This window comes from Sphingorhabdus wooponensis (assembly GCF_003933235.1).
Taxonomy (GTDB): domain Bacteria; phylum Pseudomonadota; class Alphaproteobacteria; order Sphingomonadales; family Sphingomonadaceae; genus Sphingorhabdus_B; species Sphingorhabdus_B wooponensis.
The window spans coordinates 1,447,251-1,504,394 of the sequence record NZ_RWJI01000001.1; the positions used below are offsets into that span (position 1 = coordinate 1,447,251).

General features: G+C 55.9%; 57 protein-coding genes, 2 tRNA genes and 1 pseudogene (2 of these 60 running past the window's edge). 34 read left to right on the top strand and 26 right to left on the bottom strand.

All coding sequences use genetic code 11. The annotated features are described in order from the left end of the window. Together D7D48_RS07095 and D7D48_RS07100 are read left to right on the top strand one after the other, a co-directional pair. Positions 1-530: the 3' portion of a formylglycine-generating enzyme family protein gene (locus D7D48_RS07095; RefSeq protein ID WP_221738628.1), read on the top strand. Its footprint begins 382 nt before the window's first position; the window shows 530 of its 912 coding nt (coding positions 383-912); its start codon lies off the left edge, out of view; the stop codon is at positions 528-530. 60 nt (positions 531-590) lie between these two features. Continuing rightward, complete coding sequence (locus D7D48_RS07100; protein ID WP_125230606.1) at positions 591-1,481, top strand: haloalkane dehalogenase; 891 nt, start codon at positions 591-593, stop codon at positions 1,479-1,481. Positions 1,482-1,502: 21 nt separating this feature from the next. Here the strand turns inward: D7D48_RS07100 and D7D48_RS07105 are convergent, their stop codons facing one another. The 9 genes from D7D48_RS07105 to D7D48_RS07145 all read right to left on the bottom strand — a co-directional run bounded on the left by D7D48_RS07105 (position 1,503) and on the right by D7D48_RS07145 (position 11,538). After that, complete coding sequence (locus D7D48_RS07105) at positions 1,503-3,290, bottom strand: arylsulfatase (protein ID WP_125230607.1); 1,788 nt, start codon at positions 3,288-3,290, stop codon at positions 1,503-1,505. A gap of 217 nt (positions 3,291-3,507) precedes the next feature. Then, positions 3,508-3,584 (bottom strand) — tRNA-Arg (locus tag D7D48_RS07110). 44 nt (positions 3,585-3,628) lie between these two features. Next, positions 3,629-4,162 (bottom strand): DUF1254 domain-containing protein, encoded by a 534-nt coding sequence (locus D7D48_RS07115; protein ID WP_185739802.1) that lies wholly within the window; start codon positions 4,160-4,162, stop codon positions 3,629-3,631. Beyond that, positions 4,159-4,734, bottom strand: a complete 576-nt coding sequence (locus D7D48_RS07120) for a DUF1214 domain-containing protein (protein WP_125230609.1) — start codon at positions 4,732-4,734, stop codon at positions 4,159-4,161. The genes D7D48_RS07115 and D7D48_RS07120 overlap by 4 nt, the downstream gene beginning before the upstream one ends. A 37-nt stretch (positions 4,735-4,771) precedes the next feature. After that, positions 4,772-7,432 (bottom strand): pyruvate, phosphate dikinase, encoded by a 2,661-nt coding sequence (ppdK, locus tag D7D48_RS07125; RefSeq protein WP_125230610.1) that lies wholly within the window; start codon positions 7,430-7,432, stop codon positions 4,772-4,774. A gap of 83 nt (positions 7,433-7,515) precedes the next feature. Then, positions 7,516-8,043, bottom strand: a complete 528-nt coding sequence (locus D7D48_RS07130; protein WP_125230611.1) for a cytochrome b/b6 domain-containing protein — start codon at positions 8,041-8,043, stop codon at positions 7,516-7,518. Positions 8,044-8,150: 107 nt separating this feature from the next. Next, complete coding sequence (gene glyS / locus D7D48_RS07135) at positions 8,151-10,184, bottom strand: glycine--tRNA ligase subunit beta (RefSeq protein ID WP_125230612.1); 2,034 nt, start codon at positions 10,182-10,184, stop codon at positions 8,151-8,153. After that, entirely contained in the window at positions 10,181-10,585 is a 405-nt protein-coding gene (locus D7D48_RS07140) for an endonuclease domain-containing protein (protein ID WP_245964368.1), read from the bottom strand. Before D7D48_RS07140 ends, glyS begins: the two co-directional genes overlap by 4 nt. A 65-nt stretch (positions 10,586-10,650) precedes the next feature. Continuing rightward, a complete protein-coding gene (locus D7D48_RS07145; protein WP_125230613.1) occupies positions 10,651-11,538 on the bottom strand; it encodes a glycine--tRNA ligase subunit alpha in 888 nt (295 codons plus the stop codon). Positions 11,539-11,693: 155 nt separating this feature from the next. Here D7D48_RS07145 and D7D48_RS07150 point away from each other — a divergent pair, with 155 nt between their 5' ends. The 4 genes from D7D48_RS07150 (at position 11,694) to D7D48_RS07165 (ending at position 14,355) form a co-directional block, all read left to right on the top strand. Beyond that, positions 11,694-11,906, top strand: coding sequence for a helix-turn-helix transcriptional regulator (locus D7D48_RS07150; protein WP_125230614.1), 213 nt, complete (start codon positions 11,694-11,696; stop codon positions 11,904-11,906). Then, positions 11,899-12,549, top strand: a complete 651-nt coding sequence (locus D7D48_RS07155) for a hypothetical protein (RefSeq protein WP_125230615.1) — start codon at positions 11,899-11,901, stop codon at positions 12,547-12,549. The genes D7D48_RS07150 and D7D48_RS07155 overlap by 8 nt, the downstream gene beginning before the upstream one ends. Positions 12,550-12,605: 56 nt before the next feature. After that, positions 12,606-13,556: a TraB/GumN family protein gene (locus tag D7D48_RS07160; protein WP_125230616.1), complete on the top strand. Its 951-nt coding sequence runs from the start codon at positions 12,606-12,608 to the stop codon at positions 13,554-13,556. Positions 13,557-13,641: 85 nt separating this feature from the next. Then, positions 13,642-14,355, top strand: a complete 714-nt coding sequence (locus D7D48_RS07165) for a CPBP family intramembrane glutamic endopeptidase (protein WP_185739803.1) — start codon at positions 13,642-13,644, stop codon at positions 14,353-14,355. Here D7D48_RS07165 and D7D48_RS07170 read toward each other — a convergent pair. After that, positions 14,352-15,404: a S66 peptidase family protein gene (locus D7D48_RS07170; RefSeq protein ID WP_125230618.1), complete on the bottom strand. Its 1,053-nt coding sequence runs from the start codon at positions 15,402-15,404 to the stop codon at positions 14,352-14,354. The two genes, D7D48_RS07165 and D7D48_RS07170, sit on opposite strands and share 4 nt — an antisense overlap. Before the next feature lie 17 nt (positions 15,405-15,421). Beyond that, complete coding sequence (locus tag D7D48_RS07175) at positions 15,422-18,430, bottom strand: TonB-dependent receptor domain-containing protein (RefSeq protein ID WP_125230619.1); 3,009 nt, start codon at positions 18,428-18,430, stop codon at positions 15,422-15,424. A 187-nt stretch (positions 18,431-18,617) separates the two neighbouring features. On the opposite strand from D7D48_RS07175, the gene D7D48_RS07180 reads away from it, so the two are divergent. From D7D48_RS07180 to ychF, 5 genes and pseudogenes are all read left to right on the top strand, one after another. Beyond that, positions 18,618-19,055 carry an RrF2 family transcriptional regulator gene (locus D7D48_RS07180; protein WP_125230620.1) on the top strand — a complete coding sequence of 146 codons (438 nt, stop codon included), beginning with the start codon at positions 18,618-18,620 and terminating at the stop codon, positions 19,053-19,055. A gap of 143 nt (positions 19,056-19,198) precedes the next feature. Continuing rightward, positions 19,199-19,975: a sulfite exporter TauE/SafE family protein gene (locus D7D48_RS07185; protein ID WP_125230621.1), complete on the top strand. Its 777-nt coding sequence runs from the start codon at positions 19,199-19,201 to the stop codon at positions 19,973-19,975. Positions 19,976-20,084: 109 nt separating this feature from the next. Then, a pseudogene (gene rplY, locus D7D48_RS07190) lies at positions 20,085-20,387 on the top strand (50S ribosomal protein L25); the annotation flags it as partial. A gap of 80 nt (positions 20,388-20,467) precedes the next feature. Continuing rightward, positions 20,468-21,040: an aminoacyl-tRNA hydrolase gene (gene pth / locus D7D48_RS07195; RefSeq protein ID WP_125230623.1), complete on the top strand. Its 573-nt coding sequence runs from the start codon at positions 20,468-20,470 to the stop codon at positions 21,038-21,040. A gap of 92 nt (positions 21,041-21,132) precedes the next feature. Next, complete coding sequence (gene ychF, locus D7D48_RS07200) at positions 21,133-22,233, top strand: redox-regulated ATPase YchF (protein WP_125230624.1); 1,101 nt, start codon at positions 21,133-21,135, stop codon at positions 22,231-22,233. Positions 22,234-22,330: 97 nt separating this feature from the next. Here the strand turns inward: ychF and mutL are convergent, their stop codons facing one another. Next, positions 22,331-24,163: a DNA mismatch repair endonuclease MutL gene (mutL, locus tag D7D48_RS07205; RefSeq protein WP_125230625.1), complete on the bottom strand. Its 1,833-nt coding sequence runs from the start codon at positions 24,161-24,163 to the stop codon at positions 22,331-22,333. A 160-nt stretch (positions 24,164-24,323) separates the two neighbouring features. Between mutL and D7D48_RS07210 the strand changes: the two genes are divergently transcribed. From D7D48_RS07210 to D7D48_RS07235, 6 genes are all read left to right on the top strand, one after another. Beyond that, entirely contained in the window at positions 24,324-25,364 is a 1,041-nt protein-coding gene (locus D7D48_RS07210) for a rod shape-determining protein (RefSeq protein WP_125230626.1), read from the top strand. Between the two features lie 12 nt (positions 25,365-25,376). Continuing rightward, the gene (locus tag D7D48_RS07215) at positions 25,377-26,279 is read left to right on the top strand and encodes a rod shape-determining protein MreC (protein ID WP_125230627.1); all 903 of its coding nucleotides are present in this window, start codon (positions 25,377-25,379) and stop codon (positions 26,277-26,279) included. Then, positions 26,276-26,830, top strand: coding sequence for a rod shape-determining protein MreD (mreD, locus tag D7D48_RS07220; RefSeq protein WP_125230628.1), 555 nt, complete (start codon positions 26,276-26,278; stop codon positions 26,828-26,830). The genes D7D48_RS07215 and mreD overlap by 4 nt, the downstream gene beginning before the upstream one ends. Beyond that, on the top strand, positions 26,827-28,734 hold the full coding sequence (mrdA, locus tag D7D48_RS07225) for a penicillin-binding protein 2 (protein WP_125230932.1): 1,908 nt from the start codon (positions 26,827-26,829) through the stop codon (positions 28,732-28,734). The genes mreD and mrdA overlap by 4 nt, the downstream gene beginning before the upstream one ends. Then, positions 28,731-29,843, top strand: a complete 1,113-nt coding sequence (rodA, locus tag D7D48_RS07230) for a rod shape-determining protein RodA (protein ID WP_125230629.1) — start codon at positions 28,731-28,733, stop codon at positions 29,841-29,843. Before mrdA ends, rodA begins: the two co-directional genes overlap by 4 nt. 88 nt (positions 29,844-29,931) lie before the next feature. Further along, positions 29,932-30,007 (top strand) — tRNA-Lys (locus D7D48_RS07235). 38 nt (positions 30,008-30,045) lie between these two features. On the opposite strand, the gene D7D48_RS07240 is transcribed toward D7D48_RS07235, so the two are convergent. Continuing rightward, positions 30,046-31,263, bottom strand: a complete 1,218-nt coding sequence (locus D7D48_RS07240; protein WP_125230630.1) for a saccharopine dehydrogenase family protein — start codon at positions 31,261-31,263, stop codon at positions 30,046-30,048. A gap of 221 nt (positions 31,264-31,484) precedes the next feature. Between D7D48_RS07240 and D7D48_RS07245 the strand changes: the two genes are divergently transcribed. Further along, the gene (locus D7D48_RS07245; RefSeq protein WP_125230631.1) at positions 31,485-32,381 is read left to right on the top strand and encodes a homocysteine S-methyltransferase family protein; all 897 of its coding nucleotides are present in this window, start codon (positions 31,485-31,487) and stop codon (positions 32,379-32,381) included. On the opposite strand, the gene D7D48_RS07250 is transcribed toward D7D48_RS07245, so the two are convergent. Beyond that, a complete protein-coding gene (locus tag D7D48_RS07250; protein ID WP_125230632.1) occupies positions 32,378-32,929 on the bottom strand; it encodes a VOC family protein in 552 nt (183 codons plus the stop codon). The genes D7D48_RS07245 and D7D48_RS07250 overlap by 4 nt on opposite strands. Continuing rightward, on the bottom strand, positions 32,926-34,014 hold the full coding sequence (hppD, locus tag D7D48_RS07255; RefSeq protein WP_125230633.1) for a 4-hydroxyphenylpyruvate dioxygenase: 1,089 nt from the start codon (positions 34,012-34,014) through the stop codon (positions 32,926-32,928). The genes D7D48_RS07250 and hppD overlap by 4 nt, the downstream gene beginning before the upstream one ends. A gap of 460 nt (positions 34,015-34,474) precedes the next feature. Between hppD and rpmH the strand changes: the two genes are divergently transcribed. From rpmH to D7D48_RS07290, 6 genes are all read left to right on the top strand, one after another. Continuing rightward, a complete protein-coding gene (rpmH, locus tag D7D48_RS07265) occupies positions 34,475-34,609 on the top strand; it encodes a 50S ribosomal protein L34 (protein ID WP_125230634.1) in 135 nt (44 codons plus the stop codon). 23 nt (positions 34,610-34,632) lie between these two features. Continuing rightward, on the top strand, positions 34,633-34,968 hold the full coding sequence (gene rnpA, locus D7D48_RS07270) for a ribonuclease P protein component (RefSeq protein ID WP_125230635.1): 336 nt from the start codon (positions 34,633-34,635) through the stop codon (positions 34,966-34,968). Positions 34,969-35,017: 49 nt separating this feature from the next. Beyond that, positions 35,018-35,230: a membrane protein insertion efficiency factor YidD gene (gene yidD, locus D7D48_RS07275; RefSeq protein WP_125230636.1), complete on the top strand. Its 213-nt coding sequence runs from the start codon at positions 35,018-35,020 to the stop codon at positions 35,228-35,230. 34 nt (positions 35,231-35,264) lie between these two features. After that, complete coding sequence (yidC, locus tag D7D48_RS07280; RefSeq protein ID WP_125230637.1) at positions 35,265-37,034, top strand: membrane protein insertase YidC; 1,770 nt, start codon at positions 35,265-35,267, stop codon at positions 37,032-37,034. After that, a complete protein-coding gene (yihA, locus tag D7D48_RS07285; protein WP_125230638.1) occupies positions 37,031-37,651 on the top strand; it encodes a ribosome biogenesis GTP-binding protein YihA/YsxC in 621 nt (206 codons plus the stop codon). The genes yidC and yihA overlap by 4 nt, the downstream gene beginning before the upstream one ends. 71 nt (positions 37,652-37,722) lie before the next feature. Further along, positions 37,723-38,385, top strand: a complete 663-nt coding sequence (locus D7D48_RS07290) for a glutathione S-transferase family protein (RefSeq protein WP_125230933.1) — start codon at positions 37,723-37,725, stop codon at positions 38,383-38,385. On the opposite strand, the gene D7D48_RS07295 is transcribed toward D7D48_RS07290, so the two are convergent. The 6 genes from D7D48_RS07295 to D7D48_RS07320 are packed head-to-tail and all read right to left on the bottom strand — an operon-like array spanning position 38,378 to position 43,204. Beyond that, complete coding sequence (locus tag D7D48_RS07295; protein WP_125230639.1) at positions 38,378-38,842, bottom strand: cupin domain-containing protein; 465 nt, start codon at positions 38,840-38,842, stop codon at positions 38,378-38,380. The two genes, D7D48_RS07290 and D7D48_RS07295, sit on opposite strands and share 8 nt — an antisense overlap. A 9-nt stretch (positions 38,843-38,851) precedes the next feature. Further along, a complete protein-coding gene (gene aroC, locus D7D48_RS07300; RefSeq protein ID WP_125230640.1) occupies positions 38,852-39,928 on the bottom strand; it encodes a chorismate synthase in 1,077 nt (358 codons plus the stop codon). Between the two features lie 49 nt (positions 39,929-39,977). Beyond that, entirely contained in the window at positions 39,978-40,805 is an 828-nt protein-coding gene (fabI, locus tag D7D48_RS07305) for an enoyl-ACP reductase FabI (protein WP_125230641.1), read from the bottom strand. Positions 40,806-40,812: 7 nt separating this feature from the next. Then, a complete protein-coding gene (locus D7D48_RS07310) occupies positions 40,813-41,775 on the bottom strand; it encodes a YihY/virulence factor BrkB family protein (RefSeq protein ID WP_245964369.1) in 963 nt (320 codons plus the stop codon). Next, positions 41,768-42,694, bottom strand: coding sequence for a DnaJ C-terminal domain-containing protein (locus D7D48_RS07315; RefSeq protein WP_125230642.1), 927 nt, complete (start codon positions 42,692-42,694; stop codon positions 41,768-41,770). Before D7D48_RS07315 ends, D7D48_RS07310 begins: the two co-directional genes overlap by 8 nt. Positions 42,695-42,748: 54 nt before the next feature. Continuing rightward, the gene (locus D7D48_RS07320) at positions 42,749-43,204 is read right to left on the bottom strand and encodes an ABA4-like family protein (RefSeq protein ID WP_245964370.1); all 456 of its coding nucleotides are present in this window, start codon (positions 43,202-43,204) and stop codon (positions 42,749-42,751) included. 63 nt (positions 43,205-43,267) lie between these two features. Between D7D48_RS07320 and pdxH the strand changes: the two genes are divergently transcribed. From pdxH to D7D48_RS07340, 4 genes are read left to right on the top strand one after another with little or no spacing between them, the layout of a single operon-like run. Beyond that, a complete protein-coding gene (gene pdxH / locus D7D48_RS07325; RefSeq protein ID WP_125230644.1) occupies positions 43,268-43,864 on the top strand; it encodes a pyridoxamine 5'-phosphate oxidase in 597 nt (198 codons plus the stop codon). A gap of 10 nt (positions 43,865-43,874) precedes the next feature. Continuing rightward, complete coding sequence (locus D7D48_RS07330; protein ID WP_125230645.1) at positions 43,875-44,828, top strand: cation diffusion facilitator family transporter; 954 nt, start codon at positions 43,875-43,877, stop codon at positions 44,826-44,828. Continuing rightward, a complete protein-coding gene (locus D7D48_RS07335) occupies positions 44,821-45,618 on the top strand; it encodes a PhzF family phenazine biosynthesis protein (RefSeq protein ID WP_125230646.1) in 798 nt (265 codons plus the stop codon). The genes D7D48_RS07330 and D7D48_RS07335 overlap by 8 nt, the downstream gene beginning before the upstream one ends. Positions 45,619-45,653: 35 nt before the next feature. Continuing rightward, positions 45,654-45,923 (top strand): EF-hand domain-containing protein, encoded by a 270-nt coding sequence (locus D7D48_RS07340; RefSeq protein WP_125230647.1) that lies wholly within the window; start codon positions 45,654-45,656, stop codon positions 45,921-45,923. A 97-nt stretch (positions 45,924-46,020) separates the two neighbouring features. Here D7D48_RS07340 and D7D48_RS07345 read toward each other — a convergent pair whose 3' ends face one another. Then, positions 46,021-46,470 (bottom strand): peptidylprolyl isomerase, encoded by a 450-nt coding sequence (locus D7D48_RS07345; protein ID WP_125230648.1) that lies wholly within the window; start codon positions 46,468-46,470, stop codon positions 46,021-46,023. 156 nt (positions 46,471-46,626) lie between these two features. On the opposite strand from D7D48_RS07345, the gene mgtE reads away from it, so the two are divergent. After that, complete coding sequence (mgtE, locus tag D7D48_RS07350; RefSeq protein WP_125230649.1) at positions 46,627-48,036, top strand: magnesium transporter; 1,410 nt, start codon at positions 46,627-46,629, stop codon at positions 48,034-48,036. A gap of 24 nt (positions 48,037-48,060) precedes the next feature. Beyond that, entirely contained in the window at positions 48,061-48,465 is a 405-nt protein-coding gene (locus D7D48_RS07355; protein ID WP_125230650.1) for a DUF1489 family protein, read from the top strand. Here D7D48_RS07355 and D7D48_RS07360 read toward each other — a convergent pair. From D7D48_RS07360 to D7D48_RS07375, 4 genes are read right to left on the bottom strand one after another with little or no spacing between them, the layout of a single operon-like run. Continuing rightward, a complete protein-coding gene (locus D7D48_RS07360) occupies positions 48,462-49,136 on the bottom strand; it encodes a DsbA family oxidoreductase (RefSeq protein WP_125230651.1) in 675 nt (224 codons plus the stop codon). The two genes, D7D48_RS07355 and D7D48_RS07360, sit on opposite strands and share 4 nt — an antisense overlap. Beyond that, the gene (gene nudC, locus D7D48_RS07365) at positions 49,133-50,002 is read right to left on the bottom strand and encodes an NAD(+) diphosphatase (protein WP_125230652.1); all 870 of its coding nucleotides are present in this window, start codon (positions 50,000-50,002) and stop codon (positions 49,133-49,135) included. The genes D7D48_RS07360 and nudC overlap by 4 nt, the downstream gene beginning before the upstream one ends. Before the next feature lie 16 nt (positions 50,003-50,018). Beyond that, positions 50,019-51,320, bottom strand: coding sequence for a serine hydrolase domain-containing protein (locus tag D7D48_RS07370; protein WP_245964371.1), 1,302 nt, complete (start codon positions 51,318-51,320; stop codon positions 50,019-50,021). Then, on the bottom strand, positions 51,317-52,393 hold the full coding sequence (locus tag D7D48_RS07375; RefSeq protein WP_125230653.1) for an A/G-specific adenine glycosylase: 1,077 nt from the start codon (positions 52,391-52,393) through the stop codon (positions 51,317-51,319). Before D7D48_RS07375 ends, D7D48_RS07370 begins: the two co-directional genes overlap by 4 nt. On the opposite strand from D7D48_RS07375, the gene D7D48_RS07380 reads away from it, so the two are divergent. The 4 genes in view from D7D48_RS07380 to D7D48_RS07395 are tightly spaced (at most 52 nt apart) and all read left to right on the top strand, a layout consistent with a single transcriptional unit that may run on beyond the window. Then, on the top strand, positions 52,392-52,955 hold the full coding sequence (locus D7D48_RS07380) for a DUF721 domain-containing protein (protein ID WP_245964372.1): 564 nt from the start codon (positions 52,392-52,394) through the stop codon (positions 52,953-52,955). The genes D7D48_RS07375 and D7D48_RS07380 overlap by 2 nt on opposite strands. Positions 52,956-52,999: 44 nt before the next feature. Further along, entirely contained in the window at positions 53,000-53,683 is a 684-nt protein-coding gene (locus D7D48_RS07385) for a thioredoxin domain-containing protein (protein ID WP_125230654.1), read from the top strand. 28 nt (positions 53,684-53,711) lie between these two features. Next, entirely contained in the window at positions 53,712-54,449 is a 738-nt protein-coding gene (locus D7D48_RS07390) for a DsbA family protein (RefSeq protein ID WP_125230655.1), read from the top strand. A 52-nt stretch (positions 54,450-54,501) separates the two neighbouring features. Then, positions 54,502-57,144, top strand: the 5' portion of a protein-coding gene (locus tag D7D48_RS07395; RefSeq protein ID WP_125230656.1) for a chromosome segregation SMC family protein. 771 nt of this gene lie beyond the right edge of the window; 2,643 of the gene's 3,414 nt are visible here — the first part of the coding sequence; its start codon is at positions 54,502-54,504; its stop codon lies off the right edge, out of view.

Sequence of the window (57,144 nt, forward strand, 5' to 3'; positions counted from 1 at the left end):
GCGCACATTGGCGGCACCCGTCAGGATTGCAGGAGAGCATCGTCGGGCGAGATCACGAACCTGTCGTCCAGATCGCCTATCAGGATGCAGAGGCCTATGCGAAATGGGTAGGGAAAGAATTGCCAAGCGAGGTACAGTGGGAATATGCCGCACGCGGCGGCGCGACGGCTCTGCCGGAGCCGATTGATGCACAGGGCCGACCACAAGCAAATTATTATCAAGGTGTCTTCCCGGTCAAAAACCTGAATAGCGATGGTTATATCGGTCGCGCGCCTGTGGGCTGTTTCCAACCAAACGGATTTGGTTTGTATGATATGATCGGTAATGTGTGGGAATGGACGAGCGCCAGCGGATTGCGCCCCGACGCTAGCGAACCGGTTAAAGTCATAAAAGGCGGATCCTATCTCTGCGCCGCCAATTATTGCGCACGTTATCGCCCCGCCGCACGTCAGTTTCAGGAACGCGGGCTCGGGACCGATCATATCGGGTTTAGGCTTATTGATACGAAGAAGGTGGGACCAGCTTCTTGACCTGTCATTCATAATATGACACTTAAAGTGTCAATATAATTTAACTAAAGGGGTAAAGCTATGAAAGTCCTTCGCACGCCCGATAGCGCCTTTGCCAATATCCACGATTTTCCTTTTGCGCCAAATTATCTGGAAATTGCTGATCCGTCAGATGGCACACCATTGCGCGTGCATTATGTGGATGAAGGGCCGCGCGATGCGCCAGTGGTGTTGATGATGCATGGCGAGCCAAGCTGGAGCTACCTCTATCGCCACATGATTGGCCCAGTAGTAGCGGCAGGCTTTCGCGTGATCGCGCCGGACCTTATTGGCTTTGGCAAATCGGACAAGCCAACCAAAAAAACCGACTATAGCTATGCCCGCCATGTGGGCTGGATGCGGCAGTGGATTGAAGCGCTCGACTTGAATAACATGACCCTCGTGTGTCAGGATTGGGGATCGCTGATCGGCCTGCGCCTTGTCGCGGACATGCCGGATCGCTTTGCCAGCGTCGTTTTGTCCAATGGCGGCTTGCCAGAAGGCGGTCCTGCACCCCGCGCCTTTGCCATTTGGCGTGCCTTTTCTAAATGGAGCCCATTCTTCCCGATCGGCAGAATCGTCAACGCTGGGGCAAAGCGCGCGCTCAGCGCTGATGAAATTGCCGCTTATGACGCGCCGTTCCCTGACAGCCGATATAAAGCCGGTGCCCGGATATTCCCGACCTTTGTTCCATTTGAGAATAATGTCGCGATCCCCGATCAGAAGCGCGCCTGGCAAGTGTTTGAGAAATGGGACAAGCCGTTTTTATGCTGCTTCAGCGATGGTGATCCCGTGACACGCGGCGGCGAAAGCAGGTTCATCGGCCGCGTTCCTGGCACTGAGGGTCAGCCGCATTGCACGTTGAAAGGCGGCCACTTCATTCAGGAAAATGATCCGCAAGGCTTCGTCGACTGCATTCTAAAAATATTATAGATGTGACGATGTTGCGAGCCGTCAGGATGGCCGCCGTCTGCGCCACCAGATCATTGTTGCTATAACCATCACCAACAGCAATCCCGCAGGCCACAAAGCGAGGAGCCGTGGTATCAGCAAATTGCGCAAGGCGTTGGCGAAAATCTGTTTGGGCGCGGTGTAACCCTCTGGCATCGGCAGCACGTTATTGGCTTTTGCAAATGCGGCATAATCCCTTTGCATGGCAGCAAAACGTTGCGGGTCGGAACCCGACAGATCATTGCTCTCGCCGGGGTCAGCAGTGATGTTGTAAAGCCGCCAGCGGCCATCTCCGTAGGGCGGCAGGTTTTTAACAAGCTTGTAATCGCCTTTGAACAACACCGCATTGCCGGACAATTCATATCCTAAAGGCTTATCTGCCGAATGGACCGACGATGCAGCCCCGGTGAGCATGGGTGATAAGTCCATCCCAATCATGGGCTCGACGCGGCGCCCGGCAAAACTGCCTTGCTGCGGCGTAAACCCGGCAAGCTTCAGCAACGTCAGCGACAAATCGGTGACATGGGCGAAACCTTTTGCAACACTGCCAGCCTTAAGCGCAGGGTTGCCTGGCCAGGTTATAATCATCGGAACACGCAAGCCACCTTCGCTCGCGGTAAACTTATATCCACGCAGCGGCGAAACCGATGCACTCGCAAACCCTGCACCTTGGGCGGTCAGCGAACCTGGGCGCCCCTGTTGGCCGATATTTTGATCATATAGCTGGTTAGCGTTCCAGCGTGTGAATGCACCCATGTTCATGGGATCAGTGGCTTCGGCACCATTGTCAGACAGAAACACGAAGATGGTATTTTCATATACGCCGATGGCTTTTAGATGCGCGACCAATCGGCCGATTTCCCGATCCATAGCTGTGCCCATAGCTGCATAAGCCGCCATCGCACCGGCGCGTTGTTGGCGCTGCTGTGCCGACAATTTTGACCAATCACCACTGCTGTTCATGGTAACCGTCCGAACGTCTGCCGGCATCACGCCTTTAGCGATCGCAGCGGTGCGGCGTTCCTTGCGCAAAACCGTCCAACCCGCGTTGTAGCGCCCCGCATAAGCCTCAATGTCAGCATCGCGTGCCTGCACCGGAATATGGTTGGCGATGAAATTGACCGATGCCAGAAATGGCTTTCCGCTGGCCTTGCCGCTGCCGATATAGCTGATCATCCTGTCGACAATCAGGGTTGATGAGTAGAAGCGCTTGGGCAGTTTTACAGGCTTTCCATCCTCACTCCACGCGGTCTTATCATAAATCAGCAGATTGGGTTTATCTTCAAAATTATCTGCACCCGATTGCGCGAGCGCGAACGCCCGATCATAGCCGCGCGCTGTTGGCAGGGTATCGGGCGTGTACCCCAGATGCCATTTCCCCGTCAGATAGGTGCGGTATCCACCCATGCGTAGCTGGTCAGCAATGGTAACCACGCGATTGTTCAGTTGCGCTTCATAGCCGGGCTTGCCCAAATGCTCCGATGGGATTGTCTCTGGCATATTGCCCAGACCCGCGCGGTGGTTGATGACGCCTGTTTGCAGCATTGCCCGCGTTGGCGAACAGGATCCAGCCACATGGAAGTTTGAAAAGCGCACGCCCTTGGCGGCAAGCGCGTCGATATGCGGTGTCGCAATTTCGCCGCCAAAGGCCCCCACATCCGTAAAGCCCCAGTCATCGGCAAGGAGTATAACAATATTGGGACGCTTCACTGGCACTGCCTGCGCGCCCAGCGTATTCGGGCTGAGCAACGCCAGCGCCATCAATAAGGTTGCCGCCCTCTTCAGCTTCATCGGTTCAGCATAGCGTCAAGACGCCCCGTCTGCGCCAATCCGGCAACGACCATATTATCAAGACCATCCGACAAAAGGACGATTGCCGATATATTCTGAATACTCATACCACCCACATAGCCTTTCGGCATGGGCAAAGTCGAGACTGCGTTATTGATAGTGTGAAAACAACCACGAACACCGAAAGCGGTGCTTGGGCTTAGCGAGGAGAGGAAAGTGGTGCACCCGGAGCGATTCGAACGCCCGGCCCTCAGATTCGTAGTCTGATGCTCTATCCAGCTGAGCTACGGGTGCACTGGAGCGCCGCTATTAGGGACGGCGGCAAAGTTGTGCAAGACCTAATTTGACGTTTGAACCTGCTTGCACGTCGATTTCCGGCGGATTGCATCTATGGCTGGAAATTCAGCTGGATTGGCAAGCAATATCCGGATCAAAGCGATCCCTTTATCATATTGCAGCATGACCGGTTGATAGCCTTGCAGTGCAGTCTGCCCTGCTTTGATCAACGCAAGACGGGCGGGCGCGCCTTTGGTATCGCGGTCGCTGCGGACAGCCGCGACATCGGTGCGGGCGTCAAATATGCTGACAGACCAATAATGACCGGCCACTGGCGCCACGTCGACCAGCACAGGGCCCTTTGACACGTCAAAAACGCAGGCGGCATAAGCAAGGTCAGGGCTGGGCCGGACAATAGTTTGATTGTCGGCCGTGGTCATAGGCGAAAAGGCGAATTGATTGACAGGACCGCGGTCGCCAATTTTCTTCAACGCCGCATACATCAACGCATAAGGTGTTGCCAGCAATGTCGCTTGATACGCACCCAAAGCGACAAGGCCGCCCGCAACTATCGGAAATAACCAGCGCCGCATCATGCACATCCTTTACGGTCAATAATCGGGAGCTGCGCCTTTTCCGGGTTTTTGATGATATCCGCCGCCGGATGATAAAGACGCAAGGTCAGGTCGAAAGCATCGACCGACCCTGTTGGCAACCAACTGCCCGATTGCGCATCTGGTGACACAGTGAAGTACCAGCGTCCCTGAGCATCGGTGGATACGGCGCTGGCCGGGATGGACCAACGGTTGGCGGCGTTTTTCACAAGCCAGCCTTCGCCTTCATATAAAGTGATGCTCCACCAGCGGCCATCCAGCGTTCCGCCGCGCACATCATAGGAGCAGCGGCCGTCTAGCTTGCGGCCATCGCTGTCGCGGGTGGCAGTAAAATACATCGCCTCTTTGGCGGGTAATGCCAGTAGGCCCGACAAGGCGACTTTGGCGCGGGTGAGCGCACTTGCATCTAATGTGCCGAAGCTTTTTCCTGTCTCCCACGGTCCGTTGGGGACGACGCCATCGCTCAATCCACCACGTACCTGTTGCACTGCAAAGGCGGTTCCACCAACAAGCCCGAGTACCATAAAAATGGCGTATCTTTGCCAAGCCTTCATAATCCCTCTCCTCAAGATCGAATGCTAGCTGGTTACCTTACCTGTTGGCAAGTGCCGCCTGGGCTGCCGCAAGCCGTGCGATAGGCACGCGATAGGGCGAGGCGCTGACATAATCGAGACCTACCTTTTCGCAGAAAGTGATCGATGCGGGGTCGCCACCATGTTCGCCGCAAATGCCAAGCTTAATCTCCGGACGCGTTGCGCGGCCCTTATTGGCGGCGATCTCGATCAATTGGCCAACGCCTTCGACATCCAGGCTGACGAAAGGATCGCGGGCGTAAATGCCCTTATCGACATAATGCGTCAGAAAACGTGCGGCATCATCGCGGCTGACGCCCAAGGTGGTTTGCGTCAGGTCATTGGTGCCAAAGCTGAAGAAGCTGCTGACTTCGGCAATTTCATCGGCCATCAATGCCGCGCGTGGTAGCTCGATCATGGTGCCAACAAGATATTCAATCCGCTTACCCTGTTCGGCAAAAACGGCTTCTGCGGCCTTGTCTACCACATCCTTCATCAATTCCAGTTCGCGGCGTGTGCCGACGAGCGGGATCATGATTTCGGGCACGGGCGCAACCGCAAGGCTGCACGCCGCCTCAAAAATCGCGCGCGCCTGCATCTCGTAAATTTCGGGATATGTCACGCCCAAGCGGCATCCGCGATGGCCCAGCATAGGGTTGAATTCATGCAGTTCGGATGCGCGTTGTTTCAACACCTCAACGCCCACACCCGCGGCTGCCGCAACCTCGGCAAATTCGCTTTCCTGATGCGGCAGGAATTCATGCAAAGGCGGGTCCAACAAGCGAATGGTCACGGGAAGGCCCGCCATCACTTCGAAAATCGCAGCAAAATCCTTGCGCTGTTCAGGCAGCAATTTGTCGAGCGCAACCCGTCGGCCCTTTTCATCATCCGCAAGGATCATCTGGCGCACCGCGGTGATGCGCGCGGCGTCAAAGAACATATGCTCCGTCCGGCAAAGACCAATGCCCTCCGCACCGAAATCGCGTGCGGTTTGCGCATCGGACGGGGTTTCGGCATTGGCACGGACCTTCATCCGGCGGCCCGCATCGGCCCAGACCATCAATGTGCCAAAATCGCCCACCAATTCGGGCTGAATTGTCGGCACTTCGCCCGCCATCACTTCGCCGGTCGAACCATCCAATGTGATGGTGTCGCCTTCTTTGAGCGTACGTCCAGTGATGCGTAAAACTTTGGCAGTAGCATCGATTTGCAGGCTGCCCGCGCCCGATACGCAAGGGCGGCCCATGCCACGCGCAACAACGGCAGCATGGCTGGTCATTCCGCCGCGCGCGGTCAATATGCCCTTGGCGGCGTGCATGCCGTGAATATCCTCAGGGCTGGTTTCGATACGGACCAATATCACCGCCTTGCCCAATTCGTTGAAGCGTTCGGCGGTATCGGCATCGAACACGATCTCCCCCGATGCCGCGCCCGGTGACGCTGGCAGGCCAGAGGTCAGCACATCGCGCGGCGCTTGCGGATCCAGCGTCGGGTGCAACAACTGGTCCAGCGCCATCGGATCAATGCGCAAAACGGCTTCATCTGTCGTGATCATGCCAGCTTGCGCCATATCGACGGCGATTTTCAAAGCGGCCTTGGCGGTGCGCTTGCCCGAACGGGTTTGCAGCATCCACAATTTCTCCCGCTCAACAGTGAATTCAATATCCTGCATATCGCGATAATGCGTTTCCAGAATGTCGAACACGCGCGCCAGCTCGGCATATACCTGCGGCATCGCTTCTTCCATAGACAGCGGCTTTGCGCCGGCGCGTTCCCGGGCGGCTTTCGTGAGATATTGTGGCGTGCGGATACCTGCAACAACATCCTCACCCTGCGCATTGATCAGATATTCGCCATAATACGCATTTTCGCCCGTTGCTGGGTCACGGGTGAAGGCAACGCCCGTCGCCGATGTTTCGCCCATATTGCCAAAGACCATCGCCTGCACATTGACCGCAGTGCCCCAGTCACCCGGGATATTGTTCAGGCGGCGATAGACCTTTGCTCGGTCGGATTCCCATGATCCAAACACCGCGCCAACCGCGCCCCATAATTGGTCATGCACATCTTGCGGAAATGGCTTACCCCATTCGGCAGCCACAAGGCGCTTATACTCGGCAACCAAAGCCTTCAAATCATCAGCGGACAATTCGGTATCGAGGTAGAAACCCCGATCTTCCTTCGCGATTTCCAACGCCTCTTCAAACGCGCCATGATCCAGTTCCAACACCACATCGGCATACATTTGAATGAAACGGCGATAGCTGTCCCACGCGAAGCGCGCATCCCCCGACGAAGCGGCAAGGCCTTCGACCGTCTGGTCATTCAGCCCCAAGTTCAACACCGTATCCATCATCCCCGGCATCGACACCCGCGCGCCCGAACGCACTGACACCAGCAACGGATTAGCCGGATCGCCAAAGGATTTGCCCGTTACCTGCTCAATATGCGCGAGGCCATTGGCGACTTCGGCCCGAACGCTGTCGGGGAAGCTTTGGCCATTGGCGTAATAGGCGGTGCACATTTCGGTCGTGATGGTGAAGCCGGGGGGAACAGGCAGGCCAATCGACGCCATGCCATCCAAATTCGCGCCCTTGCCGCCCAAGATGTTTTTATTGCCGCGAACGGTTTCGTCACCATCCGAAACACCACCACCGAACCGATATACGTACTGGGTCATCCCGCAGCCATCCCTTTTGCTTGGCTTTATTGCTTGCCCGCCGTTGTGCAGTGCAGCGCATGGGAGTCAAGTCTGGAGGACGGTTATTTTCCGGATTTGTTGGCGAATAACATGAAGCGCGCCAAGGGCAGCTTGAACGATAGCAGATACAAGACATGGAGCATAACGAGCGCAATCGCCAGATTTGCGAGATATTCATGCGCTTCTTCGGTAATTTCGCTGGCTTCGTCTTCGCGGCGCTCGCGCCCATTTTCGTCTGAGAGGGAAAAGGAACTAAGCGCGCTGGGCTGCAACGCGCGCCCCTTGTCCATCATGATACCCGAGCCCGTGGCACCAATCACCGAAAGGGCGATTCCCGCCAGAAGGACTTGGCTAATGGCCGGATGGGTCATGATACCTTTTAGGTGCAAATCCTTGAACGAGGGGTGGAAACGTGCAAGCCCTAATTGCGGCGCGCCGCTCAAGGCCCAAATCAGCCGGAATAATATGAGGGCAGCCACGCCATAACCAAGCCAAGCGTGAACAAGGCCCATTTCCGCCGAAAAATAAGCGGCCAATACGGTCAGCGCGAGGACGCTATGAAAAATACGGATCCGGTGCATGACGGCCATTGGATGTTCCTTTGATCAGGAAACAACCCAAACGCCCATTCGGCCCCGCCAGCAATGATGTAAATCAATCGCCGTCATGCTGAACATGTTCAGCGTGCCGTCCGCTCCTATCCCTCAATCTTCGAAAAGTCTGCCACTTGAGTTACCGCATCGCGGAACCGCGCAAGTAGGCCCAAACGAAACGCCCGTTTGGCCGGATCCGGATCATTGACCATAACGCCTTCAAAAAAGGCATCAATAGGCGCGCGTAAAGTCGCCAATGCCGCCATCGCGCCTTCGAAATCTTCGATGGACAAGGCGGCAGCGGCTTTGGGCTCCGCCGCGTCTAGCGCGGTGCGAAGGGCAAGCTCTTCCGTCACCAAGTCAGCCGGCGCAGGTGCACCTGCATCAACGCCTTCGGCCTGCTTCAATATATTCGCCGCACGTTTATAGGCCGCCAATAGGTTCGCGCCCTCGGCGGTCGTGACATAGGCCTGCAACGCCTTCACCCGCGCTAGCAGCCGGACAAGATCGTCCTCGCCACCAAGGCTAAACACCGCGTCGATGAGATCGTGTCGGACGCCCGCCTCGCGTTGCTGGACTTTGAGGCGGTCGATTAAAAATTCCTCAAGCGTATCGAAGCTGGCGCATGCGCCGCTTGCAACAAGCATTTCCTTCAATGAACAGCGTAAATCGTTTTGAAGTAGCAAAGATAAGAACCCAATCGCTGCGCGACGTAACGCAAACGGATCCTTCGAACCCGTGGGCGGCATTCCGGCCGCAAAAAACTGCGCCAGCGTATCCAACTTATCCGCCAAACTCACAGCCACCGTCACCGGAGCATTGGGGACATCATCCCCCTGCCCAACCGGCTTATAATGGTCGCGGATGGCGTCGGCGACGGCGTCGCTCTCGCCTTGTGCGCGGGCGTAATAGCCGCCCATGATGCCTTGCAATTCGGGGAATTCACCGACCATGCCGGTGACGAGATCCGCCTTGCACAAACGCGCCGCGCGTTCGGCGGCATCGGCAGTCGCGCCCTTGACGATACCCTCTTCCGCCAACCAACGTGCCAGCTTCGCCACACGTTCAACTTTGTCGGCAACGCTGCCCAATTTTTCATGGAATGTGATCTGTGCCAATTTCTGCGCTTGGCTATCCAGCGCGACCTTTAGGTCCTGTTCCCAGAAGAATTTTGCATCAGACAATCGCGCGGCTAGGACCTTTTCATTGCCTGCAACAATCGCTGCTCCGCCGTCATGCGCGTCAATATTCGCGGTGCAGACAAAAGCGTTGGCGAGCTTGCCCGTGCTATCATGGCAGACAAAATATTTCTGGTTCACGCGCGCGGTCAGTTGAATGACCTCTTGCGGCACGTCCAGAAATGCGGCGTCGAAGCGGCCAAGCATCGGTACAGGCCATTCGGTCAGGCCCGCATTTTCAATGACCAAACCTTCATCTTCCACCAAGGTCAGGCCAGCAGCCTGCGCCGCCGCCTTTGCACCGTCACGGATGATACGGCAGCGTTCGGAAAAATGGACGAGGACATGGGCCGCGCGCAGCTTTTCGATATAATCCCCTGCATTGCCGATGGTAATAGCGCCGCTGTGATGGAAGCGATGACCCATCGTCTCCGCGCCGCTCACAATGCCGTCAATTTCGCAATGCACCACCGCATCGCCGAGCAAAGCTACAATGCCCTGCAATGGGCGCACCCAGCGCAGGCTTTCGGTCGAAACCGATGCTGCGCCCCAGCGTTGCGATTTCGGCCATGGGAAGGCGCGGATGATCGCGGGGATAGCCTCTGCCAAAACATCGGCCGTCTGACGCCCTGCCTTTTCAACTACCGCATAATAGACACCATCGCGTTCGACCAACTGGTCTTGCGACAGGCCAGCTTTACGCAGAAAGCCTTCCATCGCCTGCGGCGGCGCACCGACCTTTGGCCCTTTCGTCTCTTCAGACACAGCCTCAGTCGCCAACGGCAAGCCAGTCGCGATCAACGCAAGACGGCGCGGCGTAGCAAAAACTTCGACCGACGCCGCAGAAAGCCCAGCCTTGGTCAACGCATCGTTAAACAGACGGGCCAAGTCTTCCTTGGCCTTCACTTGCATCCGCGCGGGAATTTCTTCGGAGCGCAATTCAAGCAGGAAGTCGGTCATACTAAATCCTCCCCGCTTGCGGGGAGGGGGACCGTGCTTGCACGGTGGAGGGGGCTATTAGTCCAAGCGCAAATGGTTTGTAGCACAGTGTCCAAATCTTTTAGCACATCAACGGCAGCAATCCGAAGAACCTTATATCCAGCCGCCTGCATCATCGCATTACGGGCATCATCACGCTGAGGTCGATCTCCTCGATCATGCGCCTCGCCATCAATTTCGATCACCAGCTTGGCCGCAGCGCAATAAAAATCTGCAACATAGGCCCCGATGGGATGTTGCCGTCGGAATTTCACGCCGATCTTGTTGGTACGGACTTTTTCCCACAATAGAACCTCTGGTAACGTCATTTTGCGGCGCAGCTTGCGCGCGTTGTAAACGACCGGGCGCTGTAGGGTCTGCAAGCCCCCTCCACCACGCTTCGCGCGGTCCCCCTCCCCGTTCCGGGGAGGATTTTGCGTGGACGCCATCATACTGCCCATCCGTTCTTTTCCATCCATGCCTGGCAACTGCCTTTGGCAAGGTCGCGGACGCGGCCCATATAGCTTGCGCGTTCCTGCACAGAAATAACGCCGCGCGCTTGCAATATGTTGAAGATATGGCTGGCCTTAATTGCTTGCTCATAAGCGGGAATGGGCAAAGCATGTTGCAAGCAGCTTTCGCATTCTGCCGTCGCTTTTTTGAAGGCATCAAACAACATGTCGGTGTCGGCAATTTCGAAATGATAGGTGCTCATCTGCCGTTCGTTTTCGCGGAATATATCGCCATAGGTCACCGCCGGACGATCCGCCGTTGCGTTGTTATAGACGAGGTCGAAAATGCTGTCCTTGTTCTGGATATACATCGCCAGACGTTCCAGACCATAAGTCAGCTCGCCCGAAACAGGTTTGCAATCAAAGCCGCCCATTTGCTGAAAATAGGTGAACTGCGTCACCTCCATGCCGTCGCACCAGATTTCCCAGCCAAGGCCCCATGCGCCCAGCGTTGGGCTTTCCCAGTCATCTTCCACAAAGCGGATGTCGTGAAGCAAAGGGTCAATTCCAATCGCCTTTAACGAACCGAGATACAGCTCCTGCAAATTTGGCGGACTTGGTTTCAGGATGACTTGATATTGATAATAAGCGCCCAGCCGATTGGGGTTTTCGCCATAACGGCCATCGGTAGGCCGGCGCGATGGCTGCACAAAGGCCGCGTTCCATGGGTCAGGCCCCAGCGCGCGCAGGGTCGTGGCGGTGTGGAACGTACCCGCACCCATTTCCATGTCATAAGGCTGCAATATCGCACAACCCTGCTTGCCCCAATAATCATGAAGCGTGAGGATCAGATCCTGAAAACTAAGTGGAGCAATGTCAGACATGGCCAGCCATTGGCGGAGAAGCGGCGCTAAATCAAGGTTCTGAATAAACGCATGGGTTTTTGTCACTGGTGCATAGCATTATGTAAGGTGTTGTTGACATTTTTAGCGAATCAAATTAGTAAGGTGTCCATGACACAAAGACACCGACACCTGACATGAAAAATCAGCTCAAAGTGCTGCGTGCGATGCGCAACTGGAGCCAGGCCGATTTGGGCGAACATCTCGATGTCTCGCGCCAAGCGGTCAATGCCATCGAGACCGGCAAATATGACCCCTCGCTGCCACTGGCGTTCAAGATTTCACGGCTGTTTGATTTGCCGATCGAACAGATTTTTGATGACGAATTTGAAGGAGGGAACGATGTTTAACGCGGATGAAGATGCTGGCAGCAACGGCAAACGCATATTGTGGATGTCATTGTGCGGCTTTGGCATAATCATGCTCTTAGGCGCCATCACGGGATTCCTGTCTGCACATATGGAGGAAGGCAGCGGCCCGCTAAATTTAGCTGGCTATGCTATTTTAGCGGCGTTCATATGCGTCACCCTAGCGCTTGCATTCGCCATATGGAGATTGTTTCGCCAAATGAAGCGCAGCGATCAAAAAGTGCCGCAACGTGAAAAAATCTACAATCGTTTCTTAATTGGCAGCTTTATATTTGGCGGTGTCACCGGCCTCATCCTCGCTCTGACAGGCAGTTTTGACGAAACAGAAGCCGGTCTGATTTCCAATGATGCCATGTCACCCATGCTCGCGATCATCCTTTCGGTCGCTCTCGGCGTCATTGTCCCTGCCATCACTTTCTACTGGCATAAAAATCTTGTCGATGAACAAGAAGAGGCCGCCTATCGCTTTGGCGCGCTCATCGCGATGTATGCCTTTTGGTTCATCGCACCCGTCTGGTGGTTTCTATGGCGCGGAGGCATCCTGCCCGCGATAGACGGCATAGCATTGTATTTTATAACAATATTTGTTGCCCTAATTGTCTGGTTCTGGAAAAAATATCTCTAACGACCGGTCCAAGTTCGTCGAAATAGTTTCCTATCTTTCGTTCATGGAGAATAACAATGCGTATTACTTTGAAGTCCTTAATGGCTGCCACCGCGACATGCGCATTGGCATGGGCAGCCCCCGTCGCGGCACAAAACACACCAACTGAGGCACCGGCATCGGTGGAGGCGCTTGACCCCGTCAAGGCACCGCCCGCCGTCAAGGATGTCGATCCCGCCTTGTGGGTCATCAAAGACGCCGACACCACCATTTATCTGTTCGGAAGTGTCCATATCTTAAAGCCAGGTCTTGGCTGGTTTGATGATGGCGTAAAGACCGCTTTTGACCGTTCGGACCAATTGGTGCTGGAACTGGTCGAGCCGCCCGCAGCAGAGGCTCAAGCCTTGTTTGGGAAGTTTGCGATGGATCAGCAGGGCAAGACATTGCGTTCCAAAATGAATGATGCGGACCGCGCAGTGTATGACGCAGCCATGGGCAAACTTGGTATTCCAGTGCCCGCTTTAGACCCATTCGAACCATGGGCTGCGGGAATGACACTATCACTGCTCGCAATGCAGAAATCCGGTTTTGATCCCAATAGCGGCGTTGAGAAACAACTGACCGCGGCGGCGAAGCTCAGCAACAAGCCTATCGCCGGACTTGAAACCATGGAGTTCCAACTTGGCGTATTTGATACGCTGCCAGAGGCCGAGCAAATCGCATTTTTGATCGAAACAGCAAAAATGATTGATGATGTGAACAGCACTATGGACAAGATGGTTGCCATGTGGGGAGCGGCCGAAACCGAGAGCCTTGCGCAACTTATGAATGAAGGGATGACCAGCCGGACATTATATGATGCCCTGCTGACCAAGCGGAATGCCAATTGGGCAAAATGGATTTCGGCCAAGATGGATAAGCCGGGCGTGACATTCATCGCCGTTGGCGCAGGGCATCTGGCTGGCCCAACAAGCGTCCAAGCTTTGCTTCCGGCCTATGGCCTCACTGCAACACGGGTGGCCTATTAAGCTTTGATGTGTAAATACGGGAAGGTCGGGCCAAGAACGCCCGGCCTTTTTCGTTTTGTGCAGGGTCGATATGGGAAAAATACAAATGGGCGATCCTGCTATGGCCGGAATAAAACAAGGGCCTTTTCCTGCGTTGCTGCCGACCTTCGGTTTCATACTGTTATACTTCGCCCTGCAAGGGGTAAGCACGGCCGTCATCATCGCCGCGACGCAAGGCGCATCGACCGCGCCAGAGCCTATTTCGATTATCTGGGGACTGCTTGCATCCGCCGTGATTCAATTGTCGCTAATGGGACTATATCTGCGCAAAGACGCGCGGGCGGCGGCATTGGGCCTGCATGATTTTGGTAAGGTCCCGCTGCACAAGGCAAGCGGGCTCGCTATCTTGTTGGTGGCCGCCGCCATGGCATTCAATTTTGTCTATACGACTTACGTTATTCCGGGCGTAGACATGCAAGCGGACATGGCAAAAATCCTAGCGGGCATAGAGCGGACGCCGTTGAACATGGCGGCCATGTTCTTCGCCATCGCAATCGCTGCGCCAGTGGTGGAGGAGCTTCTGTTTCGCGGTTTTTTGCAAAATGCGCTGGCGAAATATGTGCCGATTTGGGGTGCTATCTTTTTGTCATCATTCCTGTTCGCCTTGGTGCACGGCCAACCTTATGCGATCCCCGGCCTCATGTCGTTGAGCATTGCCTTTGGCTATCTCTACCACCGCACAGGGTCACTGCGCACCAACATCATTTTGCACATGGCGAACAACGTATTCGCAATATTGGTATCGCAAGTTCTGAATTAAACGACGACGGGTTCCAGCAAGCGCAGCGTTCCAGCATCAGCATCGATTTCCGCCATGCCGCCGACAGGCAACGTGAATTGGTCGGTGATATGCCCGAAAAACGCGCCTTGATAGGCTGGAATACCCAAGCCGCCCAGATGTTGCGTCAACACGTCGTTCAACGTGAATGCACCATAGCTGGTGCCCTTGTTCACGCAATCTGTGCATTGCCCAAACACGACGCCTTTCAGGTTCTTCAGCACGCCCGCCTGCCCCAATTGCGTGAGCATACGGTCAATGCGATATTCCGCCTCATCCACATCTTCGATGAACAGGATCGCACCGTCGAAACTGGGTAGATAAGGCGTGCCGACCAGCGCGGTCAGCACCGTCAGGTTTCCGCCGAGCAACTTGCCCTGCGCCTTGCCATTGCCTGTGCCCAATACGCGCGTGCGCCAGCGGCGCTGCGCCATCCGGTCTTCGTCACCAACGGGATTGGTAAACAAGGGCGTCCCTGCATCAAACGCAATCTCGCGATATATGTCCCATGACGCCTTGCCCCATGCGCTGCCCGCGTTTGGACCATGCAAGGTCACAAATCCGCCTTTGGCCGCAATCGCCATATGCAAGGCAGTGATGTCGCTGAAACCCGTCAATAATTTGGGGTTGGCGCGAATGATGTTCCAGTCAAGATACGGCAAAAGCCGCGCGCTGCCCCACCCGCCACGCACAGCAAAAATGGCTTTCACATCTGGATCCGCAAACATGGCGTTAATGTCCGCCGCACGGTCCTTATCTTGGCCAGCCAGATAGCCATAGCGGTTCAACAAATGAACCGCGCGCTTGGGTTTTAGGCCCATGGCGACAATCGCTTCTTCGACCAGCTGAATTTGAAATGGGTCGTCGCTGGCCGACGCGGGTTCAATCAAGCCGACGGTATCGCCGACACGCAACCGTGAAGGTTTCCGCGCGGCCTTAGCTGCAGGCACGCCTGCGGCCAAAAGCGGCGGGGCCGACAGCATAGCCGCCAGCCCCGCCATAATCTGACGCCGAGTTGCATTGATATCCATACCCGGCACGCCTTTTCTTAGAACTTAGCTTCGATCGACAATGTGAACGACCGTCCACGTGGGTCAGCCACACGTGGTTCCCAGCTGGAACCCGAACCCGTGTTGCTGTCATACGTGATTGCAAATGGCGGATCTGTGTCGAACACGTTACGCACACCTGCGGTCAAGCGCAGCTTATCGTTCATGTCCATAGCCGCGGACAGATTGTAGGTGACATAGGCTTTTACCCGCGCATTATAGTCTGGACGACTGGCAGACGCCGGAAGCGCGTTGTTCTTATATCCGTTGCGATAGATTTGCGAGAAGCTGAACAGCATGTCATCGACGGCATAGTTGATGAATGCGCTATGTTTCCATTTCAAGCCCAGGTCGCCAGCATAGGTGAACACGCCGATCAAGCTTGAACCAAATGGCGCAGACGGCAAGAATTTCTCCCGCTTCTTAACAAGATATGTTCCATCAAGTCCAGCCGTAAGTACACCACCCAATGCATCAATACCGCCGCGCAGCGCGACTTCTAGCCCTTGCGTACGACGCGAACCGATATTGTCCTGCCGTAAATCCAACTGCGTAATCACGCCGCCCGTCCGTATTACACGGTCAGGAAAGTAGGATTGGTTCGCCAATAATTGGGCGATGGTCAGCGCACCGATGGTATTATCCACGGCGATAGACCAGAAATCGACCGATGCGCTAAACTGTGGTGCAGGCGTAAACACAATACCTGCCGAATATTGCTCGGATGTTTCAGGCCCCAGATTAACATTACCACCGCTCAGTGACGTTGGCGTGATCGCACCGCAACCTGCCGTAACGTTCACAACACCACCCACTGGGCATGTGCTTGGGTCGGTCAGGTTGTTTCCTGGATTAGGAGATTCGGTGACGCCGTTAAAGATTTGGTTAAATGCAGGGACACGGAAACCTGTGTTATAGGACGCCCGCAGCAGCACCCAGTCAAATGGCGAAAATTTTGCGGTTAACTTTGGATTAACTGTTGATCCGAAGCCCGTATAATCGTCGAGCCGAACAGCACCGGTGAGCTCAAGGCTCTCCAACACTGGCACCGACATCTCGGCATAGACCGCCTTTACATTGCGATTTTTCGGCGTGAGCGCGTTCACATTGTCGAATGCCACGTTAAAAATTTCTGCCTGCCCTGCTACTGCAGCAGCAGAACCGTTGAAGCTGTAGGTTTCACGGCGGTAATCCGCGCCAAGCGCGACTTGCACTGGACCAGCAGGCAAATCAAACAAGGAACCGGAAACCGAGGCGTCAAATTGCTTCACCTCATATTGACCGCCATATAATGTTGTACCTTCCGCCGAAATAGCTTCAAGTCCAGCTAGCGCCGCATCCGATTGGGTCACCGAGAAGGGGTTAAGAATACCGCTATTCAACAAGCCAATTATGCCCGGACGCGATGCGCCTGGTGCAGTGGGCGCACGTGGATCAATGCCGCCGCTAACGGCCCCAGCGACACCCGAAGCAGTTGCGTTGGCTGCTGAACGGAATATACCCGCATAATGGTACCCCGTACCGAGCACGGACGATGCTTCGCTTTTTGCGTAAGAACCACCTGCGCGGTAATCCCATGTTCCACCAAGCGGACCTTCGGCCGTAAGTGCGCCACGGATTGTTTTGGTGTTTGTGACATATTCGCGATTGCCACCAGGGATATTGCGCCAGCGATAGGCAATAGGTTTGCCGTAATTGCCAACGGTATCAACCGTCCGGTCACCCACCGCGCCTACCGCAGGGAATGTTCCGGCAATGGCGTCATACACGCTGTTATAGGTTGCCGCGGTAGTCGCGTTCAACGGATAATACAGCGGCATAGTTGTCGCGTTGATCGAATATTGGTTGTTTGAAAACCGCTTCTTCGAATCCGCATCGGAACCCGTTATTTCTGCTGCCAAGCGATGGTCACCCAAAGCCAGCGTAGCCTTCCCATAAAAGGTCAGTGTTTGCAACGGCTGCTGAAGCACCGCGGCACGGCCTGTGTCCCATGAACAAGCAAATTTTGCACCCGGCACTGACCAGAGCACTTCGTCATATGCCATACCGCCATTGACGGAATCGCAGCCCGCGCCGCCTGGCAAATCAAGCGGGTTGATGCCGCCATCAGCGCGCGTTGTTGTTCCTGGGATGAGCAATCCGGGCAGGTAGAAGTTTGCGGAGCTATTGGTGGTCCCGCCAAGTAACGAACCATTGGGTGCGAATAAGCTATTTGTGTTGGCTGGGAATGCAGTCGCAATAGGCGTGCCACGGGTATCCACCGAAAGGCCACGATTGGGTTGGTTGCCGTTCACAAAATCGCGATCTTGGCCAAGCAAGGCAGAATTCCAGCTTTTGCTCACCGCGCCCATAATGTTGAAGCCTTGGGTACTCAGGTCACCATAGCCAGCTGTCCCCGAAAGGCGGTAAATGGCGCTGTCATTACGTTGCGTAATGTCTGTGAAGCCGTTGAGCACCACACCTTGAAAATTCGATTTCGTGATAAAGTTGATAACGCCGCCAATCGCATCGGTGCCATAAATGGCGGACGCGCCATCTTTCAGTACTTCAACACGCTCTAGTGCCGCAAACGGAACCTGGTTAACGTCAACAGCGCCGCCGGTCAGGCCATGCGCCGCCACCCGGCGACCATTGAGTAAGACCAGTGTCGCGGCAGCACCCTGCCCACGCAGGTTCGCGGCGGACAGTCCGTTCGTACCGCGTTGCGCGCCTGTTGTTACGTCACTATTCGATGCCAAATTGTCCGCACCATTCCCGTTGGTGGAAAGAAATGAAATCAACTGCTCTGGGCCATTGATGCCTTCACGAGACAAATCAGACGGAGTAATAACCTGCAATGGTGCAGCGCTTTTCGTCGGGTCTTGTTTGATACGCGATCCGGTAACTATAATGGCAGTGCCTTCATCTTCAGCCGTTTCCGCAGAGGCAGGTGGCGACGTATCTTGCGCAAAGGCTGGCGCAGTCAGACATGTGGCCAACAACAATATCGCAGTTTTTGAAGTTTTCATAAAAATTCCCCTTCTCGTTTCAGCTCGCCCCCGAGCCTTTTATGGGCGACACGCTATTCTGGCCAATCGAGCAATGCAACTGACTTTGCACCCAATACACAAAGAAACTGTATTAGGCTCCACCTTATTCAACGCTTTGTCTACTTGGCGGGTTGAAAATTGGCCGCATGAGGCGCAAAGGAAATTTATGCTGTCTCAAAAAACCCGCTATGCCATCCGCGCCATGCAGCATCTTGCCGATCATTATGGCAAAGGCCCCGTTCAGCTCGGCGATATTGCTGAAGCGCAAAAAATTCCGCCTAAATTTCTGACGGTTATTTTATCCGAGCTATCCCGTTCCGGCTTAGTAGCGTCGCAGCGCGGCAAAGACGGTGGCTATTGGCTTGGCGTTTCGCCGATTGACATCAGCTATGGCGACCTCATCCGTATCATGCGGGGCTCACTGGCCTTGGTTCCTTGCGCCAGCCGCTATGCCCATGAAAAGTGCAAAAATTGCGTCGAGGAAGAAAATTGCCGCACACGCGCGCTCATGCTTCAGGTGCGCGACAAAACCGCCAATCTGCTCGACAGCATCAACCTGACCGATATCGTCCACGCCGACATTTACCTGCAGGCGGCGGAATAAGCTTTTGAACAGCATTAGCTTTTGTTGCTGCTAAACCACTCCTTTGGGCCAGCCAATAAAATACAAAGGTGCATGTACGTTGCTAATCAACTATGGTCGCATGGTGCCTGAGCATTATTGGAACCTGTCAGTGCGAGATTTGGATGATTGAATATATTGCCAATGTCGACTGGATGTCGGTTGCGCCTTATATCGCTGTTGGCTTTGCCGCGCAGCTGGTTGATGGGGCGTTGGGCATGGCCTTTGGCGTGATTTGCAGCACTTTGCTGGTCAGCGTCATGGGCGTCGCACCCGCCCGCGCTTCAGCTGGCGTCCATTTTGTCGAGATGTTTACGACGGGCGCGTCTGGTATTAGCCATGTTCTGCACAAGAATATCGATTGGAAATTGTTCGCCCGCATCGCCATTCCCGGCGTCATTGGTGGCTGCACCGGCGCCTATCTGCTGGCGAGCATCCACACCGAGGCTGCACGCCCTTTTGTGATGGGATATTTGACGCTCATCGGTTTCTACCTTCTGTATAAAGCGTGGGGTTTCTCGCACGAGCATAAGCCACGCGATCCCAAGGTCACCATGCCACTTGGCCTCATCGGCGGCTTTTTGGACGCCTCTGGTGGTGGCGGCTGGGGACCAGTAGTTACGTCCAACCTTCTGATACAAGGGGCAGACCCACGCAAAACCATCGGAACGGTCAACACGGCGGAGTTTTTCCTGACGGTTGCGGTGTCGATGACTTTCATTCTGACTATCGGCTTAGAGGCCTTTACCGTGGTCACGGGCGGCCTGCTGATCGGCGGTTTGCTCGCCGCGCCCTTTGGGGCAATTGTCGCCAAGCGTATTCATCCGCGCATATTGCTGTTCGCCGTCAGCATCGTCCTGATCGCAACAAGCCTATTCAGCCTCTACAAAGCGCTGGCGTAACGCGCCAATAAGCTTGCCTTTCATGGGCAATCCGCATATATGCGCGCGCTTGCCGTGCATGGTCATCCCTGGAGGCGTGGCGGCAAGGTAACTTTTTTGGAGAATCAACATGAGCGATCAGCTGACATTGTCGGCAGAGACGCGCGATAAGGCAGGCAAGGGAGCCTCCCGCGAATTGCGTCGTCAAAACCGAGTGCCCGCCGTCATTTACGGCAACAAACAAGAACCCGAACTTATCCACGTTGAGGAAAAGGCGCTCATCAAATTGTTGATGACTGGCCAATTTTTTGACAGCGTCGTCGAGATCGAACTTGGTGGCAAAAAACAGATCACAGTTCCAAAGGATGTTGCATTTCATCCTGTCAGCGATCGTCCAATACATGTTGACTTCCTGCGCACCGTTAAGGGCGCGTAAGTCGAAGGCTAAGCTTACATTTATTTCCGGGGCTGGGTTTCGGCTCGCCCCGGATATTCCCACGAGGGACTAGCGCGATGCAATTATGGGTAGGTCTCGGTAATCCAGGCGCCACCTATGCGATGCACCGGCACAATATCGGTTTCATGGCGATTGACGCGCTGGCCGAAATTCACGACCTGCCGCTACCTGCCAAAAAATTTCTTGGTTGGGTGCAGGAATTCCGGATTGGTTCGGAAAAAATCATCCTTCTCAAACCCGCGACGTTCATGAACGAAAGCGGCCGCAGCGTACGCGCAGCGATGGATTTCTATAAGCTTGAGCCCAAGGACGTGACGGTCTTCTACGACGAGCTCGACCTTGCGCCTTTCAAGGTGAAGGTCAAAACAGGCGGCGGCGCGGCGGGCCATAATGGCATCCGTTCAATAACCGACCATATCGGCGCAGAATTCCGCCGTGTCCGTTTGGGCATTGGTCATCCGGGCAATAAAGACCGTGTCACCGGCTATGTTCTGGGTAATTTTCACAAGAGCGAGATTGACGATCTGGCCGATTTACTGGGCGCTGTGTCGGCAGAGGCCGAATGGCTGGCCAAGGGCGATGACGTTCGCTTCATGAACGACGTCGCGGTGCGGTTGCAGCAGGATTAACGCCGTTTAGCGATGGGTGCACCATCGCATTGGATGGACTTGCTGCCGAACCTCGCCTAGGGCCGCTTCATATTATTTTTGACGAGGACATTATGGGTTTCAAATGCGGTATTGTGGGCCTTCCCAATGTGGGCAAGTCCACCCTGTTCAATGCGTTGACCGAGACAGCAGCGGCGCAAGCGGCCAACTATCCGTTCTGCACGATTGAACCCAATATCGGCAATGTCGCCGTCCCTGATCCGCGCCTGCAAACCATCGCCAAAATCGGCGGCAGTCAGAAGATTATCGAAACGCAATTGGGCTTTGTCGATATTGCGGGCCTTGTGCGCGGTGCGTCCAAGGGTGAAGGCCTTGGCAACCAGTTCCTCGGCAACATCCGCGAAGTGGACGCGATTGTCCACGTTTTGCGCTGTTTCGAAGATGACGACATCCAGCATGTCGACAATAAGATCGACCCGATTTCCGATGCGGAGACCGTAGAGACCGAACTGATGCTGTCCGACTTGGAAAGCCTTGAAAAGCGGGTTCCCAACCTCATCAAAAAGGGCACGCAGGGCGACAAGGAAGCGAAAATCAGCGCACTTGTTTTGGGCCGTGCGCTCGACCTACTGCGCGACGGTAAGCCCGCGCGCCTGACCAAACGCGACGATGCCGAAGAAGAACGCCATTTCCAAATGGCGCAGCTTTTGACAGCGAAACCTGTTCTCTACGTCTGCAATGTTGAAGAGGCGAGCGCCGCCAATGGCAATGCTTTGTCCGCACGCGTTTTTGAAAAAGCCAAGGCCGAAGGCGCAGAAGCCGTTGTCGTTTCCGCCGCGATTGAGGCCGAAATTTCCACCATGCCCGCCGATGACCGCGAAGTGTTCCTCGAAGACCTGGGCCTATCCGAAACCGGCCTCGCGCGTGTCATCCGCGCAGGATACGAATTGCTCGACCTCATCACCTTCTTCACCGTCGGCCCAAAAGAAGCACGGGCATGGACCGTAACCAAAGGCGCAACCGCACCTAATGCGGCAGGGGCAATCCACAGCGATTTCGAAAAAGGCTTCATCCGCGCCGAAACCATGGCCTATGACGATTATGTCCAGTATAACGGCGAAGCCGGCGCGAAAGAAGCGGGCAAATGGCGCTCAGAAGGCAAAGAATATCTCGTCAAAGACGGCGATATCATGCTGTTTCGATTTAATGTTTGAGGTGGAACCCTACCCGTCGTCACCCTGAACTTGTTTGTACTCTGCACGCCTTCGGTTGCAGGGTCTGGCCGCGGCGCCTAAGTCTTACGCCGCACGCCTATTTCCGCCCGAAAAGCTTCTCCACATCGCCCAGCGCCAGCTTCACCCAAGTTGGCCTGCCATGGTTGCACTGCCCGCTATGCGGGGTGACTTCCATTTCGCGCAAAAGCGCGTTCATTTCGGTGACGGACAGCACGCGGCCTGCGCGGACGGAGCCGTGGCAGGCCATCGTTGCGGCGACATGGTCAATGCGTTCCTTTAACGACAAAGCGTCGTCATAAGCCGCCAGATCATCGGCGAGATCTTCCAGCAAACCTTTGGCATCCCCATCACCCAGCACCGCGGGTGTCGCACGGACGAGCATAGCGCCAGGCCCAAAGCGTTCGATGTCTAAGCCAAAGGCCGAAAGCTCTTCGGCCCTTGCCTCCAGCCGGTCACAAGCGGGTTCTTCCAGTTCTACGACGATGGGCAACAATAATGCCTGTGACGGCACGCCGCCGCCCGCTGCCGCCATCGCCTTGCGCATACGTTCCAGCACCAGCCGTTCATGCGCAGCATGTTGATCGACGATAACAAGGCCGTCTTCGGCTTCGGCAACGATATAGGTGTTTGCAACCTGACCGCGCGCGACGCCAAGCGGGTGGCTGGCGCGTTCGGGCACGGGTTCGTGGGCGACGGCGGCTCTGCCCCATAAGGGGGCGAGATCTTCACCGGGAATTGCCCCCATATCGGCAAAGCTGCTGCGGCTTTCCTGCGCTGATGGATATGCCGGGCGTTGGCCATAATTGCCCTGATATGCAGTCGGCCCAAGCGCCGCTGGCCGCGCAAAAATGTCACCTTGTGCAGTGTGCATCGGCTCTTGCTGCCACGCGGCGAGCGCATCGGCGCTGGGCCGTTGCACGGCACGAAAGCCAGATTGATCGAGCGCATGGCGCAGGCCCGAGACAATCATCCCACGGATGAGCGCTGGGTCACGAAAGCGAACCTCGGTCTTAGCGGGATGGACGTTCACATCAACTTGAGTCGGCGGCAGATCGAGAAACAAGGCCACAACCGCGTGCCTGTCCCGCGCCAGCATTTCGGCATAAGCCCCACGCACGGCCCCGATAAGCAGCCTGTCCTTTACGGGGCGGCCATTAACGAACAAAAATTGATGGTCGGCAACACCGCGATTATAGGTCGGCAGGCTGGCCACGCCGCCAAGGCGGACGCCCTCCCGTTCAAAATCCAACGCAACGCTGTTGTCGATAAGTTCACCGCTGGTCAGCGCCGCGACGCGTTCAGGCCGCGCTGATGTCGGCTGCACTGCCAAGACGCGCCGTCCGTCATGTTCGACAACAAAGCCAATGTCGGGCCGTGCCATCGCCAGCCGCTTCATCGTGTCGAGAGCGGCGGCATATTCGGCGCGCGCACTGCGCAAGAATTTGCGGCGCGCGGGCACGTTACCGAAGAGATTTTCGACACGCACCCGTGTGCCAAAAGGCAAAGCGGCTGGCCCCTCCCCCGTTACCACGCCGTGGTCCACTGTCCGTGTCCAGCCCTCGGCATTTGCAGGGCGGCTTTCCAGCGTCATTTTGGATACGCTGGCAATCGATGGCAAAGCCTCCCCCCGGAAACCCAAAGTCGAAACCATTTCAATATCTTCATCGGGCAGCTTGGACGTTGCATGGCGCTCCAGCGCTAAGGCCATGTCCGGTGGGGACATGCCGCACCCATCATCTGTAACCTCCACCAAATCAATGCCGCCTGCGCTAAGGCGCACGCTAATGTTCCGCGCACCCGAATCGATGGCGTTTTCCACCAGTTCTTTCAACGCGCTGGCCGGTCTTTCCACCACTTCACCAGCGGCAATACGGTTGACCAGATTTTCGGGGAGCCTTCTTATTGACATAAGCAGGTTCCTAGCCCAAGCGGACGGTTCAAGCGACTCCTTAATCGTTCGTAATCCAGCCAAATACCTGTTTTTTAAAACAGCGAATTCCGCTAGGACTGCGCGAATATTTGGGCGCGCTCCAAAGGACTCGAACCAAACCGAACTGGGTGGATATTACATGGTATTTGGCAAGTTTTTCCGTTTCGCTTCACAGGATATGGCGATTGACCTCGGCACCGCAAACACAGTTGTCTATGTACGCGGCCAAGGCATCGTCCTGAACGAACCTTCTGTCGTAGCGATTGAAACCATTAACGGTATCAAGCGCGTAAAGGCCGTTGGCGATGATGCAAAGCTGATGATGGGTAAGACGCCTGACAGCATTGAGGCTATCCGCCCCTTACGCGATGGCGTGATTGCGGACATTGATGTTGCCGAACAAATGATCAAGCACTTCATCCACAAAGTGCACGGCAAGCGCCGTATGTTTAGCTACCCTGAAATCGTTATTTGCGTGCCATCGGGTTCGACCTCAGTTGAGCGCCGCGCGATTCGCGATGCTGCATCGAACGCAGGCGCGTCCGAAGTGTTCTTGATCGAGGAACCTATGGCAGCCGCTATTGGTGCAGACATGCCCGTAACTGAACCCATTGGCTCGATGGTCGTCGATATTGGTGGCGGCACCACTGAAGTTGCCATCCTGTCCTTGCGCGGCCTTGCTTACACAACCTCCGTTCGTACCGGTGGTGACAAGATGGACGAAGCGATTGTGTCTTATGTTCGACGGCATCATAACCTGCTGATTGGTGAAGCCACGGCGGAACGGATCAAAAAGGATTTCGGAACAGCCCGTCCACCAGCCGATGGCGTTGGTGAAACATTGCACATCAAGGGCCGCGATCTTGTAAATGGTGTCCCGAAGGAAATTTCGATCAATCAGGCCCAGATTGCCGAAGCTTTGTCGGAACCCATCGGCACCATCCTAGAAGGTGTGCGCGTTGCGTTGGAAAACACGGCACCGGAATTGGCAGCAGACATCGTGGATCAGGGCATTGTTCTGACCGGTGGTGGCGCGTTGATGGCGGGCCTTGACGAATTTCTGCGTGATGAAACCGGCCTGCCGGTCACGGTTGCCGAAGATCCGCTAACCTGCGTTGCTATCGGCACAGGCAGGGCCATGGAAGACCCGATCTTCCGCGGCGTCCTGCTCACCGCTTAAGGCGAGGTTAGGATGGCGCCGCCGCCACATCGGCGCCCCGGATTTTCCCGGAAGGCGCAATATGGCCTGTTCGTGACCTATGTGGTTGCGATTGCAGGAACGATAGTCGCTGCGCTGCTTCTGACAATTTCGGTGGTCGATCCGACTGGATTTTCTGCGCTGCGCACCTTTGGCTCAGAAGTCACGGCTCCCGCCGCACGGGTGCTCAATAATGCGCGGCAATCTTCCCAAAAGATAACACACACTGTTTCAGCCTATATCGACGCCGCATCGAAAAATGTAACGCTCGAAAAAGAACTAAAGGCAAGCCGCAGCGCCTTAATCGAGGCGCAGGCCTTGCGTGTCGAAAATGCCCGGCTGCGCAGCTTACTCAAAATAGCGGATGAGGATGCACAGCAAGTGGCCGTTGGTCGCCTGATCAGTTCCACAGCATCAAGCACACGGCGGGTCGCCACTTTATCCATCGGACGAAACTTCGGCGTTGAACGCGCACAACCTGTGCGTGGGCCAGCCGGACTTATTGGCCGCGTCATAGAAACAGGGCCAACAACCGCGCGGGTGCTGTTGGTGACGGACAGCGAAAATCTGGTACCCGTCATGCGCGCGAGCGACGGTCTTCCGGCATTTTCCGCAGGCCTTGGCAATGGGCTGGTCCTAATCAAGCCGTTAAACTTGGGCGAAAGCCCTTTCAAGGTCGGAGACATCATCGTCACATCAGGCAATGGCGGGTTATATAGCGCAAATATCCCCTTTGCACGGGTCATCCGCAAGACGAGCGAAGGTGCGCTTGGTCTCCCCTTTGCCGATCCCGCTAACAGCCCATATGCCATTGTGATGAAACCTTATTTGGGTGCAGCGAGAGCCGCACAGCAAGCGATTGCTCCAGATGGCGAAACTAAAGAGATCGCGGAGTGAAAATTCCGGTCAGCGCCATTCGCCTGCCGACACGGCCAGGACGGGAATATGCAAGTCGTTTTGACCGTGAACAATCGCTGCTCAAAATGTTGACGATACCAATTGCCTCGGTGATTTTGGCATCAATGGTGACCAGCCTACCGATTTTTAGCGCCGGACCGCTTTTGCCGCCATTCGGATTGCTGATGTTTTTAAGCTGGCGACTGATGCGCCCTGGATTATTGCCTATATGGTCAGGCGTCCCATTCGGATTGATGGATGATCTATTCAGCGGCCAACCTTTTGGTAGCGCTGGCCTTCTCTGGTCCCTCGCAATGCTCATTGTCGAGATTATCGATTCACGGGCGATATGGCGCGATTATCTGCAGGATTGGTTGATCGCGGCCTTACTCATCGCGGCAGTGCTGCTGGGTGGTTGGTGGATTGCCGGCCTCGCCCACGCCGCCCCCAATCCGATGGTTTTATTACCACAAATCACCTTGTCCATATTGCTATATCCGCTCGTCGTGCGAATATGTGCGCGGCTCGACAGCTGGCGATTGGCAACATGAAAGTCGAAAAGCAGGTAACATCCGGACAACTTGACTTCACCTTTACACGCCGCGCCGCGTTTGTGGGTGGCGTGCAAGCCGCGATTGGCCTGACTGTTGCCGCCCGCATGTCCTATATCGCGGTGGCCGATAATGAAAAATATAAGCTTTTGGCCGAAAGCAACCGAGTTAATCTGACCATCATCCCACCGCGCAGGGGGTGGTTCATTGACCGATTTGGTAAGCCCATTGCCACGAACCGCGCAGATTTTCGTGTTGATATCATTCCCGACCGGTTGGCAAAAAAGGATGAGACTATTCAAACGCTGGCCGAATTGCTGGCGCTTTCAACAGATGATGTCGATCGCATCCATCGCGAGTTGAAAAATGCACAGGGGTTTCAACCGGTGCAAGTCGCCGATGGCTTGGATTATGACAAATTCGCAGCGGTCAGCGTGCGCTTACCAGATCTACCCGGCGTCAGCCCACGCCAAGGCTATTCGCGCTTCTACCCCAGCGGCGCGGCGGTCGGGCATCTAATTGGCTATGTGGGCACGGTGTCGGCAGAGGAATATCAGAAGAACAAAAATCCACTGCTGATTACGCCGGGGTTCAAGGTTGGCAAGGATGGCCTCGAAAAAACGCTGGAGGACAGGTTACAGGGCGAACCGGGCGCCAAGCGTACCGAAGTCACCGCGCGCGGCAAGATCGTGCGGGAACTGACCACACGGCCCGACACGCCTGGCAAGCCCGTCCAACTGACCATTGATATTGATCTGCACAATTACGCTGCAAGGCGGCTCGGCCTAGAATCGGGATCCGTGGTCGTGTTCGATTGCCTTACGGGTGACATTATCACCATGGCATCCATGCCCTGTTACGACCCCAACAGCTTTTCCGACGGCATTGGCCGTGTGGAATGGAAAATGCTGAACAGCGACGACCATATCCCCATGCTGAACAAGGCGCTTCAGGGACTTTATCCCCCGGGCTCTACGTTGAAACCCATGGCTGGGCTTGCCATGATGCGCCACGGCATCGATCCTGAAGAAACGGTAACCTGCAATGGCGGGTACCGATTGGGCAATCGCGTTTTCAGATGTCTTGGGCGGCATGGTCCAGTCAACATGACCACCGCGATCATGAAAAGCTGCAATACGTATTTCTATGCGATGGGGCGCCGTATTGGTTTTGACAATATCGCGCCTGTGGCGCGCGAGCTTGGATTGGGGCAGGAATTTACCCTGCCCTTCCCGTCACAACGTTACGGCACTGTACCCGACAGCGCATGGAAAATGCGCAAATATGACCAGAAATGGACCGAGTCCGACACACTTAACGCCGTCATTGGTCAGGGTTACATCATCGCCAGTCCCTTCCAACTGGGCCTTATGGCAGCGCGTATTGCCTCTGGTTTGAACATTCAGCCAGAAATTCTGATGGGCAAACGCGCGGTGCCTAAACCTTTATCCTTTCCCAAAGCGCATCTCGACGTCGTGCGTGAAGGCATGAACTTAGTCGTAAACGGCGACGGAACTGCGGTACGCAGTAGGCTAATGCTCGAAAATATCGCCATGGCGGGGAAAACCGGTACCGCGCAGGTGCGCCGTATTGCGGGTGCGCAACGTGGCCAATCCGGCGAATGGAAATATCGCGATCATGGCCTGTTCGTATGCTTCGCGCCGGTGGATCAACCGCGTTATGGCGCCGCAGTGGTCATCGAACACGGCATGGGCGGCGCGCGCGCGGCGGCGCCTATCGCCAAGGATGTGCTGACCTTCCTCTACGACCGTGAACAGGCCATGGCGTCGCTGGAGGCGCTGGAGGCTGGCTGGGGCGGCAATATTGAACAACGTATGGCGGCCAAATATGCTGCTTATCAGGGGCAATCAGCGCCGCCGCCTCCATTGGATCCCACAGCATGAACCGCATCGTTCCTGCCCCTATCGCCGCATTGCCTTGGCGCGTCATTTTTATCTTGATGGCGTTGGTGAGCTTTGGCGCTGCCGTGCTCTATTCGGCTGCAGGCGGCCATTTTGACCCATGGGCGGGCAAGCATATCCTCCGCTTTTTCGTTCTTCTAGGCATGATCATCATCATGTCGCGGATGAAGCTGGAATTTTGGAAATCCATCACTTTCCCGCTTTATCTGCTCTTGCTGTTGATGCTGGTGGCCGTGGAATTGTTGGGCTTCATCGGCGGCGGTAGTCAGCGCTGGATCAACTTGGGTATCATCACGTTGCAACCATCCGAACTGATGAAACCCGTGATGGTTCTGGCCGCAGCGTGGTTTTTCGACCGGCTTCCACCCAACCGCATATATGGCCTTGATGCCATTTGGCCCTTGGGTGCATTGTTGCTGCTGCCAAGCGTATTGGTGATTATCCAACCTGATTTTGACGCTGCTATTGCTTATGCCTTTGGCTTGGGCGTGGTGGGCTTTATGGCCGGATTGCCGCTGATCTATTTTTGGGGCGCGGGTGCGGCCGTCGCCATATTTGCCCCCTTGGTCTATTTCTTTGGCCTCAAACCCTATCAGCAAGACCGCGTGCTCATTTTCCTCAACCCCGAAAATGATCCTTTGGGCGCTGGCTATCATATTACCCAGTCGAAAATCGCCATTGGTTCAGGTGGTATATTTGGCAAAGGCTTTGGCAATGGCACACAAAGCCATTTGGATTATCTGCCCGAAGGCCACACCGACTTTGTCTTTGCCACCATGGCCGAAGAATGGGGCATTGTTGGCGGCTTTTTCATTCTGTTTCTCTATTTTCTGCTCATGCGCTGGGGCTTGACCGTCGCGATGGAGAGCAAAACCCGTTATGGTCAATTGGTGGCCGCTGGCCTGACCTGCACCATTTTCTTTTACATTATGATCAACCTGTTGATGGTTGTGGGACTCGCGCCTGTGGCTGGTATACCTTTGCCCTTTGTCAGTCATGGCGGGTCATCCATGCTGACCATGATGCTATGCGTAGGGATTATCATGTCCATCGAACGCCACCCCGGCGCAAAGCGGGGCCAATTCCAATAAATCGGGCAAGGCCTGCTTGACAAAGTAAGCTAAACCCATCAAAGGCGGCGCTCCAAACGGGAGTGCGCATCTGGCCATCCCGAAATGGGGACGCTTAGCTCAGTTGGTAGAGCAGCTGACTCTTAATCAGCGGGTCGTGGGTTCGAACCCCTCAGCGTCTACCATTACTTTCCGATCGCACCGAATAGGCATGTATGTCAGCCTAAGCGTGTTTCTCAAACCTGAGCCCTGCATGCGCCTGAAGCCGTGCGATTAACATATCGCCTAAAATCGTTGCTGGCGTCCAAAAGCCGCCCGGAACCGAGTCAGGCACGTCTTTGGCAAGGCAAGCAGCTGCTTGGGAGAGCATTTTGGCGGTTGAACCATAGCCCGGATCACGGTCTCCCGTGACGCGGCATTGAATAGTCTCACCTCGTGCAGTTGAACCGAAGAAAACAATATCAAACATGCCCTCATGTTGGGCTTTCTCGCTTGGCCCCTCGCCAGGTTTCGGCAAGACAAAAGTTTCGAGCAGCCAGCGGATCGGCGGCACAGCCAGGCCCAACATGAGGGCATTCACGCCCCAATGCGCCGCTTTAGCCTTCCGCTTGCCGGAGCTCCCTTGGCCCGTCACGACGGCTTCCTCATACTTAAAATCAACACCGTAGCTGTTATGGCTCAAAGCGTTGGACCGATGCACGACCCGCGTGTTGATACCCGCCATGATAAATGGCGCAATCCAGCCGCCAGCGACCGTATCATAGGCAATCTTCACCTCCGGCTGCGTGACCGAGAATTGATGGTTCTGCGGACAAAGGCTATAAGGGTCTTGAAGTTCGCGGCGCAAATCAGCGTCGCTCACGGCTTCCTTCACCATGTTAATCATGCTGGCGATGGTGCCGCCGGACGCCCCGCCCTTCATGCTAACCACCCGCATGTCAATCCGCGCACATGTCTGGCCGAATTGTTCCAATGCGTTACGTTGTAGGAAGTGCACACCCAGATCGGACGGGATGCTGTCAAAGCCACAACAATGGACGATCCGAGCGCCGCTTTTGATTGCATCGGCTTCATGCCGCAATTGCATTTTGCGTATCCACTGGGGCTCGCCCGTTAGATCGCAATAATGGGTCCCTGTTGTGGCGCATACCTTGACCAATATGTCACCATATAGCGCATAGGGACCGACCGTAGACATGACGACACTGGTCTGGGCACAGATTTTCCGCAAGGCATCTTCGTCCGCCGCATCCGCAACGATGATCTCAACGCCTGACAATCCAATCGCATCGCTGACATTTTGTAGCTTGCTATGTGAGCGACCTGCGATGGCCCAGCGGATGGATCCATCTGCAAACTGCGCATGCATATAACGCGTTATGATCTGGCCGACAAAGCTGGTGGCCCCATATACAATGATATCAAATTTTTTATCGGCCATTTTATCCCCACCGCGCAATGAAACTTAGAATAACTGTCCATCATCGATAAATTGGCGTTGATGGCTGATCATATCGATGAAGCATGGCCTCATCCATTCCTTTCACGTTAGGCGGTGGGCATGCCATGTTGCAAGTGTCCAAGTTCAACCTCGCGCAGACTGCGAACCCATAGATAATCTCTCCCTGTCGCTGCAGTGCCAGACATGTTAATGTGACCTTGATGACCGACACAGTTTTAATTCTTGATGGCGGCACGGGCCGGGAGCTTGCGCGGCGTGGTGCGCCCTTTCGCCAGCCCGAATGGTCGGCGCTGGCGCTGATGGAAGCCCCGCAGTTCGTTAGTACAGTCCACCGCGCTTATGTCGATGCTGGTGCGGACGTCATAACCACCAATTCATATGCGCTTGTGCCCTTTCATATCGGCGCGGAGCGCTTTGCGCGCGAAGGTGCTTCGCTTGCGGCGCGCGCGGGGCAATTGGCGCGCGATGTGGCGGATGCATCGCCGCAAGCTGTGCGCGTCGCCGGTTCGCTGCCGCCTGTTTGTGGTTCCTACCGCCCGGATCTTGTTGACCTTGATCGCGCCCGTCCAATTCTGGAAGTCCTGATCGGCGCACTCGCTCCAAATGTTGACCATTGGCTTGCCGAAACACTGTCGTCATTGGCCGAGGCCCGCTTATGTGCCACGCTCACCGCCCCGACGGATAAAGCATTATGGCTTTCCTTCACATTGGAGGACGAGGCTGCCACGGACGCCCCCGCCCTGCGCTCCGGCGAGAGCGTGACCGAGGCCGCTCGCCTTGCGCAAGAGGTCGGCGCGGCAGCCCTTCTGTTCAATTGCAGCCAACCTGAAGTAATGGAAGCCGCCGTCCAAGTTGCGCAGGCGCAACTGGGGGCGGATAGCGCGATCCGCATCGGCGTGTATGCCAATGCCTTTCCACCCATGGCCGCTGATGCAGAAGCGAATTCGGGGCTCAGCCCGATCCGCGCGGACTTAACGCCCGAAGGCTATAAACGCTTTGCGGCCTCTTGGCACGCAGCGGGGGCCTCCATATTGGGCGGCTGTTGCGGGATTTGCCCTGAGCATATCGCGGCGCTGCGCGCAGGCGTGACGGATTAGGACAATTTGTCCGGATCAGTATGCAGCCAATCAGCATGGCGCGGCGCTTTTTTAGTCGCGCTCCATTCCTGCAGCATCAACGGCGCGACGCGTTTTAATTCGGCATATTGTTCCGCAGTGCCAATGTTGCAGGCAAGCTCCAACCTATGCCCATTGGGATCAAAGAAATAGATCGACCGGAATATGCCGTGAAAGGTCGGACCAACGACATCTATGCCTTGCGCCTCAATATGCGCCTTGGCGGTTAACAAAGCATCAATATCCGCAACTTCAAACGCGATATGTTGCACCCAGGCCGGGGTATTGGGATCTTTGCCCATTTCCGGCTGGTTCGGCAGTTCGAAAAAGGCAAGGACATTGCCGCCGCCGCAATCCAAGAAAATATGCATATAGGGGTCATATTCGCCCGTGGATGGCACATAATCCTCGGCAAAGGCGGTGGTGAATTCCATACCCAAAACCCGCGCATACCAATCCGCCGTCGCCTTGGCGTCCTTGCACCGATAGGCGACGTGATGAATACGGTTCAGCGTGATAGGCGCGGTCATGCCGCGGGCTCCGTTACCGTCAACGCGCCGCGTTCAATCTGGTCGCGCTCGATGCTTTTGAACAAAGCAGTGAAGTTGCCTTCACCAAAGCCTTCGTCTTTTTTGCGCTGAATGAATTCGAAGAACACAGGGCCGATCATGGTTTGCGAGAATATCTGCAGCAACAAACGTGGATCGCCATCTTGCGTCGAACCATCGAGCAAAATACCACGCGATTGCAGTTCTTCAACCGGCTCGCCATGGCCGGGCAAGCGTTCTTCAAGCATGTCATAATAAGCCTTGGGCGGTGGCGGCGCGAAGGGCGTGCCCAGCGCCTTTAACCGATCCCAGCAAGCTGGCAAGTCATCACAAGAAAAGGCGATATGTTGAATGCCTTCGCCATTATAGGCACGCAGATATTCCTCAATCTGTCCGCCGCCGCCGCTGCCTTCTTCATTCAAGGGAATGCGGATTTTGCCGTCCGGCGCGGTCATCGCGCGACTGGTGAGGCCGGTATATTCGCCCTTAATGTCGAAATAGCGAATTTCGCGGAAGTTGAAGACGCGTTCGTAAAAACGGCTCCAATGCGCCATGCGTCCGCCATAGACATTGTGCGTAAGGTGATCGATGATCTTGAACCCCGCACCCACCGGATTGCGGTCCACACCGGGCAGATAGTCGAAATCAATGTCATAAATCGACAGTGCATCGCCGTAACGATCCACAAGGTAAATCATCGCGCCACCAATGCCGCGAATGGCGGGTAAACGCAGCTCCATCGGCCCAGTGCGCGTTTCAACGGGTTCCGCGCCACGCGCAATCGCTTCGTCATAGGCTAGGCGCGCGTTCTTGACGCGGAACGCCATGCCACATGCCGATGGGCCATGTTCTGCCGCGAAATAGGCCGCAGGGCTTTTGGGTTCGTAATTGGCGATCAGGTTGATCTCGCCTTGCCGCCACAGGTCGACATCCTTTGACCGATGCCGCGCGATGCGGCTGAAACCCATGCGTTCAAACACGGGCTCCAGCAGGCCTTTTTCCGGCGCGGAAAATTCGATGAATTCGAACCCATCGAGTCCCAACGGGTTTTCGAACAAATCGGCCATATACGCTCCTGCAAAATTGGTTACATTTGAAACCAATTTACGTCATTGCGGATCGCGCGTCAATGTGCCTGACGGTTTAGGGTCAGGACCACTTAAATCCACCTTCGCGGCGTCAAAATGGCAAAGATATCGAAGGAAAATGTCCGCCGCAGGCAGTCAATCTGCCTGCAAGGGCGTTTCCCTTTGAGATCGAAGCCATTTTGACGTCCGCAGGATTTGACCCATTTTGCCCAGGACGTCTTTGGCAAGCTTGGACTTAGAACCACTAAGCCCGGCGCTTGCCGCATAGCCATGAGCAAAATGGCCTCAAACCGCGAAGGTGGATTTAAGTGGTCCTGACCCTAACCCGTGTTGACTTTTCGCCATGCTGACCGTAACGGCCACTGCAACAGAAAAGGTCGCTGGGAAGATTCGGCGACTATTTTCATTTCAAGACGCAAAAAATTTAAGGATTATAGTCATGAAGCGCACTTTTCAGCCGAGCAATCTCGTGCGTGCCCGTCGCCACGGTTTTCGTCTTCGCATGTCAACCGCTGCTGGCCGCAACATCCTGAACGCACGTCGCGCACGCGGCCGCAAGAAGCTCTCGGCTTAATCACCGAGCAGGCGAACCGCGACATGCGCGGTTACAGCGTTATCACAAAAAGGTCAGATTTTCTGGCTGCCAACCGGGGGAAGCGATATGCAACTCCCGGTTTTGTTTTGCTTGTGAAAGACAGGCAGGATGAAAGCGCCGATATCCGGCTGGGCATTACCATCACTAAAAAAGTCGGCAACGCCGTCGTTCGCAACCGCATGCGCCGCCGCTTTCGCGCGCTCGCGCAGGAAATGCTCGCACACAATGGCAAGGCAGGCGCAGATCATATTCTGATTGGCCGCGATAGTGGGATTGAACGGGACTTTGCCGCATTGCGCGCAGACATGACCAAGGCGTTGGGAAAGTTATGCGGCTGATGACCAATAACCCAAATCCGCTCCTTCAACGTGCGACGGCGAGGATGACATGATTGCAAAGCTTTTCATCCTTGTCGCACGGGCCTGGCAGATCGGTCCATCGCGCATTTTACCGCCGACATGTAGATATAGCCCAAGCTGTTCGGCTTATGCGATTACGGCGCTACAAAAATATGGCGCAATTAAGGGTGGCTGGCTGGCCATCAAACGGCTATTGCGCTGCCAACCATGGGGTGGGCACGGATATGATCCCGTGCCATGAAGCTCCATTTACGGATTAACGGGGAATTTTAGACGTGGACGATAAACGCAACCTGATATTTGCAGTATTGCTGACGGGCCTCATCCTGTTCGGTTGGCCCTATGTTGCCAGCTATTTCTTCCCCACGCCGGCGCCCGTGACCAGCACAGCAGCATCCACCGCAAGCCCCGCAGGCGCGGCGACGTCTGATGTGTCTGTTGAAGCCGCACCCGCCAAGGTTCAGGCCGTTCCAATCGGCACTGCCCTGCAATCTTCGGCACGCGTGCTTGTCGAAACACCCAAGCTGAAAGGCTCAATCAATCTTGAGGGCGCGAAAATCGACGACCTTGTGTTGCTCACCCACCGTACGGAACTTGCCAAGGATTCGGCGCCAGTTCGCCTGTTTGCACCATCTGGCACCAAAAACGCTTATTTCGCACGCTTTGGCTGGGCCGGCACGGGCATCACTGCCCCAGATGACAAGACCGTATGGACACCCAGCGGCACTAAGCTGACGCCATCCACGCCTGTGACCTTGAGCTGGACCAATGCCCAAAGTCAGAAGTTTGAAATTGCACTGTCGATTGACGATAATTTCATGATTACGGCAAAGCAGCGCTTCATCAATAATAATACGGCGCCTGTCGAAATCGCCAATTTCGCGTTGCTTAGCCGCACCGGCAAGCCCGCAGACGCGACATCGGGTGGCTCTATATTCACGCATATTCACATCGGTCCGATGGGCGTTTTTGATGACCAGCCCAATTATGATTGGGGCTATGTCGATGTGGAAGAAAATAAGGGTGAAGCATCATTCACCAGCACAGGCGGCTGGTTGGGCTTTACCGATAAATATTGGCTAGGCGCGCTGATTCCAGATCAGAAAACGCCAGTCTCGGCAAAATTCCGCGCGAGCGGCGATGTCTATCAAGCACAAGTCATCCCAACGCGTTATAACAGCGTTGCCGCTGGCGCTGCATATGACAGCAGCTCACGTTTGTTTGCGGGCGCCAAAGAAATGGCCGTCCTCAACGCCTATTCCCAAGATTTGGGTATTCCATATCTGGACTATGCCATTGACTGGGGTTGGTTCTGGTTCATCGCCATTCCCTTCTTCTGGATCCTCCATTGGCTATTTGGCGTATTCGGTAACTTTGGCGTTGCCATCATTGGTCTAACCATCATTGTCCGCTTGGTCATGTATCCCGTCGCGCAAAAGCAATTTGCGTCTATGGCGCAGATGCGTGCGGTGCAGCCGAAGCTCAAGGCACTGCAAGAACGCTGGAAAGACGATAAGCCGCGTCTGCAGCAAGAAATGATGCAGCTATATAAAGAAGAAAAAGTGAACCCGCTCGCGGGCTGCCTTCCCATATTGCTGCAAATTCCGATTTTCTTCGCGCTGTATAAAATTCTGCTGCTGTCGATTGAAATGCGTCACCAGCCCTTCGTCTTATGGTTGAAGGATTTGTCCGCACCCGACCCGTTGACGCCCATCAACCTGTTTGGATTGCTGCCATTCGATCCGCCATCTTTCATCGCCATTGGCATATTGCCAATCTTGTTGGGCGTGACGATGTGGTTGATGCAGCGCCTGAACCCGCAACCTATGGACGAAGTGCAAAAGCAGGTCTTTGCAGTCATGCCATGGTTCCTGATGTTCATCATGGCCCCCTTTGCCGCTGGTCTTCAGCTCTATTGGGTGATGTCCAACCTCGTGTCGATTGCCCAGCAAAAGTGGCTTTATTCACGCCATCCCATTTTGCGCGAGCAAATGGCCCGTGAAGCCCAAGAAAAGGCGCAGGCGAAAGCGAATGCCAAGGCGTGACCGAAACGACGACTAAAATCTTTTCAGGGCCCATAAGCTTCCTGAAATCCGCGCCAAAGCTTGAATTTCTGCCCGAACCAACGGTGCCGGAAATCGCGTTTGCGGGTCGGTCAAATGTCGGCAAGTCGAGCCTGATCAATGCGCTCGTCAACCGCAACAATCTGGCGCGCGCGTCGAATACGCCGGGTCGCACACAAGAATTGAACTTCTTTGATGTGGGCGATCCTGCGGTATTTCGTATCGTTGATATGCCCGGCTATGGCTATGCCAAAGCACCGATCAAAACCGTGCAGCAATGGCGCTATCTGATTAATGATTATCTGCGGGGGCGCGTGGTGTTGAAGCGCGTGTTCGTCCTGATCGATAGCCGCCATGGCATTAAAGAGGTTGATCATGACATCATGTCGATGCTCGATAGCGCCGCAATCAGCTATCGCATCGTGCTTACCAAGACCGACAAGATTAAGGCCAGCGACTTGGCCGCGGTTGAAACCGACACTATGGCAAAGCTGCGCAAGCATGTGGCGGCTTATCCGGACTTGTCGGTGACCTCCGCCGAAAAACGCGGCGGGATTGAAGACCTGCGCGCGGCGGTATTGGAAGCTGTGGCCTCGTAAATACTCCAGTGGCTTTGCGCCTCTGCCTCTCGACAGAAAAGCAAATAACGGCCATGTAAGGTCGCATGACCTTGAAACTCATCATTGGAAACAAAGCCTATTCAAGCTGGTCGCTGCGCGGCTGGCTCGCGGCGAAACAATCTGGCCTGCATTTTGAAGAGGTCATCGTCCCTTTATATGGAACGGACTGGGATCGACGCAAACATGAGGCTGACATTGCGCCATCGTCGGGTAAGGTCCCGATCTTGTGGGACGGAGAGGCCGTCGTCTGGGACAGCATGGCGATCATCGATTATCTTGCCGACAAGGTCGGGCGTGACCGTTTTTGGCCCAAGGACCCGGTGGCGCGCGGCATGGCACGTTCCATGGCGGCGGAAATGCATTCAGGCTATTTATCCTTGCGCCGCGAATGCCCGATGAACACACGCAGAACCGATAAAGACCTAACATTTTCCGAAGAAACCCAGGCCGACGCAATTCGCATATTGCAAAACTGGGCAGAGGCACGATCGCGCTTTGGCAAGGAAGGGCCATATCTGTTCGGCACGTTCAGCGCAGCAGATATTATGCTCGCCCCCGTGGTGTCGCGCTTTGTGACCTATGGTTTCACCCTGCCGGGCTTTGCCCAAGCCTATGCCGACGCCATAATGATGCATCCATGGATGGAACAATGGTACGCCGCCGCTGCCGAAGAGCCGTGGACGATAGAACGCTTCGAGAGCGCTTTTACTTGATACGCTTCGTCGGGTAAGGCGTGCCGTCTTTGTGGAAATAGCCTTCGTCTCCGAACGTCATATCGATATCGGCATAAACGCCGCCCGCCCCGCGATCACCAGCGCCGATAGCAACAAAAACACAGTCTTGGCCGCTTCGGTTAATGAGATGATGTCCGTTAGGCACCCCAGCCGCCCACGCGGCGACGTCGCCTGCACGCAACATTGTCTCGCCGCCGTCTTCGACCAGCACAGCCTCACCGGACAAAATGATGACCAGCTCATCCTCTTTATGATGCCAATGCCGGTGCGAAGACCATCCACCCGGCTTCAGCACCACATGGCTCGCGCCTATCTGAGTTAGGCCCGCTGCGGGCGCGAGCCTGCGCCACCAACGACCTTCGACTTCAGCGTTATAAGGCTCGGGATAACCCGTATCGTTGCATTGCGCGATTGCCTCTATGTCTAACTTCGGCATCGCGAACGCCTACCCGCATTGTGCGCGGTGCAACAGCTTCTGATCCGCCAGAACCAGCGCCATCATCGCCGCGACCACGGGTGTGCCCCGGATACCTACGCAAGGGTCGTGGCGGCCTTTGGTGACGATGTCCGTTGCGTCGCCATCACGGGTGACGGTTTCAACGGGCGTGAGGATGGACGATGTCGGTTTGAACGCGACGCGCACCAAAATAGGCTGCCCTGTCGAAATACCGCCCGCAATGCCACCTGCATTATTCGCAAGAAATTCGGGATGGTTGGACCCTGCACTGGCGGGCCGCATCCGGTCGGCATTTTCCTCACCACGCAAACGCGCTGCGCCAAAGCCTGCGCCAATTTCAACGCCCTTTACCGCGTTGATGCTCATCATCGCTGACGCCAGCTCACTGTCCAGCTTGGCATAAAGCGGCGCGCCCCAGCCGGGGGGAACGCCTGTGGCAACGCATTCGATCACCGCGCCGAGCGAGGAACCAGCCTTGCGTGCTTCGTCGACCAATTTTTCCCAACGCCCCGCAGCCGCTTCATCGGGGCAGAAAAACGGGTTTTTATCAATTTGTGATGCTTCAAAATTATCGCGATTAATCGCATCGCCACCGATTTCGGCAACATAAGCGATAATTTCGACATCGGGAATGACAGCGCGTGCGACTGCGCCAGCCGCGACGCGTGCGGCGGTTTCACGGGCGCTGGATCGGCCGCCGCCGCGATAATCGCGAAAGCCATATTTGGCATCATAGCTGTAATCAGCGTGGCCAGGACGATAGGCCTTGGCGACCTCTGAATAGTCCTTAGATCGTTGATCCACATTTTCAATCATCAGCGAAATCGGCGTTCCGGTGGTGCGGCCTTCAAACACGCCGGACAATATCCGCACGGCATCGGGTTCCTGCCGCTGGGTGGTGAAACGCGACGTGCCGGGACGGCGCTGGTCCAGAAATGGCTGGATATCGGCTTCGGACAACGCGAGGCCGGGAGGGCAGCCATCGACCAACGCACCCAGCGCTGGGCCATGCGATTCGCCCCATGTCGAAAAACGGAACACGCGGCCAAAGGTATTAAAGCTCATTTGCTGTTTCCGTTTTCTTCAATTGTCCCGAACGCTCGCCCTGCGAACATCAGAGCGTGCTGATATCAGGAGCATCCTCCTGCTTCATGCCGACAGTATGATATCCTGCATCAACATGGTGGGTTTCGCCGGTCACCCCTGCTGCGAGATCGGACAGGAAATAGAGCGCCGAAGAACCCACATCATCAATCGTCACATTACGACGCAGCGGGGTGTTCAGCTCATTCCATTTCAAAATGTAACGGAAATCGCCAATGCCCGATGCCGCCAGCGTCTTGATAGGGCCAGCCGAAATCGCGTTGACGCGAATGCCCTGCGGCCCCACGTCATTGGCGAGATATTTGACTGATGTTTCCAGCGCTGCCTTTGCCACGCCCATGACGTTATAATGCGGCATAACCTTTTCCGCGCCATAATAGCTCAATGTCAGCATGGACCCGCCGCCTTCGCCCGTTTCAGGGTCGAGCGGCTTCATCATCGCAGCAGCGCGCTTGGCGACAGCGGTAAAGCTGTAGACGCTGACATTCATGGTCAACAAAAAGTCTTCCAAACCAACGTCATAATATTTGCCGCGCAACGCCTCTTTATTGGTGAAGCCAATCGCGTGCACAACGAAGTCGATGGTTGGCCATTTATCCGCCAGCGTTTCAAACGCGCGGTCGAGATTGGCCATGTCGGCCACGTCACAGTCGATCAGGAAATCACAACCCAGTTGCGCCGCCAATGGCCGCACCCGCTTTTCCATGACTTCGCCCTGATAGCTGAAGGCCAATTCGGCACCTTCGGCATGCAAGCGCTTTGCGATACCCCATGCGAGCGACTTATCATTGGCAAGCCCCATAATCAGCCCGCGTTTACCAGCCATCAATCCGGTCATATTATCCTCATTCGTCCGCTATATGTGCTTTGACTTGCCTTAGTCCATTTTCATGGGCGTTGGCCAGCGCCGCGTTCAACTGCGCCCCTGTTACCAAGCCAAGGCCGATTAGGTAAAAGAAAATCAGCGCCAACATCACGCCGGCCAGACTGCCATAAGCCAGATCATAATTGCTCACACTGGATAGGAACCTAGGCAGCAACGCGGTTAACCCAAGCCACCAAATGCTCACAAAGGCGGGGCCGGGCCATTTTGGAAAATCCGAAGAGCGATATTTGGACGGCGTGAGCCCTGCAAAAATAACGTAAATCGCAACAAACAGTGTCACAAAGGGAATGATGCGGCCCCACGCAAAATAGCTCGCCACCGTCTGCGCGGTGGGGATGTAGCGATACACCAGATCCTCCGCCGCGGTGACCATGACTTGCGCGGAAAAAGCGCCCATCGCCAGAACAACCGACGCGATAATCGCGCCCAAAGAGCCCAACCGATAATGCCAGAAGGCGCGGCTAGGCGTTGCACCATAAGCGCGATGCAAAACGTCACGGAAGGTTTCGATAAGACTTGCCGCCGTCCACAGGCTAACCCCAGCGCTCAGCCATAATAACGGACCCGACCGCGCGGTCATGGCGGACTGGATAGGTCCTTGAAGGGCGCTGGCCACGCTGGGCGGCACCGTTTTGAAAAATGCTTCGATTAACGCGAGGCCAGATTCGGTTTGGCCAAAAGCCCCCGCGATTGCCGCCGCGACGACACAAAAGGCGAATAAGGATAGCAAGGACAGATAGGCGAAATTGCCCGCATGAATGAACCCGTCGCTATACACGCCGACGCCAACGCGCTTAACCACTTCAACGACCTGACCTGGAAGGCCAAGCCGCGCAAACCATGTCGCTTCGCTTTCATTGGGGTGCGTTGTCGCCGGAAGATGCGCGCGCGCCTCCGGTGACAGAGGCGAAATTTCAGACACCTATATTCTCCCGGACGGAGCTGTCCGAGAGAATATCACTTATCCGCGCCAGCTCTGCTGGGTCTGTCGGCAAATGGATCATCAACGTCACAAGCTGATCACCCCGAACACCTGTCTTGGCGGTAAAACCGCGTCCTTTGATGCGCAGAACAGCACCCGAATTGGTGCGCGGCGGAACGGTGAGCATGACAGCGCCATCAACCGTCGGCACCTTGACCTTGCCGCCTGACACTGCCTCTTTCAATGAAATGGGTAAATCGATGCGAATATTGTCGCCATCCCGCACCAAATCCGGATGCCTGCCAATTTTTAGCGTTACCATCGCGTCGCCATGACCACCGGGGCCGGGTTGCCCCTTGCCGGGAATACGGATTTGCTGTCCCGCAACTATGCCAGCAGGCAGTTTGAATTCCACCGTCTTGCCATCGCCCAGCATGATGCGTTGCGGCGCAAGCGTGGCGGCGTCCGTAAACGACACCAGATGCGTATAAGCAATATTCGCGCCTTTGGGCGGCGGTGCGTGCTGCGAACGTGGGCCAGGGCCGCCACCGGGGCGTCCAACACCACCGCCGCCAAACAGGCCATCAAATATATCGCCCAGGTCAATGCCACCATTGCCGAAATCAAAATTACCGCCCGCCGGGCCACCTTGGCTATAGCCGCCGCCGCCGCCAAAAGGATTGCCGGCAAAGCGCGGCTGTCCATTTTCGTCAATCTCGCCGCGATCATATTGACCGCGTTTTTTGGGGTCCGACAATAGATCATAGGCCTGCGTCACTTCGCTAAACCTATCCGACGCCTTCGGATTGTCCTTGTTCTTGTCGGGGTGCAATTCCTTCGCCAGCTTTCGATAAGCAAGCTTGATCGCTTTGTCGTCCGCGCCCTTGGACACACCTAATATGGAATAAGGATCTGCCATTCTTGTCCCTGTTACTCTGCTACCCGTCTTAGATTGGTATTACAGCGCCCCGAGTCAACTTGGGAGCACGGCATTTTCGGGTTTTTCACCCGCTAATTGACGTAGCAGAAGATAGAGCAGTAAGCCAATTGGCCCAGCCATCAGGGTAAAAAACAATATCGGGATTTGAAACCAGCGGGATATTTTATGCGCATCCGCGTTACGCGCAATCCAGATACCGACAAACAGGTCAAAAGCCAAATAATGTATCCAGCCAATCGTTGCACCGCCGGGCGAGTCAAACAGCGCCATCACGCCTGCCAAAGTCGTAAAATCCGCAGGCGGTCGTCCGGTTGGTCCACCATCTGAAATGACCCCTGCCATCAACGGGATGATGAGGCCCGCATAGAGACATGCGAGCAAGACCACCCCTGCGAAAAAGACCAATGGAACAACGCGCGCGCGTTTCGGCGCAAACGCCAAAATCACCCAACCAAGCAAAGCCCACACATTGGCTAACCCAAATATCATGTCCCAGTTCATTTTATCGTCTAGCCCCTTTTAACCCGCATCAGTCTAGCCTATCGGTGGATTATGGAAAGACCTGATCCCTTTAGCCTGTTCGACACATGGTTTGCCGAAGCGCGGGCGAGCGAAATAAATGACTCCAATGCCGTGGCATTGGCGACGACGGGCGCTGATGGGCAACCTTCGGTGCGGATGGTGCTGTTGAAAGGCCATGGCCGCGACCTTGGCACACATGGCGGATTTATATTCTACACCAATTTTGAAAGCCGCAAGGCAACGCAATTGTTCGACAATAAAAATGTCGCTTTGCTGTTTCATTGGAAATCGCTGCGCCGACAAATCCGGATTGAGGGCGCCGCCAGTCCGGTCGATGATGCGACTGCGGATGGCTATTTCGCGACGCGCTCGCGCAATTCGCAACTTGGCGCTTGGGCGTCCGACCAGTCACGCCCGCTTGCCGACCGCGCGACTTTTGAAGCTCGTTTCGCCGAAATAGAGGCACGTTTTGAAGGTCAGGATGTCCCACGCCCGCCGCATTGGTCAGGATGGATGGTCAGCCCCAAGCGGATCGAATTTTGGCAAGACCGTGAATTCCGCCTGCACGAACGCTGGCTGTATGAACGCGACGGCGAAGGTTGGACAACCGGCATGCTATACCCATGACTTTACAAGGATGAGCCTCGCGCACAACCACCATCATCATGCACATGGTGACCTGACCAACCGCGCCGCGATTGCCAGCGTGACGATGGCCTTGTTCCTGCTCGCACTGAAGATTTTTGCTGCCGCCGAAACGGGCTCCGTTGCCTTATTGGCCTCCTTGGCGGACACGGGCTTTGACGTTCTGGCATCGGTGCTGACATTATTCAGCGTCCGTTATGCCGCGATGCCCGCCGATGATGACCACCGGTTCGGCCATGGCAAGGCAGAGGCGCTGTCTGCATTGTTTCAAGTCGTGTTGATTACTGTATCGGCCATATTGATCGCATGGCGCGCTATCGTGCGCTTGGGCGCACAGGAACAGACCGCGCATCCCGAATATGGCATTGGCGTTTCGGTCATTGCCATATGCGCCACCGTGGGCTTGCTGGCCTATCAACGGTACGTCGTCCGCAAAACCGGTTCGGTAGCTATTCAGGCGGACCATGTGCATTATCAAAGCGACTTACTGCTCAACATGGCCGTAATCGTCGCAATCATACTCGATACTATGTTGAATGTACGGGGAGCTGATCCCTTATTCGGGATTGCGATTGCCTTATGGTTATCATGGGGCGCCTATCGCGCAGCGCGGATAGCTTTGGACCAATTGCTGGACCGCGAATGGCCGGAGGAAAAAAGGCAGCGTTTCATTGAAGTCGCGCTGCGTCATCCGGAATTGCGCGGCATCCATGACATGCGCACCCGTTCCAGCGGCGCGCATGATTTTTGCCAATTCCATGTTTGGGTTGACCCGAATATGACTGTCGCGGCAGCCCATGATATCATGGATGAGGTGGAACAAGCGTTGATGGATGCATTTCCCGGCGTCGAAGTCCTGATTCACCCTGACCCCGAAGGCCATAAGGATGAGACGGGCTATATCCCGTCCGATACGATTGAGCATAACGAGAGAGCCAATGACTGAGCTGCCTTATTACCATGTAGACGCCTTTGCAGATCGCCCCTTCACCGGCAATCAAGCCGCGGTAATGCCGCTGACGAAATGGTTGGATGACGCCGTGCTGCAGGCGATTGCGGAAGAAAATAATTTCGCCGAAACCGCCTTTTATGTGCCCGATGCAACAGGCGCGGCGGATTATGAACTGCGCTGGTTTACGCCTGCTGTAGAAATTCGCTTGTGTGGCCATGCGACATTGGCGAGCGGGCATATCATATTGAGCCAAAATCCCACGATGGATCGCGTCACATTGCGCACCCGTAAGGCTGGCATATTAGAAGTCCGCCGCGAAGGTGATGCCTATGCCGTGGCCCTCCCCGCCATTCCGACTGAGGAAGTCGACAATCCGAAGATGATGGCCGCCATGGGTGGCACGCCTTTGGCGATGCGTAGCAACCCCGACAGCTATAATATGTTTGTCTATGCAACAGCCGCAGAAATTCTTGCGCTCAAGCCCGATATGAAGGCTTTGGCGGCGTTAGGCGATGACAGCTTTACGGCCACTGCACGCGGCGACAAAACCGATATCGTCAGCCGCGTATTCGTGCCCGGTGCTGGCGTAGATGAAGACAGCGTCACCGGCAGCGCCCATGCCGTCATCGCGCCTTATTGGGCCAACATGCTGGGTCGCAACAGCTTCACCGCCTATCAAGCATCGGCGCGCGGCGGATATTTGGGCTGCCAATTAGACGGCGACAGAGTTTGGTTGTCAGGCCATTGTTTTACGGTAGTAAAGGGAATGTTCAGCTTGCGCTGATCATCAACGACGTTTCAAAGTTTAAAGGATCATTCATGCTGAAGTCATTCGCCGTCTTGTCGGCACTCCTGCTCGCACCCGCCGTCATGGCGCAAGACGCACCACCGCCCCCGCCAAGTGGCGGCGTGCCACAGCCAGAGCAGATATTTGCGTTTCTTGATGCCAATAAGGACGGCTTCATTGCCAAGGATGAGGCGCAAGGCCCATTGGTTCAATATTTCGCGAATATTGATACGGACAAGGATGACAAAATTTCCATGGCCGAATTGAAAACCGCGATGGACGCGATGCGTCCGCCAGAGTGAACACAAGGCGGTAGTAACTAATCACTGCCGATTACTAAACAAAAACGCGCGGGAAGCCAAATGGCCGCCCGCGCGTTTTTAATTGCGTTTTTGCTTATTACGCTACTGTCGCCTTGCGGATAACACCGGGGTTCGCAGGCGGCTCACCCTTTGGCAAAGCGTCAACATGCTCCATGCCGCTAATCACTTGGCCCCAGACTGTGTACTGGCGATCCAAAAATGTGGCATCGTCAAAGCAGATGAAAAACTGGCTATTGGCAGTGTTCGGATCATTGGTGCGCGCCATCGAGCAAACGCCGCGCACATGGGGCTCCGCGTTAAATTCTTGCTTCAAATTTGGCTTGGACGAACCGCCCATGCCAGTGCCATTGGGGCAACCGCCCTGCGCCATAAAGCCTGGAATGACGCGGTGAAACTTCACGCCGTCGTAAAAGCCTTCGCTCGCCAGCTCCGTAATGCGGGCGACATGATTTGGCGCCAGATCGGGACGTAGCTTGATAACAACGTCGCCGCTGTCGAGCGAAAGGGTAAGTGTTTCATCGGCCATATTGCTATTCCTTCAGGCTTTAAAAATGGATGACGGCTGCCCTAGGGGATGCATCGCACGGGTGCAAAGCCAAAATCATTGCATTTTGACGCCGCCTGCTTAGGAGGGGCGAATTCTTAGTATAACGTCTTAGATTGAAAAACGGGAGGCCCGCAGTTGACCAGCGACATCGCCAACCCGAATAGTATTGATCTCGAAATCGTGGAAACGCTGGACGAAGACAATCGGCTGACGCGCGACTATGTCGACCGCGTTCTCGATGCTGTCGACGAAGGCGATTTGGACGAAGTCTACCGGCTTGTTGAACCGCTGCACGAAGCCGACATTGCTGACCTTCTCGAATTGACGCCATCCGAACGGCGCGGCTTACTCGCAATCAGCCTGGGCGATCTTATGAGCGCCGAGGTGCTGGCCGAGGTCAATGATTATGTCCGCGAAGACATTATCGATGCCCTCCCCGCATCTCAAGTTGCGGGGCTTGCCGGACAGCTCGACACCGATGACGCGGTCGCGATTATCGAGGATATGGAGGAAGAAGACCAGCAAGCCATTTTGGCCGAGCTGGACCCCGAAGACCGCGCCGTCATTGAAGATGCTTTGTCGTACCCCGACGAATCCGCTGGACGTATCATGCAGCGCGAATTGGTCGCGGTGCCGGAACATATGACCGTCGGGCAGCTCATCGATTATCTGCGCGATCACCAAGAGCTGACCACAGAATTCTGGGAAGTTTTTGTCGTCGATCCGCAGCATAAGCCCGTTGGCACATGCAAATTGAGCTGGATTATGCGCAGCCAGCGCAAGGTTCCCGTCAGCGAAATTATGAAGCATGAACAGACGCTCATCCCGGTCGATATGGATCAGGAAGAGGTTGCCTTACGCTTCCAGAAATATGCGCTGATCTCCGCCGCCGTTGTGGATGGAGCAGGACGGTTGGTAGGCGTCATCACTGCCGATGACATCGTCCATATTATTCAGGAAGAAGCCGACGAGGATATCTTACGGCTGTCGGGCGCCGGCGAAGGTGACATTAACGAGCCGATTTCGGACAGCTATAAAGCGCGCGTGCGTTGGCTGATTGCCAATTTGGGCACGGCTATGGTCGCAAGCTTCATCATTGCCCAATTTGGCGCGGCGATTGAAACGATGGTCGCACTCGCGGTTCTCATGCCCATCGTCGCGTCCATAGGTGGCAATGCAGGGACGCAGACATTGGCCGTGACGGTGCGCGCGCTGGCGACCAATCAGTTGACCCAATCCAACACCATGCGTTCAATTTGGCGTGAAATACGGGTCGCTTTGCTCATCGGCGCAACAATCGCGGTGATTGCGGGTCTCGGCGCTGGCTTGATTTTCGAAAATTGGCGGCTCGCGAGCGTCATTGCGGTGGCGATATTGTGCAACATTTCGCTCGCGGGATTGTCCGGCGTTGCCATTCCGGTGCTGCTGGACCGCTTGGATCAAGACCCCGCAGTTTCAAGCTCCATCTTCGTGACCATGATTACCGATTCGATGGGTTTTCTCATCTTTCTGGGCCTCGCGGTCTTTAGTGGCCTTGCTGGTTAGCCGCACGGTTCCCAAATAAATCCCATGCCATTGAACATGACCAAAATCGCCTTTGGCGCGGAAAGCCCGCAGCATTTGCGCGAGCGGCTTGCGGCTTATGCCCAAGACGGCGAAGTCCGCTTAACCACGCGGTATTTGCCCAAGCGCGTTGCAGAAATGGCGGGTGGTTCGCTCTATTGGATTCACACGCATACAATCATCGGCAGAAGCCCGATCATCGGCTTCATGGAAAATGGCGCAGGTCGGCATTGGATCCGTATTCGACCCCAGCTCATCGCCGTCCGCTCCACCCCCAAGCGCGCGCATCAGGGCTGGCGCTATCTCGAAGAAGCCAACGCCCCGCCCGATCTCGACTCGGTCGAAACCGACGGCCGCGACGAAATGTCGCCGAAGATGCTCAATGAGCTGATGAAAATGGGTTTGGTTTAAGCAGCCGCGCGCTTCGTCAGCACCTTGTTAATCACATCGGCAAAGGTCTCAGCGCTTTGGGCGCCGGGGACCATATATTTTTGATCGAAGATGATTGCCGGAACGCCGGTGATATTTTGGTCAGTCCAATGCGCCATTTCCGCCCGCACACTGGCAGTAAGCGCGGCATCGTTAATCCATGCCAAGGCCACGGCGCGGTCCATGCCTTGCGCAGCGGAAATGTCGCACAAGACGTCAACATCGCTCACATCACGGCGGTCCTGAAAATAGGCCGTGAAAAGCGCCATTTTTAGCGCCGTCTGCGCACGCCATCCGCGTTCGCTGCCGAATATCGTCAGCAATTTATGCGCGTTGAACGTGTTATAAATGCGCATGCCTTCGCCATAATTAAACGCGAAGCCGACATTGTTGCCGATGTCCGACAGTCTGCTCCGGTTGGCGCGGCTTTGTTCGGGCGTGCTGCCATATTTGCGCGCGATATGCTCGGCGGTATCTTCGCCTTCGGGCGGCATGTTCGGGTTCAGTTCGAACGGATGCCAGTAAGTTTCGGCGGCAATATCTTGCCCCACAAGAGTAAGCGCTTTCTCCACTTGTTTCAGGCCAATGATGCACCATGGGCACACCACGTCCGACACAATGTCGATGCGCAACGGCACTGCGTCGGCCGTCATTGCGACACCCAATGGCGCAATAAGCTATGCGCGATAGCAAAGGGCGGCGGCGCGTTGAAACGACGGTCGGCGTCGCCCTTTAGAGCAGCGATGGCCTCATCCTTCGTCACCCACATCGCATCTTCAATCTCGTCCGTGTCGAGCGTGAGTGCGTCGTCCAACGCATCTGCGGTGCAGGCAATCATCAATTGTGATCCGCCAAAGGGCCAAGGCTGGCTGGTGACATAACGCACCGCGCCGCAGGTCACGCCTGCTTCTTCATGAATTTCGCGGCGGACGGCCTCTTCAATGCATTCGCCGGGTTCCAAAAAGCCCGCCAGCGCCGAATAATTGCCCGGCGGAAAACGCGATTGCCGTCCAACCAAAGCCTTGCCTTCAAATTCAGCAAGCATGATGACCACAGGGTCGGTGCGCGGAAAATGTTCTTTTTCGCAATTGCCACATTTGCGGCCCCAGCCTGCACGGAACAACACCGTCGCCGCGCCGCAGCGTCCGCAGAAACGATGGCCATTATGCCATTCAATCAGGCTGCGTGCCGTGCCATAGATTGCGGCATCTTCGGCGGGTAGCATCGACAAGGCCCGCCAGATAGCAGGCGAACGAAACGCATCGCCAGCGGCGTCGACCAACGCCACAAAATGCGGCTTTCCATCGGACAGGCCAAGCAGGATAAGCTCTTCTGAACCTTCAAGCTCCGCCAAAGAATGCCAGTGCAGGCCGCCTGCATCGCTGACCCGCGGGTCAAGCCCGTCCAGCCCCAAAACCCGCGCCCGCCAATCCCCCAGCAACAGGCCATAAGCCTCTACATCATTGCGCACGCGGTCCGCGCGGTCGAGCGGTGAGCCGGTAAATCCAGGAGCCATCATCGGATCATCCACCCGATCAAGCGGGCAAGCCTAAGTCCTTCAGGACCCATTTGGCGAAATCTGCGTGGAACGGATAGACGTTGCTGGGCATATATTGCGCCATGCAAACGGCGCGTAATTTGCTTCTTGGATCGACAAACGCCACCGTGCCAGCCGCACCGCCCCAGCCGAACACGCCTGCATTCACGCCCTTCCCGACACGGCCACCCGCGCCAAAGCCCGCGCCGTCGGCATAAGTGCCATCGGTTGAGACCGCCGATGGCAGTAAATCGGACATGGCAAGTTTCGCGGTTGCCGTCGACATGATGCGGACGCCGTCCAATTCGCCATAATTGGCCAACATGTTGAGGAAACGGTCATAATCGCGCGCAGACGTCACCATGCCAGCGCCGCCAAAGGCAAAAGCTGGTTTGTCGAGGTAAATGCTCGTCGCTGCAGGGTCGATGGGGAACAACACGCCATTCACAGGGGCGTAATTGGATACAAAGCGTTTGGTTTCCGACTTGGGCACTTGGAAATAGCTGCTGGTCATTTTTAGCGGTTCAAAAATGCGGGTTTTGAGAAAAGCCTCAAAATCCATGCCGCTCGCAACTTCAATCACGCGGCCCAGCAAATCGAGCGAGATGGAATAGCTCCATTTCGTGCCCGGTTCGGCAATCAAAGGAAGCTTTGCAAGCCGTTCGGAAAATGTCTTAAGATCTGGCGTTGGCGCACTTGCGGCTTGGCCCGGAATGGGAAAACGGCTGACGATGCCCGGCGTAATGCCATTGTCCAGATAGGCCTGAAGCAATGGCCCTTTGGTAACGATGGAATATCCAAGGCCAGCGGTATGGGTCAGCAAATGGCGAACGGTAATCTGGGTCTTAGCAGGCACCGCATCGAGGCTTTTGTCCGGGTCAGTCAGCACGGTCATATTGGCAAATTCTGGCAAGAAATCGGCAATCGGCTGATCGAGCTTCATCTTGCCTTCGCCGACAAGGATCATGGCGGCGATGCCGGTGACAGGCTTGGTCATCGAATAGATGCGCCACAATGTGTCGATATTCACAGGCGTTGTTTCGCCCAGTCCTTGCGTGCCCATAGCGATGACATCGGGCATTCCGGCCGCGCGGCCAATGGTGGCAAGAACACCGGGCAGCTTGCCCGAAGAGACATAGCTTTGAAACTGCGTCCGGATGGTCGGATATAAATCGGCCGCCTGAGCCCATGCGCGTGCCGGTGCCAATGCACCCATGGCACCCAAAGCTGCCAATTGACCGCCCCATGCCAAAAACCCGCGCCGACCAATCATCGCCTGTTCGCTATCCTGCATATTCATACTCTCTCTCCTGCGCGCATTACCGCCTCTGCTGCTTTTCTGAATAGGGTCGGCAGACCAGCCTTGTCGAGCGATTTTAGTGGCCACCATTCACCTATATTTAGGTCATCTGCCCCCGCTGGCCATGCCGTAACGGCAATGTCGAGCAGAAGCGAAAAATGGGTAAAAACATGCGACACTTGGCCGGGCAATTTTTGCCATTTGGAAGGGACAGGCGGCGTCTTATGACCATCCAATCGGGCGGTCCATTGGTCATCGGGCAAGGCGCGCATACCCGCCAACAGGCCTTTGTTGTCACGGCGCACCAGCCAGACATGACCATCCCGCTGTATCCAATAAACAGTGCCTGTGCGCTGCGGCTTGGCCATCTTGGGCGTTTTGGCGGGATAGATTTCGGGATTGCCAAGCCTTTTGGCATCGCAGGCAAAGGCCAGCGGGCATAATTGGCAAGAGGGCGCACGCACCGAACATATCCCTGCCCCTAAATCCATCATTGCCTGCGCAAAGTCGCCAGCGCGCCCCTTGGGCGTAATGCTGTCCATCGCATCCCGAATAAGCGGCTTTGACTGCGGCAAGGGTGGCGCAATCGCAAACAAACGCGACACGACCCGTTCGACATTGGCATCGACGACGACAGCCCTTTGCCCAAACGCAATCGCGGCTATGGCGGCGGCGGTATAAGGGCCAATACCTGGCAGCTTCAACAATTCCGCCTCGGTCTCCGGTAAACGACCTGCATGCTCCACCACAACCACCCGCGCGCATTTCAACAAATTGCGTGCGCGGGCATAATAACCAAGGCCGGCCCATGCTGCCATGACATCAGCGTCATCCGCCGCCGCCAGCGCCGCAAAGTCCGGCCAGATTTGGGTAAATGTGTGGAAATAGGTTCCCACCGCCGCAACGGTCGTCTGCTGCAGCATAATTTCTGACAGCCAGACATGATAGGGATTGGCAAAGCCTTGCCCCGGCGGCGTGCGCCAAGGCAGCGTCCGCGCATGCGCGTCATAATGCGCGAGCAAGGCCGGCGCGATATCCCCAGAATTATGGATGCTATGTTGGACGACTGGCATGAAAAATGGCATGGAACAGGGGATGGATAAAGGCAAGTCACCACCACCCCCAAAAGGTACCAAAAAGGCGCTGACGCCCAAAACATTTCAGCGTCCACGTGGTGGTGAGGCGAAGTCTGTATCGTCTTTAATGCCTGATATCGGCCGTGCAGCTTTCCGGAAATTTGGTTTCGTACAAAGCTCTGTTGTCAGCCGCTGGGACGAGATCGTTGGCGCGCGCTATGCCGCTGTGTCCGCGCCAGAGGCTATTCGCTTTCCAATTGGCAAGAAATCGGACGGCACGCTGGAACTGACCGTGGAGGGCGCACACGCCACGATGATCCAACATGTGCTTCCGGAAATCATTGAGCGCGTGAACCGCTTTTTTGGATATGGGGCGGTTGCGCGAGTCAAAGTCCGCCAAGGCCCGGTCGCGAAGCCAAAGCTGCGTCCGCCAACTGCCGCACCGATGTTAAAGCCCGTGCCAATGGAATTGGGCGAATCCTTGCGTGAAATTGGCGATCCGGAGCTTTTTGCCGTCCTTGAAAGCCTCGCAAAAAGCCTTGCCAAAGACGGCAAGTGATACCAGATGCGCAAGATAAATTTCGAAGGATAAGGTCCATCCCTATGTCGCATATGAAAAAATATCTGGGCGCAATTTTGGTGGGTGTTGCGGCGTTGTCGGCTGGCTTATCTGCGGCGCCTGCGCCAAACAAATGGCTATCAACGGTGACGGTCACGGACAAGGGCGCGCATATTCTGGGCAACCCTGCTGCGCCAAACAAAGTGGTCGAATATCTAAGCTACACTTGCGGACATTGCGCGGATTTTGAAATGAAGGAAGCACCTGCCTTCAAAACGCGGTTTGTCGCCACTGGCAAGGCCAGCCTCGAAATTCGCAACATGGTGCTCAATCCAATTGACTTAACCGCCGCTATGCTCGCGCGCTGCGGCGGCAAGGCAAAGTTTTTTGGTAATCAACGGCACTTGTTCGCAACCCAAGCCACTTGGGCAGGAAAGGCCAAAAATATTAGCGCGGCCACCCGCGATAAATTGAAGGCCGAAGATTATGCCGGTTTCATGATCGGCGCTTTTGACGAAATCGGCCTTGGCCCCATCATGCAACAACGCGGGATCACCCCCGCGCAGGCAAAAACCTGCTTGGCCAACAAAGCGGCATTCAATGCCGTTATTGGCATGACCGAAGGGGGATCTGCTTTGGGTGTACGCGGCACGCCGGCATTTTTGGTCAATGGCGTTTTGCAGGACCATATTCATAACGTTGCTGAATTACAGGCGGCAATGAAGTAAACTGAGATTCCAGACAGAAGGATATCACATGCGTATCAAGACATTCATTTTGACAACTGCTGCCGCATTCGCACTTGCGGCTTGTGGCGGCGCCGACACGGCTGGCGCACCAAAGGGTGAACCGTTGGCCAAGGTTGCCGCCCCTGCGGACAAGGCATGGGTCGATGTTGTCACCAAAACCGAATTTGGTGGCTATCAAATGGGCAACCCCGATGCGAAATTGAAGCTGGTCGAATATGGCGCCATTACCTGCCCAGGCTGCGCACAATTTTCGATGCAGTCGACCGAGGAATTGCACAAGCTCGTCAATGACGGCACTGTCTCAATGGAATTCCGGCCATTCCTTGTCCATGGTATTCAGGACGTTCCTGGCTTTCTTTTGGCGCAATGCAGCGGGCCTGAGGCGTTCTTCCCGCTGACTGACCAGCTCTATGCGGAGCAGGCTTCGTGGCTTGGTAAAATCAGCACGGTGACGGAGGCGGATCAACAAGCGATGCAGAAAATGTCCCCAGAACAGATCGCCACTTTGCTCGGCACCAAAATGGGCTTGATCGAATTTGTGAAATCACGCGGCATTAGCGAAGACCAAGCCAAAGCGTGCTTGTCGGACAAGGCCGCGATTGACGCACTGATCAAAACCACGGAGCGTGGAACGAAGGAAGATAATGTGTCAGGCACGCCTTTCTTCTTGCTCAACGGCGCGAAGCTGGACGCCAGCTCATGGGTGCAAGTGAAAAGCAAGCTGGTCGAGGCCGGCGCACGCTAAATATGACGCGCAGGGGGCCTGACATCGCTTTAGCCGCAACGGGGTTCACCCCTTGCGGATAAAGAAGCTGAAACTTGTCGGCTTCAAAAGCTTTGTCGAGCCCGCTGAACTCCGGATCGAAAGCGGGCTAACCGGTATTGTCGGGCCAAATGGCTGCGGCAAATCCAACCTGTTGGAGGCCATCCGTTGGGTGATGGGCGAAAGCAGCGCAAAATCAATGCGCGGCGCGGGCATGGAAGATGTGATCTTCGCCGGAACCGCGTCCCGCCCGCCGCGCGATTTTGCCGAAGTCACAATATTGGCCGAACGCAGCGATGATAGCGCCGACAGTGACAGTGGCGACGAATTAGAAGTCACCCGCCGGATCGAACGGGGTGCGGGTTCCGCGTATCGGTCCAATGGCCGCGATGTGCGCGCGAAAGACGTTGCGCTTATCTTCGCCGATGCCGCAACGGGCGCGCATTCCCCTGCCTTGGTCAGCCAAGGCCGCATTGGCGCCATCATCTCCGCCAAGCCGCAAGAACGCCGACAGATGCTGGAGGAAGCGGCTGGCATCTCCGGCCTGCACGTCCGCCGCAAAGATGCCGAACAGAAACTGCGCGCCGCCGAAAGCAATTTGGTGCGATTGGCCACGATCCTTGCCGATATGGAGGCACGCGCCAGCCAGTTGCGCCGCCAAGCCAAGCAGGCCGAACGCTATCGCACGCTGACCAAAGACATTTTACAAGCAGAAGCCCGATTAATTTTTGTCCGCTGGCGTGAGGCGAAGGCTGCGGCCGATGTCGCACGCGCCGAGGCCAATATAGCGGCAAAAGCCGTTGAGGACGCTGCCGTTGCGCAACGCGTCCTCACCGAAAAGCAACAAGAGGCGGTGCGCCAGCTTGCCGATGCGCGGGCCGTGGCCATGGCGGCGCGCGATGCGGCCAGTGATGTGTCGAACAAGCTCGTGCAACTGACGGGCGAATATGAACGGATTATTCAGCGTGAATCCGACCTCGCGGCGCAAGCGGCACGCATGGCCGATGATGGTGCGCGCGAAGGCAAGCTCACGCATGACGCAGCCGATGCGCTAGCCCGGTTGCAGGCGGAAAGCGTCAAGCTCGCCGACCAGATTAAAGCGCAAGAGGAAGAGCGCCCTGCCCTTCTGCGCACCGCGGAAAATGCCGAACGGCAAGCGCGCGAAAGCGAAATTGCCTTAGCCAATGCATCCGCCGAGCAAGCGCGCGCAGACGCCGAATTGCGCGTGGCCGATGCCGCGCTGGCGGCAGCGACAACGCGTGCAGGACGCGCTGAACAGGTCTGTGCTCGCATTGCCAGTGAACAAGACGCATTGGGGTATGAAGCGGAATATGTGTCGGCCAAAAACCAAGCCGATGCGGATGTCCAAAAGCTGCAAACACAATTGCAAGCGGACAGCAACGCGCATGAAGCCGCAGAAGCGGAGCGTGCCGCGCTAATCTCCGCCCGCGATGCCGCCCAAGTCGCCATCGCCAGTGCCAAGGCCGAACTCGCCGCATTGTTAACCGAGCAAAACGCGCTGCAGCGTTCCTTGACCAAGGGCCAAGGCAATAAAGCCATCGACCGTATTTCGGTGAAGCCCGGTTATGAACGCGCGTTGGCCGCTGCACTGGGCGATGACGCGGACGCCAGCATTGGCGGCGAAACCGGACGCCGCTGGCTTGGCGGGACGGCCGCGCTGGGCAAGGCCGCCGACACCGCCCTGATCCATTTTGTCGATGCCCCGCCCGAGCTTGCGGCGCGATTGTCTATGGTGCGTGTGGCCGAAACCGATGATGGCCAAGCCCTCACCCCCGGCGAACGTCTGGTGACCTTAGCGGGCAGATTGCGCCGCTGGGACGGCTTTGCCACCGATGGCGATGGCGCGACGATTGCCGAACAATTGGTCCGCGCCAACCGCTTGGCCGAATTGAATGCGCTCATCGCGCCCGCGCAAGCCGCGCTCGATGCACAAGCGCAAAGCCTGTTGCAGATGACAGATAAAATCGACAAGGCGCAGGACGCAGTCCGCACGGCAGCCGCAGCGCGTGTGGCAACCGAAGGCCAATTGCGCCACGCCCTGCGCGCGGTCGATCAAGCTGAAGACGCGTGGACGCACCTAAAATCTGCGAAGGCCGCACTTGGAGACCGAATGGCCGCAGCCGCGCAGGATTTGGCCGAAGCGCAAGCGGAACGCACAGCGGCCGAGACGGCACGCAACGCCCTGCCCGACGGGTCGCATCATGCGGACCTCGTCCAAAACCTCACAGACGCGCATGAGGCAACGCGCGATCTGTTGGCGCGTAATCAGGCGGACCTGTCGGCGCTCGAACAACGCATAGCGCAAAGCCGCGAGCGCCGCGCCGTGGCGATGGCCGAAATTCGCAGTTGGCAGGAACGCGCAGGCGAAGCCGAACGCCGGATCGCCGAGATGAACAAACGCAGCGCCGACATAGCGACCGAGCAGGAAGCGATGGCGGGAAGGCCGGAAATATTGGCCCGTGACATAGCCAATTTGCGTGCGGACAAAGAGCAATTGGCCGAGAAGCTTGCTGGCCTGCAAACCGCTGAAACAGCGCATGAAACAACGCTGCGCGCGCTGGAAAGCGAATTGTCGGCGGCGGCCGAACAGCTTTCTGTAGCCCGCGAAGCCCGCGCAGGCGCCGAAGCCCGCGCCGAAAATCAGGAGCATCGCCGC

Coding starts and splice junctions, on each gene's coding strand:
- rodA (WP_125230629.1), top strand. CDS start 28,731: ATGAACCGCATCGTTCCTGCCCCTATCGCCGCATTGCCTTGGCGCGTC.
- mrdA (WP_125230932.1), top strand. CDS start 26,827: ATGAAAGTCGAAAAGCAGGTAACATCCGGACAACTTGACTTCACCTTT.
- yidD (WP_125230636.1), top strand. CDS start 35,018: ATGATTGCAAAGCTTTTCATCCTTGTCGCACGGGCCTGGCAGATCGGT.
- D7D48_RS07380 (WP_245964372.1), top strand. CDS start 52,392: ATGAAAAATGGCATGGAACAGGGGATGGATAAAGGCAAGTCACCACCA.
- pth (WP_125230623.1), top strand. CDS start 20,468: ATGCAATTATGGGTAGGTCTCGGTAATCCAGGCGCCACCTATGCGATG.
- D7D48_RS07360 (WP_125230651.1), bottom strand. CDS start 49,136: ATGACGGCCGACGCAGTGCCGTTGCGCATCGACATTGTGTCGGACGTG.
- D7D48_RS07180 (WP_125230620.1), top strand. CDS start 18,618: ATGCTGTCTCAAAAAACCCGCTATGCCATCCGCGCCATGCAGCATCTT.
- D7D48_RS07335 (WP_125230646.1), top strand. CDS start 44,821: ATGACTGAGCTGCCTTATTACCATGTAGACGCCTTTGCAGATCGCCCC.
- D7D48_RS07390 (WP_125230655.1), top strand. CDS start 53,712: ATGCGTATCAAGACATTCATTTTGACAACTGCTGCCGCATTCGCACTT.
- D7D48_RS07145 (WP_125230613.1), bottom strand. CDS start 11,538: ATGTCTGACATTGCTCCACTTAGTTTTCAGGATCTGATCCTCACGCTT.
- D7D48_RS07355 (WP_125230650.1), top strand. CDS start 48,061: ATGCCATTGAACATGACCAAAATCGCCTTTGGCGCGGAAAGCCCGCAG.
- D7D48_RS07250 (WP_125230632.1), bottom strand. CDS start 32,929: ATGACCGCGCCTATCACGCTGAACCGTATTCATCACGTCGCCTATCGG.
- glyS (WP_125230612.1), bottom strand. CDS start 10,184: ATGACCGACTTCCTGCTTGAATTGCGCTCCGAAGAAATTCCCGCGCGG.
- fabI (WP_125230641.1), bottom strand. CDS start 40,805: ATGACCGGATTGATGGCTGGTAAACGCGGGCTGATTATGGGGCTTGCC.
- D7D48_RS07370 (WP_245964371.1), bottom strand. CDS start 51,320: ATGAATATGCAGGATAGCGAACAGGCGATGATTGGTCGGCGCGGGTTT.
- hppD (WP_125230633.1), bottom strand. CDS start 34,014: ATGGCCGATTTGTTCGAAAACCCGTTGGGACTCGATGGGTTCGAATTC.
- D7D48_RS07130 (WP_125230611.1), bottom strand. CDS start 8,043: ATGGCCGTCATGCACCGGATCCGTATTTTTCATAGCGTCCTCGCGCTG.
- rpmH (WP_125230634.1), top strand. CDS start 34,475: ATGAAGCGCACTTTTCAGCCGAGCAATCTCGTGCGTGCCCGTCGCCAC.
- ychF (WP_125230624.1), top strand. CDS start 21,133: ATGGGTTTCAAATGCGGTATTGTGGGCCTTCCCAATGTGGGCAAGTCC.
- aroC (WP_125230640.1), bottom strand. CDS start 39,928: ATGAGCTTTAATACCTTTGGCCGCGTGTTCCGTTTTTCGACATGGGGC.
- D7D48_RS07170 (WP_125230618.1), bottom strand. CDS start 15,404: ATGGATATCAATGCAACTCGGCGTCAGATTATGGCGGGGCTGGCGGCT.
- D7D48_RS07315 (WP_125230642.1), bottom strand. CDS start 42,694: ATGGCAGATCCTTATTCCATATTAGGTGTGTCCAAGGGCGCGGACGAC.
- D7D48_RS07160 (WP_125230616.1), top strand. CDS start 12,606: ATGCGTATTACTTTGAAGTCCTTAATGGCTGCCACCGCGACATGCGCA.
- D7D48_RS07120 (WP_125230609.1), bottom strand. CDS start 4,734: ATGAAGGCTTGGCAAAGATACGCCATTTTTATGGTACTCGGGCTTGTT.
- D7D48_RS07340 (WP_125230647.1), top strand. CDS start 45,654: ATGCTGAAGTCATTCGCCGTCTTGTCGGCACTCCTGCTCGCACCCGCC.
- D7D48_RS07210 (WP_125230626.1), top strand. CDS start 24,324: ATGGTATTTGGCAAGTTTTTCCGTTTCGCTTCACAGGATATGGCGATT.
- D7D48_RS07155 (WP_125230615.1), top strand. CDS start 11,899: ATGTTTAACGCGGATGAAGATGCTGGCAGCAACGGCAAACGCATATTG.
- D7D48_RS07105 (WP_125230607.1), bottom strand. CDS start 3,290: ATGAAGCTGAAGAGGGCGGCAACCTTATTGATGGCGCTGGCGTTGCTC.
- D7D48_RS07330 (WP_125230645.1), top strand. CDS start 43,875: ATGAGCCTCGCGCACAACCACCATCATCATGCACATGGTGACCTGACC.
- nudC (WP_125230652.1), bottom strand. CDS start 50,002: ATGATGGCTCCTGGATTTACCGGCTCACCGCTCGACCGCGCGGACCGC.
- D7D48_RS07115 (WP_185739802.1), bottom strand. CDS start 4,162: ATGATGCGGCGCTGGTTATTTCCGATAGTTGCGGGCGGCCTTGTCGCT.
- mutL (WP_125230625.1), bottom strand. CDS start 24,163: ATGTCAATAAGAAGGCTCCCCGAAAATCTGGTCAACCGTATTGCCGCT.
- D7D48_RS07245 (WP_125230631.1), top strand. CDS start 31,485: ATGACCGACACAGTTTTAATTCTTGATGGCGGCACGGGCCGGGAGCTT.
- D7D48_RS07100 (WP_125230606.1), top strand. CDS start 591: ATGAAAGTCCTTCGCACGCCCGATAGCGCCTTTGCCAATATCCACGAT.
- D7D48_RS07240 (WP_125230630.1), bottom strand. CDS start 31,263: ATGGCCGATAAAAAATTTGATATCATTGTATATGGGGCCACCAGCTTT.
- D7D48_RS07385 (WP_125230654.1), top strand. CDS start 53,000: ATGTCGCATATGAAAAAATATCTGGGCGCAATTTTGGTGGGTGTTGCG.
- D7D48_RS07345 (WP_125230648.1), bottom strand. CDS start 46,470: ATGGCCGATGAAACACTTACCCTTTCGCTCGACAGCGGCGACGTTGTT.
- D7D48_RS07185 (WP_125230621.1), top strand. CDS start 19,199: ATGATTGAATATATTGCCAATGTCGACTGGATGTCGGTTGCGCCTTAT.
- pdxH (WP_125230644.1), top strand. CDS start 43,268: ATGGAAAGACCTGATCCCTTTAGCCTGTTCGACACATGGTTTGCCGAA.
- D7D48_RS07150 (WP_125230614.1), top strand. CDS start 11,694: ATGAAAAATCAGCTCAAAGTGCTGCGTGCGATGCGCAACTGGAGCCAG.
- D7D48_RS07320 (WP_245964370.1), bottom strand. CDS start 43,204: ATGATATTTGGGTTAGCCAATGTGTGGGCTTTGCTTGGTTGGGTGATT.
- D7D48_RS07165 (WP_185739803.1), top strand. CDS start 13,642: ATGGGCGATCCTGCTATGGCCGGAATAAAACAAGGGCCTTTTCCTGCG.
- D7D48_RS07295 (WP_125230639.1), bottom strand. CDS start 38,842: ATGCCGAAGTTAGACATAGAGGCAATCGCGCAATGCAACGATACGGGT.
- D7D48_RS07215 (WP_125230627.1), top strand. CDS start 25,377: ATGGCGCCGCCGCCACATCGGCGCCCCGGATTTTCCCGGAAGGCGCAA.
- rnpA (WP_125230635.1), top strand. CDS start 34,633: ATGCGCGGTTACAGCGTTATCACAAAAAGGTCAGATTTTCTGGCTGCC.
- ppdK (WP_125230610.1), bottom strand. CDS start 7,432: ATGACCCAGTACGTATATCGGTTCGGTGGTGGTGTTTCGGATGGTGAC.
- D7D48_RS07175 (WP_125230619.1), bottom strand. CDS start 18,430: ATGAAAACTTCAAAAACTGCGATATTGTTGTTGGCCACATGTCTGACT.
- D7D48_RS07375 (WP_125230653.1), bottom strand. CDS start 52,393: ATGCCAGTCGTCCAACATAGCATCCATAATTCTGGGGATATCGCGCCG.